The sequence below is a fragment of the Rhizobium sp. BG4 genome (genome assembly GCF_016864575.1).
In the GTDB taxonomy this organism is placed as follows: Bacteria; Pseudomonadota; Alphaproteobacteria; order Rhizobiales; family Rhizobiaceae; genus Rhizobium.
The window spans coordinates 2,400,344-2,457,087 of the sequence record NZ_CP044125.1; the positions used below are offsets into that span (position 1 = coordinate 2,400,344).

A 56,744-nucleotide genomic window follows, 5' to 3' on the forward strand; every position below is an offset into this window, starting at 1 on the left:
CCACGGCGGAAAGGATAAGCGGCCTGCCGTGCTTCAGCATGAGATTTCCAGCCTCGTGGCGAAGAGCTTCGACATGTTCGTGCCCGTCGGGTCATTGAAGAAGGCGTCGGTCAGCGATTGCTTGTTCTGCGAGATCACCTGATCCGGATCGGGGCGCAGGACATCATGCTTGCAGCCCTTGAAGCCATCGCCGACCAGGACGAGCTCCTTGTCGCTCGGAAAGTCGATGGACGTATAGAGCGTGGGGTCATAGACGCCGAAGGTCAGCCTGCTCTTCAGCGGCATCGGCTGCGACGGCTTGACCGCGAAGAACATCAGGAGCTGCCCTTCCTTGTAGTCGACATGGATGATGTCCGGCTTTTCTACTGTCACGTTCTTACCGTCGACCGTCAGGTTCATGTAGTAATCGTAGTCGGCAAGGGAATCGCGGACTGTCTTGCCGACTTCCGCGAGCTCGTTCGGCTCCAGCTTCAGATCGGTGTTCTTGTCGAAGTCCATGACGACGGAGGACGAGAAGACTTCGTCGAAGCGCCAGATGTTTCTGAGCTCCTGGATGTTGCCATCCGGGCCGGCCACCACTTCCAGCCGGGCCTCCACGAAAATATGCGGATGCGCCATGGCCGCGGCCGGTGCGAGTGCCAGCAGCCCGGCGATCAGGAACGTGGATTTCTTCATGCGTCGGCTTACCGCTCTGCCCAAATCGGTTGGTGTTTTCTTGCCTGACAATGGGACGGAATTGGGACCGGTCTCAAGGCGGCAAAGTGAATCAGGCCGGTTTCAGCTGTGCTTGCGGAACCAGCCGTGGAGATAGTCCACGAAGATGCGCACCTTGGCCGGCAGGTAGCGGCGGTGCGGATAAACCGCGTAGATTCCGCGATCCGTGGGGAGATAGTCGTTGAACAGGGTCACCAGACGCCCATCCTCGATCGGCTTGCGGGCGATGAAATCCGGGATCAGCGCAATGCCGAGACCCGAAAGTGCTGCACGCAATGTCGCATGCGGGCTGTTGACCTCCATCGGACCGGCAACGGCGACAGCAAAGGAGCTACTGTCAGGATTGTAGAAGCGGATGCTCGCCTGGGTGCGGGCATTGGTGTCGACGATGAACGGGACGTTCGAGAGGTCGGACGGATGCTCGATATTTGGATGGCGTTCCAGAAATTCCGGCGTGGCGCAGATGTGGACGCGGAAATCCGAGATCTTGCGGGCGATCATGCCGGAGTCTTCGAGCTTGGTGACGCGGATCGCGAGATCGAAGCCTTCCTCGATCAGGTCGACGAAACGGTCGTCGGCGGCGATCTCGAGCTGCAGGTCGGGGTTCTCCTTGGCGAAGTCGATCAGGCACTGGCCGACTTCGGCATCGACGAAGGTGCGCGGCACCGAAATCTTCAGCCGACCCTTGAGCTGCGCGTTATTCTCGCGCACCAGATCGGCGAGATTGTCGATCTCCTTCAGGATGTCGGAAGCGGTGCGATAATAGGTGTGCCCGGCCTCGGTCATCGAGAACTGGCGGGTAGTGCGATTGAGCAGCAGGGCGCCGAGTTCGTCTTCCAGCTCGCGCACATATTTGGAGAGCAACGCCTTCGAGCGGCCGGTCCTGCGCGCCGCGGCGGAAAAGCCTTCCGCTTCAACGACATCGATAAAGGCGCGTATGCGGGTAAGCGTATCCATGGCGACCCCCTGCTTCGTTGCGGAAGATTGAACAAATTGCGGCTCTTCGTTCAATTTATTTTTTAGGCCCGGGGTCAAAAAATTTCTTGATTATGACGCCGAATATTCTTATCTCGTCCTCAGCCCAAAGTCGCACGTGCCCATGGGTGTCCGCCGAACCCTCGAATTGGTGAGGAAATCGGTAAGGTACCTGGAATTAACCCCTCCAGTCGCTATTCCGGCCAACCGGAAAATGCGAGGACGCCTGAAGCAACGACGGTGCGGGCCTTTTTGTTCTCTCCCTGCTTTCCATCAGCGGGGTTACTGAAGAGGCACACCTTCATTGCCGGAAGTGCGGTAGGGAACACCCTCCAATCCATGGCAGACAAAGCCGAGTCCATGTCGCGTATGCGGCGTCGATTCAACATTCGCGCATCGAGCGCTTGCTATGGTTCCGGGGTCTCCACCGGCTGGTTCCAATGCGAGCAATCGTATGCCCTTTGTCCTCCGGTTTTTGCCGGAGCTCTGGAATTGAAAAGGGATTGATATGACCACTCAGCGCATCCGCGACTTTCTCGCAACCCGACGTCCCGACGGTCCCTGCCTCGTGGTTGACCTCGACGTCGTTCGTGACAATTTCTCCGCTTTCCGCCACGCCATGCCGGACAGCGCTATCTACTATGCAGTCAAGGCAAACCCGGCTCCGGAAGTTCTGAAGCTGCTTGCCGACATGGGTTCCAACTTCGATTGCGCGTCCGTCGCTGAAATCGAAATGGCGCTGAATGCTGGTGCGACCGCTGCCCGTATTTCCTACGGAAACACGATCAAGAAGGAACGCGACGTTGCCCGCGCGCATGCGCTCGGCGTCAGCCTCTTCGCGGTCGACAGCCATGAGGAAGTCGAGAAGATCTCGCGCGCCGCTCCCGGCGCCCGTGTGTTCTGCCGCGTTCTGACCGATGGCGAAGGCGCCGAATGGCCGCTGTCGCGCAAGTTTGGCTGCGTCCCGCAAATGGCCGTCGACGTTCTCGTCTACGCTCACCAGCTGGGTCTGGAGTCCTACGGCGTATCGTTCCACGTCGGTTCGCAGATGACCAAGGTCGATGCCTGGGATTCGGCTCTTGCCGATGCCAAGCGTGTCTTCGTTCAGCTGGCCAAGCAGGGCATCCACCTGCAGATGGTTAACATGGGCGGCGGCTTCCCGACCAAGTACCTGCGTGACGTTCCGTCGGCGGAAGCCTACGGCCGTGCGATCTACCAGAGCCTCCGTGACCACTTCGGCAACAACCTGCCGAAGACGATCATCGAGCCGGGCCGCGGCATGGTCGGCAATGCAGGCGTCATCAAGACGGAAGTCGTGCTGATCTCGAAGAAGTCGGACAACGATGCAGCCCGCTGGGTGTTCCTCGACATCGGCAAGTTCGGCGGTCTGGCCGAAACCATGGACGAAGCCATTCGCTACCCGATCCGCACCGAGCGCGATCAGGACGAGATGGAACCCTGCGTCATTGCCGGCCCGACCTGCGATTCTGCAGACGTGCTGTACGAAAAGAATCTCTATCCGCTGCCGCTCACTCTCTCGATCGGCGACGAGATCCTGATCGAAGGCACCGGCGCCTACACGACCACCTATTCGGCGGTCGCTTTCAACGGCTTTGAGCCGCTGAAGGCCTACATCATCTGATGGTGCCAGCCCCGTAGCCAGCCGGGGCGGCAAACTCACAATTCCTTTTCATCGCCGCTAACTACGGTATTGGGTACGGGAGGCCACGATGGCCGCTGTTCTTGATTCTGTCCGCGCATTCTTTGCGCCTTCCATTTTCACCATCGATGCCGAGAACCCTTCGGATGTCGTGGCACGCGAGAATCTTCTCGACCGCGCCATGGGCCCGAACCGCCGCAAGAAGTCGTCGGAAAAGATCCGCCGTGGCCGCGTTCCTGCCGAAGGTCTGGCACTCGTCGCCCGCGATGGCGACGCTCATCTGATCGGTACCGTACGTCTCTGGAACGTCGAGGCCGGCGTCAGCAGCGAGGGCACGCCGATCACGGCGCTGCTGCTCGGCCCGCTTGCCGTCGATTCCGCCTATGAAGGCAAGGGCATCGGTGGTGCGCTGATGCGTGCGGCGATTCTCGAAGCGAAGAACCGCGGTCACGGTGCGATCCTGCTGGTCGGCGATGCGGCTTACTACGAGCGTTTCGGCTTCTTTGCCGAGGGTGCTCGCCATCTCGTCATGCCCGGTCCGTTCGAACGCTCGCGCTTCCTGGCGCTGGAGCTGGTCGAGGGCTGGCTTGACGGCGCTGCCGGCATGATCGTGCCCACGGGCCGCATGCTGACGAGCGCGCCGGTCCGGAAGGCGGCCTGACCGGCAACAAGCCTCTCTCCCGAAAGGAGAGGGGCTTTTTTGTTTTCAGCCGGCGATCTTGCCGTTCTCGATCAGCCAGCCGGCGGAATCCTGCACCGCTTCCAGCGAGCTGTAGCGCGGCCGGAAATTCAGAAGATTGCGGGCCTTCTCCATCGAGCAGTTCGGGCTGCGGGCGATATGTTCCCATGTCGCCGCCGCGTCGACTGGCGGCTGCTCTTTCTTCCATTCGTCATAAGGCTTGAAGGCGAGCTTCGGTTCGTGGCCGAACCAGCGATACATCGCCTCGGCATAGCCGCGCAGTGTCAGCGCCTGTTCGGAGACGGCGTGGAAGCTTTCGCCGGTCGAGGCTCGCCAGTTGCCGATCGCCGCCATGAACAGGGCGGCGATATCATCCGCATGGACGTGGTGGACGGTTTCCAGGCCGAAATTCGGCAGCGTCAGCTGGTCGCCACGGGCGATAGTCTCGAAGGCCGAGAGATTGAAATGACCGGCCGGATTGAGCGGCGCCCAGCCGCGGCCGACGATATGGCCGGGATGAATGAGCGTCACCGGCAGGCCGCGGAGCCTGGCTTCCTGCAGGAAGTAATCCTCGATTGCCTTCTTCTGGATGCCGTAGTCGCCGAAGGGCGCCTTTGCAGCATCCTCGCGGGTCGGCACGGCTAGAGAATGTCCATGCGTCCAGATCGTGCCGGTATGCAGCAGATGACCGACATGGCCGTTCAGGGCTTCGCCGAGCTGGCGGGCGCTATCAAGCGTGAAGCAGATCTTGTCGATGACGATATCCGCCTTCAGGGCGCGGATCGCCCGGCCGAAACTGCCGTCGCGCTCGAGATCGGCGCGATCCATTTCCTTCCATTCGACGCTCTTCCAGGAGGCATGCGGCGTGTAGGGCTCCGACCGGCCGCGGCTGATCGCGATCACCTCATGCCCGGCCTCGAGCAGCCGCGGCACCAGATAGGTGCCGACGTGACCTGTTGCTCCGATAACGGCGACGCGTGCCATAGATATCTCCTCCATCCATTCGGCCGGGACTATGTCGCGCCATAGTGTCCTGCGGCAAGGGGCTTCATAGGTTTTCACGAGCGCGTGAGATGCCGAGCACGGCGGATGATTTGTCTCGTGGAGGGCGCTACCTTGCGGGCATGCAAAGATTTCTCGCCGCCCTCATCGTCGTCGTCACCATGCCTTTCTCCGCTTTTGCGGAAGGTCAGCGCCTGGGCGATCTGCTCGAAAGCCTGCGCACCCGTCAGGATCTGACACCGCTGAAATCAGTGGTTATCGCGCGTGATGGCCAGATCGTTGCCGAGCAGGGATATCGTGGTCATAAGACCTCCGAATCCGCCAATATCAAATCGGCCTCGAAGTCTATCATTTCGGCGATGGTCGGTATCGCCATCTCGAAGGGTTTGCTCGAAGGACCTGACCAGAAGATCGCATCGATCCTGCGGGCCGATCTGCCTGACAATCCCGATCCGCGGCTGAGCGAGATCACCATCGGCAATCTGCTCTCCATGCAGGCCGGGCTCGGGCGCATGTCGGGGCCGAACTACGGGCGCTGGGTATCGAGCCGCAACTGGGTGCGCTTCGCGCTCGCCCAGCCTTTCGATGACGAGCCGGGCGGGCAGATGCTCTATTCGACCGCCTCGACCCATCTGCTGTCGGCGATCCTGACCAAGGTCGGCGGCAAGTCGACGCTGGCGCTGGCGCGGGACTGGTTCGAGCCGGTGGACGGTTTCCGCATCGGTGCATGGGAGCGCGATCCGCAGGGCATCTATCTCGGCGGCAATCAGATGGCGATGAGCGCCCGGTCGCTGCTGGCCTTCGGCGAGCTCTATCGTAATGGCGGCAAGACGGCCGATGGCGTGCAGGTCGTGCCTGCCGACTGGATTACGCAGTCATGGCAGCAACGCACCAATTCCCGCTTCTCCGGCGATGGCTATGGCTACGGCTGGTTCGAGCGGCAGATCGGCGGCGAGACGGTGCATTTCGCCTGGGGCTATGGCGGGCAGATGCTCTACATCATCCCGTCACTGAACCTGACGGTCGCCATGACTTCGGCCGAGAGCGGCCCTTCGGCGCGCAACGGCTATCGCGATGCGCTGCATAATGTTCTGGGAGAAATCATCCAGGCGGCGCGGCTTTCGTAAAGCCGCGCCTGAAGGATCAGGTCGAGATATCGACCACGCCGCAATCGCCGGCTTCCGAGGCGAAGGCCAGCAGCTTGCCGTTCTTGCTCCAGCTCATGTCGGTGATGGCGCCCTTGCCGGGGCGGCGGATCAGCGCTTCCTTGCTGTCGGCAAGGCGCACGGCGAGGATCATGCCGTCGATGAAGCCGATTGCCAGGATATCCTCGGCCGGATGGAATTTCACCGAGGTCGCCATGATGTTGGCACGGGTGCCGAGCTCCAACGGCGACTTGCCCATCGGGCCATCCTTGCCCTGGAAGGGCCAGACGATGGCGGCGGGTGCGCCAGATGAGGCCAGCCATTTGCCCTTGGCGGACCAGGAGAGCGACTTCACCTTGGCCGGATAGCCGGTCATGCGCATGTGGCGCGCCTCGGAGCCCGGCTTGATATCGAGCTTCCAGCCATGCAGGGCGTTTTCCTGCATCGAGGTGACCAGGAAGTTGCCGTCGGGCGAGAAGGTGACGCCCGTGTGCGCGCCCTTCCATTCGAGATCGACCGGTTTGGCGCTCATTGTCACCCAATGCAGCGACACGCCATTATAGCGGGCAGCGGCGATGCGCAGGCCTTTCGGCGCGAAGGCGAGGCCCTCGACCGTGCGCTCTTCAGTGAATTCCTTGGTCTCGCCGTTCGACAGGCGCACGAAGGCGCTCTTGCCGTAGGAGTAGGCGATGGCGCCCTGCGGGCCGGCGGCAACCTGGGAAATCCACTTGCGCGGCGCGCTGGCGAGTTCGGTGACGCTGGCATCGGCATTGATGCGCAAGACCTTGCCGTCTTCGCCGCCTGAAATCAGGCTTTCGCTATAGGGATCGCGGATGCAGGTGAGCATGCCCTGATGGGCTTCGGTCACCTTCTCGCTGCCTTCCAGGCGATGGAAGGTGCCGTTGGCATTGGCGAAGAAGGGGGTGTCACCTAAAAATTCGACGGCCAGGATATGGCCGTCGAGATCAAGCGGAGCAACTGTTGGCATCAGGCCGCAGCCTCGCACGCCTTGAAGGAGGCTTCGAGCTTTTCGCGGTCGAGTTCGCGGCCGATGAAGACGAGACGGGTCTCATGCTTCTCGCCGTCCTTCCACGGACGCTGATGGTCGCCCTCGACGATCATGTGGACGCCCTGAACGACGTAACGCTCGGCATCGTCCTTGAAGGCGATGATGCCCTTGAGGCGCAGGATGTTCGGACCCTGCGTCTGGGTGATCTTCTGGATCCAGGGGAAGAAGCGTTCGGCGATCATCTCGCCGCCGCGCAGCGAAACGGACTGAACCGTCACGTCGTGGATCGGCGATACGGCGCCATGGTGATGGTGGTCGTGATCATGGTGGTGATGATCGTGGTCATGGTCATGACCATGCGCGTGATGATGGTGATCGTGATCGCAATCCGGGCCGCAGACGTGATCGTCATGGCCATGCTCGAGGAAGTGCGGATCGTTTTCCAGCGCACGCTCCAGATTGAAGGCGCCTTGGTCGAGAACGCGGGCCAGATCGACGCCAGAGCGGCTGGTCTTGTAGACGCGGGCCGACGGGTTGACGGCGTGGACGATGTCTTCGATCTGCGCCAGTTCTTCCGCGGTCACGAGGTCGGTCTTGTTGATGAGCACGACGTCGGCGAAAGCGATCTGGTCTTCGGCTTCGCGGCTGTCCTTCAGGCGAAGCGGCAGGTGCTTGGCATCGACGAGGGCGATGACGGCATCGAGCTCGGTCTTGGCGCGGACATCGTCGTCCATGAAGAAGGTCTGGGCAACCGGAACGGGATCGGCAAGGCCGGTGGTCTCGACGATGATGCCATCGAAACGGCCCGGGCGGCGCATCAGGCCCTCGACGACGCGGATCAGGTCACCGCGCACGGTGCAACAGACGCAGCCGTTGTTCATTTCGTAGATTTCTTCATCGGACTCGACGATCAGGTCGTTGTCGATGCCGATCTCGCCGAACTCGTTGACGATGACAGCGTATTTCTTGCCGTGGTTTTCCGAAAGAATGCGGTTCAGCAGCGTCGTCTTGCCGGCACCGAGATAGCCGGTGAGCACAGTGACGGGAATGGGCTTCTGCTGCGTGGAAATTGCGTCGGTCATGAGAACCTCGAAGAAATTGGTATACCGCCGGTGGGGGCTTTAAACGGTCGGTTTCATATAAGGAGTTGGGAGCGGCAGTTCAAAGGGTTTTATAATGTTATAAGATCACATTCTGCCGGTGCTGCGTCTCAACCTAGTTCGGATGCGTCGAAGGCATCGACATCCTGCAGCAGCTCGACCAGACCTTTGACGGCATGCGCAATCAGGGCTTCGCCTTTTTCCGCAGTCGCTGCCGCGGCATTGCCGGCGACGCCGGTTTTGTTGAGATCGGATATCTTCCAGCCGAAGGCATGCGGCCCATAGGCGCGCAGATGCTTGAAGCGCTTGGCAAATTCACTCTGGCGCGAGGGAAAGTCGGCGGCTTTCTGCATCTTCACCTTGGATGGATGCAGCGCCAGCATCACCGATGTCTCTATATCGCCGCCATGGATGTCGATCGCCTTCGCTTCAGGTGAAATGACGCCATCGGGGACGCCGAAGCGGGTCCAGCTGGTGGCGACCGCCAGCATGTTGAAGTGGACGCGCGCCTCGGTCGAGACGATCGCCGTCAGCGGCGAGTTGCCGCCATGGGCGTTGAGGAGCACCAGCTTGCGGATGCCAAGATCGTGCAGCATTCCGGCGATGCCAAGCCAGCGGTGGATGGCCTCGCCATAGGTGAGCGTCTTCGTTCCCTCGATATCCATATGCTCGACCGAATAGCCGATCGGCTCGGCCGGGAGGAATGTGACCGGCAGGGAAGGGGGGAGTGCTGCCTTGAGGCGCTCGACGATGCCCTCGGCGATCAGGGTGTCAGTATCGAAGGGCAGGTGGGGGCCATGCTGCTCATGTGCGCCAAGTGGTAAGATGGCGATCCAGCGGCTTCTTTCGTCAGGCGTCAGCGACGGATCGTTGTCCGCAAAGTTTAGTGAGGGGACTGTCATCCGGTTTCAATGCCCCTTGTTTATGACGTGAAGCTGCGCAATGTCATATTGCAGTAAATCAAAGGGATGGCGATGGGCAAGAAGAACAAGGACGGCAAGAAGAACAAGTCCAAGAAGAAGGACCAGACCGAATATACGGTCGCCGATCTCTCGCCCGCCCTGACGCAGGCGGCGCGCTCGATGCGCACCGTGCTGTCGCGCAATCTTCTCGAAAGCGGCCTCTATGCCGGACAGGACGGCGTGATCCTGTCGCTTTCCGAAAGCGACGGCATGACGGCGGGCGGCCTTGCCCAGCGGCTCGGCGTCAAGGCGCCGACGATGACCCGCACGATCGGCCGCATGGAGGCGCAGGGCTTCCTCGAGCGCAAGCCGGATGCCGAAGATGCGCGCCTCACCAAGGTCTATCTGACGGAGCTCGGCCGCGGCAGCGTGCAGGCGATCGAAATGGCCGGATCCTCCTGCGACAAGCTTGCGACCCTCGATTTCTCCGACAAGGAAATCCGCAATCTCGTTCGTCTGCTGAAAGCGATCGACAGCAATCTCCAGGCCGAGGTGCAGCATTTCGAAGAGCCGGACGAAAATTAAACCTGGCTGAAATTTAGGTTTGCCTCTCTGCGTTTAATCTTTTAATTAAACATTTTAAGGGGCGTCGTCATCCGGTCTCATATCGCGCTCCACCATCTTGCGCGTTGCCTGGGGAGGATGCGTGGCTCAAAAGATCAAGCTTTCGACGATTGCCGAAACACTCGGTATTTCAACGGCAACCGTCTCTCTTGCCCTACGCGACAGCCCGCTCGTGGCTGGCAGCACCCGCGACAAGATCAAGGAACAGGCCCGGGCGCTCGGCTATATCTATAACCGCCGCGCCGCCAGCCTGCGCACCTCGCGCTCCGGCATCATCGGCGTCGTGGTGCATGACATCATGAACCCGTTCTACGGGGAAATCCTGAAAGCGATCGAGAGCGAACTCGACCGCAGCCGCCACACCTTCATTCTGTCGAACCATTACGACTCCGTTGAGAAGCAGCGCACCTTCATCGAGACGCTGCTGCAGCTCGGCGGCGACGGCGTGATCATGTCGCCGGCAATCGGCACACCGCCCGAGGACCTGCAGCTGACCGAGGATAACGGCATGCCGGCGATCCTCGTTGCGCGTTCGATGGATGTCATGGACCTGCCGACCTATCGCGGCGATGACAGCTACGGCATCTCGCTTGCCACCAATCACCTGATCGGCCTTGGCCATCGCTCGATCGCGATGATCGGCGGCACCGACCAGACCTCGACCGGCCGCGACCGCTACCAGGGCTATGTCAACGCGCTGCGCAAGGCCGGCATCGAGGTCGATCCGAACCTGCGCATTCCTGGGCCGCGCTCGAAGCAGGGCGGCTTCGAAGCCGCCGTCCACTTCCTGTCTCTGCCGCAGAAACCGACGGCCGCCGTCTGCTGGAACGATCTCGTCGCGATCGGCCTGATGAACGGTATTTCCCGCGCCGGTCTGGTTCCCGGCCGCGACATATCGGTCACCGGCTATGACGACCTCGAGGAAGCATCGATCGCAACACCTGCACTGACCACCGTCTGGAACGGCCAGGCGGAAGTCGGCCGGCTTGCGGCGCGCGCGCTGCTCGATCGCCTTGCCGGCAGCCACGAGCCCGATGGTATTCACCTGATCAAGCCGGAGATGCGCATCCGTCAGTCGACGAGCCCCGTCAGCTCCCGCTCATAGCCCCCAGCCCACAGCCAAGAGGAAAAGCCATGTCCCGCATTGCCATTCTCGTTCCCGGGAAGATACACGATCGCGTTCCTGCCAGACTGCAGGAGCATTTCGAACTGGTACCGGCGGGGCGTGACGCAAATGGCAAGCTGGCAATCGATGCCGAAACGGCGAAGCGCATCCGTGGTGTCGCGGTTTCCGGGACGATCAATGCAGCCGATATCGACGGGCTTCCCGCTGTCGAGGTGATCTCGAGCTTCGGCGTCGGCTATGACGGCGTCGATGTGAAGCATGCGGCCTCGAAGAACGTCATCGTCACCAATACGCCCGATGTGCTGAACGACGAGGTCGCCGACACGGCGCTGGCGCTGCTTCTCAACACCGCCCGCGAATTCCCGCGCGCCGAAAACTGGCTGCGCGACGGCAACTGGAAGCCGGGCGTCAATTATCCGCTTTCGCGCTTTTCGCTTAAGGGACGGCATGTCGGCATGTTCGGTCTTGGCCGCATCGGTCAGGAAATCGCCGCGCGGCTGGAGCCTTTCAAGGTCAAGATCAGCTACCACACGCGCAGCCGCAACCCGGATGTCGCCTATGACTACTATCCGTCGCTGAAGGAGCTGGCCGCCGCCGTCGATACGCTGATCGCCATCGTTCCGAAGACGCCGCAGACCCACAAGGTCGTCGATGCCGATATCCTCTCGGCACTCGGATCCGGTGGTATCTTCATCAATGTCGGCCGCGGCTGGAGTGTCGACGAGGATGCGCTGATCGCAGCACTGAAGAACGGTGTCATCGGCGCCGCCGGTCTCGATGTCTTCTATGACGAGCCGAATGTGCCTGCCGGTCTGCTTGACCTGCCGAACGCCGTGCTGCTGCCGCATCTCGCATCCGGCTCGGTGCCGACGCGCAATGCCATGGCCGATCTGGTCGTGGACAATCTGATCAGCTGGTTCCAGCAGGGCAAGCCGCTGACGCCAGTGCCGGAAACGCCCGTCAAGGCTTAAGCGATGGCCCTAGCAGCGGCCTTCTTCGCCACATAATCGCGCACGGCGTCGCCGAAGGCAGCGAAGATCTGGTTCGAGGCCTTGTCGGTCTCGGCCCAATATTCCGGATGCCACTGGACGCCGACGGCGAAGGCCTTGGCGTCGATGACGGAAACGGCTTCGACCGTGCCGTCTTCGGCGAGCGCTTCGACCTGCAGACGCGGCGCGGTCTTGGCGATCGCCTGGCGGTGCAGCGAGTTCACCTGTATTTCGCCGGAGCCGATGATGCCGGCGATGCAGGAGCCTTCCTTGACGAAGACGCTCTGGCGGATGGCGTACATGCCGTCGCGGTCGACGCCTTCGGGTCTGCGGTGGTCCCAGATGCCCGGCTGTTCCTGGATCTCGCTGGCGAGCGAGCCGCCGAGCGCGACATTGAGCTCCTGGATGCCGCGGCAGATGGCGAGCAATGGGATGCCGCGGTCGATGGCGCGGCGGATCAGCGGCAGGCTGGTGGCATCACGCGCCGGATCGAAGGGGCCGTCGCTCTCCCGAGCCTCGACGCCGTAGAGCGAGGGGTGAACGTTGCTAGCCGAACCGGAGACGAGCACGCCATCGACGCGATCGAGGATAGCGTCGATGTCATAGCCCTTCTCGAAAGCCGGCACGATCAGCGACATGACTTCGGCGGCATTCAATGCTGCGCGGACATACTGGTGTTGGGCGGCGTGCCAGACGGCGCCATCGAGGGTGCGGATATCGGCGGGAACGGCAACGATCGGCTTGGTCATGGTCTATCCGGAAAATCTCTTGGTGATCGCTATTTGAGAGCCGAGAACGGCTGCAAAGTCAACTTCTCGGCGCAATGGCTGGCCAAATTGCGGCAATGGCCTCCGTCCCTCCCGTAAATCGGCTAAACTGCTGATTTTGATGGAAAGCCCGCCTGTGCCGCATTGCTGCCGTGATGCCAAAGTCTCATAGACTAACGCTTGAAACGCGAACGGCTGCATGCTTAGCTCGTCGCCATTGCGACGGGTAGGGAAGAGTTTAGCCGCGCATTGCCATCTATACGGGAGGTTTTTGATGGATCGTCGTTCATTTATCAAGAAGGCGGGTGCAACGGGGGCAGGCGCCGTCGCGGCTGGCGCATTGGCTGCACCTGCGATCGCGCAGGAAAATCCGAAGATCTCGTGGCGCATGACGTCGTCGTTCCCGAAGAGCCTCGACACGATCTATGGCGGCGCCGATGACGTCGCCAAGCATGTTGCCGCGGCGACCGACGGCAACTTCCAGATCCAGACTTTTGCCGCGGCCGAAATCGTGCCGGCTCTCGAAGCGGCCGATGCCGTTAGCTCCGGAACCGTCGAAGCGGCTCACACCTGCTCCTATTACTTCGTCGGCAAGGACCCGACCTACGCGATCGGCACCGCCATTCCGTTCGGTCTCAACGGCCGCCTGACCAATGCCTGGTTCTACGAAGGCAACGGCAATGCGCTGATGAACGAATTCTACGCGACGCAGGGCATCTACGCGATGCCGGCCGGTAACACCGGCGCGCAGATGGGCGGCTGGTTCCGCAAGGAGATCAACACGCTCGACGACCTCAAGGGCGTCAAGATGCGTATCGCCGGCATTGCCGGTCAGGTCATGTCGAAGGTCGGCGTCATCCCGCAGCAGATCGGTGGCGGCGACATCTATCCGGCGCTCGAAAAGGGCACGATCGATGCGGCCGAATTCGTCGGTCCCTATGACGACCTGAAGCTCGGCCTGCACAAGGTTGCGAAGTATTACTATTATCCGGGTTGGTGGGAAGGTGGCCCGACGGTCCACGCCTTCTTCAACCTCGAAAAGTGGAACAGCTTGCCGAAGCACTATCAGGCGGCCCTCACCGACGCCTGCGCTTACGCCAACACCAACATGATGGCGAAGTACGACATGAAGAACCCGGGCTCGCTGAAGCAGCTCGTCGCCGAAGGCGCGACGCTGCGTCCGTTCAGCCAGGAAATCATGGAGGCCTGCTTCCAGGCATCGATGGACCTTTACAAGGACATCTCCTCGAAGAACCCGTATTTCAAGAAGATCTACGAGGATCAGGCCGCCTTCAAGCGCGACGCCTATCTCTGGATGCAGCTGTCGGAATACACCTTCGATACGTTCATGATGATCCAGCAGCGCGCTGGGAAGCTCTGAGCTTAGAAAGCTACCCGCCAACAAAAAGCCCCGGAGAAATCCGGGGCTTTTTTGCTGCCTACTTGATGACCGGCGGCTGGCTGAGGTCGGGCTGCGCCGGCGCTGCCGGGGCGGGGGCTGCCGGCGGCTGGCCGGGCGTGCCGAGCGGCGGCAGGGTGAGGCCTGGGATCTGCGGCGATGCGCCGCCCGGAGCACCCATCGGCGGCAGACCGAGCTGGCCGCCGAAGCCGGGAACCTCGATCTTGATGGTGTTCGGATCGACCTGTGGACCCTTGTCCAGCCAGTAGGTGACGGACTGAGGCCAGAAGATGATGATCGCGACGAGGATCAGCTGCATGCCGACCCAAGGTATCGCGCCCATGTAAATGTCCTTCGTCTTCACGTCGCGGCTGGCGATCGAGCGCAGGTAGAAGAGCGCGAAACCGAAGGGCGGGTGCATGAAGCTCGTCTGCATGTTGACGCAGATCAGAACGCCGAACCAGATCAGGTCGATGCCGAGGCTGTGGGCGACGGGTGCCAGCATCGGGATGACGATGAAGGCGATCTCGAAGAAATCGAGGAAGAAGGCGAGGATGAAGATGAAGATGTTGACGAAGATCAGGAAGCCGACGGGACCGCCCGGGATGCCCGAGAGCATGTGCTCGATCCAGCGCGAGCCGTCCATGCCCTGGAAGACGAGGCTGAAGCAGGTCGAGCCGATCAGGATCATCACCACCATGGATGTAATGTGCATGGTCGAGGTCATCGCCTCGCGGATCAGCGGCCAGGTGAGGCGGCGGTGCAGGGCGGCAAGCGCGATGGCGCCGACGACGCCGAGTGCGCCGGCTTCGGTCGGGGTGGCGAGACCCATGAAGATGGTGCCGAGCACTAGGAAGATCAGCACGATCGAGGGGATCATACCCCAGAGGACTGTGGCGAGCAGCTTCCAGTCGAAATCGCCGCGCACTTCCTTCGGCAGCGGCGGCATCGACTTCGGATTGATGATCGACAGGATCAGGATATAGCCGACGAAGATCGCCACCTGCAGGATCGATGGACCGATGGCGCCGAGATACATGTCGCCGACGGAGCGGCCGAGCTGGTCGGCGAGAACGACGAGAACCAGCGACGGCGGGATGACCTGAGTGATCGTGCCGGAGGCGGCGATGACGCCGGTCGCAAGCCGCGGGCTGTAGCCGTAGCGCAGCATGATCGGCAGCGAGATGACGCCCATGGTGATGACCGAGGCAGCCACCGTTCCGGTGATGGCGCCGAGCACGGCGCCGACGAGGATAACGGCGTAGGCCAGGCCGCCGGGAATTGCGCCGAACAGCTTGCCGGTGCCCTCAAGCAGGTCTTCCGCCAATCCGCATCGCTCGAGCACGGCGCCCATCAGCGTAAAGAAGGGGATGGCGAGTAGCAGGTCGTTGGAGACGATGCCGAAGAAGCGCAGCGGCAGGGCCTGCAGGAACACTTCGCCAAAGTGGCCGGTCGCGATGCCGATCAGGCCGAAGAACAGTCCGACGGCTGCGAGCGAAAAGGCGACAGGGAAGCCATAGAGCATGAAGATGATCATGCCGACGAACATGGCGGGCGGAATAATACCGTAATCGAACACGTGCTTTCTCCCCCAGTCGTCTTATTGCAGCGGCTTTTCGTATTTCGTGTCGATCTGGATATCGCCGACGAGCGCCGCGATCCTCTTGATCAGCTCCGAAATGCCCTGAAGGGTGAGAAGCGCGAAACCGGCAAACAGCATGAACTTGACCGGCCAGCGGATCAGACCGCCAGCATTGGCCGAGACTTCGCCCTGCTGGAAGGAGTGCATGAAATAGGGCCAGCAGAGGATCGACAGGAAGATGCAGGCCGGGATCAGGAAGACGATCAGGCCGATTGCGTCGATCCAGAGCCGGGCGCGATCCGAGACCGATCCGTAGATCAGGTCGACGCGCACATGCTCGTTGTTGCGCAGCGTGTGAGCGGCGCCGAGCACGACGACATAGGCAAAGAGATACCACTGTATCTCGAGCCAGCCATTCGAGCTGTAATTGAAGGTATAGCGGACGATGGCATTGGCTGCGCTGATCAGGCAGCAGAAGAGCACCATGTAGTCTGCAATCTTACCGATAACTTGGCTGAATCGATCGATCAGCCGGCTGACACTCAGCAGAGCCGCCATTCCTCTCCCCATGTTTGCCTTTACGGCAAGTTCTCCTCGTTGAAATTTGTGTAAACGAAGGGTTTCTAAAATGAAAGATTAAATGGGCCGTCTAGGAGTTTAGTCGTAGGCCCGGCGCCCGGCGCCCGCATCCGGCCGTCCCGGCGGCGACAACCTATGAGCGGAATATCAGTCGAAAATAATACATCCCGCGGCTGCGTATAACGCGTCAATATTTTGGATTTCGTCTCAAAGTTTTAGAAAAACCGGCCAAATACATAGGGTTCATGCAATCAATTTTTAAAAGGTTCTGAGTATCTTGCCCGCGCACAGGGAAAATATGGATGAAGCCACATAACCCGAACAGGGTCCCTAAGGATGTGTATCTGTCATTCGTGAGTTCCCTCTTCGGGAACCGCATGACGCTCGTGGCCGGCGTTATCGTGCATGTCGTTGCCTTCGTTGCCGTCGCCGCCAAGGCGGATGCGCCGCTCTATTATCTCCTCGCTCTCGCCTTCCTGCTGACCTTCGTCGGCCGCATGCTGACCTTCCGCCAGTTCGACAAGGTGGAGAAGCAGTCGCTGACGCGCGCCGATATCGAGCGTTGGGAGACATTCTATGTGATCGGCGCAACCTCGACCGCGGCAATCCTCGGCATCGGCAGCGGTTATGCGATCTTCATTCTGCGCGATCCCTTCGCCGAGCTCGCCTGTATCGCGGTGACGATGGCATCAATGGTGTCGGTCGTCGGCCGCAATTACGGTTCGCAGCGGGCGATCGACCTGCAGACGCTTGCCTGCTGTCTGCCGATGATCGTCTGTAGCCTGATGGCGCTCGATTTCTATCGCGCCATTCTTTCGGCCTTCCTCATTCCCTTCGGCCTGACGACGCGGGCGATGGCCAATGGCGTTCGCGAATTCCTCTACGAGAATGTCATCGCCCACCGGCAGATTTCGCTGATCGCCGACCGTTTCGATACCGCGCTCAATAACATGCCGCATGGCCTCGTGATGGTGGACCCCGGCAACCGGATTCAGGTGATCAACCGCAAGGCCTGCGAGCTCCTGAAGATCGGCGACCCCGACAGGCTGAAGGATCGCGATCTCGGCGCGGTGCTGCGCTATGGTGCGCGCTACAGCTTCGTCGATGCCTCGCAGCCGGACCTGATCCTGCGCCAGCTGTCGCAGGTCGCCGAAGGCAGCATGTCGCGCGTGCTGATCCATCTGCCCGAGGACCTGTCGCTGGAGTTCTCCGCCAAGCGCCGTATCGATGGCGGGGCGGTGCTGATCTTCGAAGACGTCTCCAGCCGCGTGAAGGCCGAGCAGAAGATTCTCCATATGGTCCGCTTCGATGCGCTGAGCGGCCTGCCGAACCGTGAATATTTCGGCCAGCTCGTCCAAGACTATCTGAACCGTCATCCGCGCCGCAAAGGCCCGCTCGGCTTCATGGTCATCGACATCGACGAGTTCAAGCATGTCAACGACATGCGCGGTCATATCACCGGCGACAAGCTGCTCTGCGCCATTGCCGAACGGGTCAAGGAAAAGGCTGGAAGCGCGATCGTCGGGCGCCTGATGGGCGACCAGTTCGTGATCTTCTTCCCACATGCGAAGAACCGGGAAGCGCTGGAGGCGGAGATCCGCACCGTGCATGCCGACATCCAGGGCCATTACGAGGCCGATGAGGTGACGTTCCTGATCTCGCTCAGTGCCGGTTATGCCGTGCTCGAGGGCAATGCCTTCGCGATGGACGAGTGGAGTATCAAGGCGGACCTGGCGCTCTTCGAAAGCAAGTCGCGTGGACGCGGCGGCATTGCCGGTTTCGAGCGCGAAATGGATGGCCGCTATGTCGAGCAGCAGAAACTCAAGGCCGATCTTCGCGATGCCGTCGCCGCCGGTGCGCTGAACGCCGTCTACCAGCCGATGTATCGCGCCGATGGCTCGCGGATCGACTGTGCCGAGGCGTTGGCGCGCTGGGTGCACCCGGAGCGCGGCTCGATCCCGCCCGATGTCTTCATCCGGCTGGCCGAGGAGATGGGTATCATCTCCGACATCACCCGCTTCATCCTCGTGCAGGCCTGCAGCGACTGCATGACCTGGCCGGAGCATATTGCCGTTTCGGTCAACCTGTCGGCGCGCGACCTGCGCGACAACGATATCCTGTTGCTCGTCTCCGAGGCGCTCGCCAAGACCGGCCTGCCGGCCTCGCGCCTGCATCTTGAGATCACCGAGAGCTGCCTGATCGATGAGCCGGCCGCAGTGCGCACGATCCTTGCGGAACTGCGCTCGCGCGGCATCACCATTGCCATCGACGATTTCGGCACTGGCTTCTCCAGCCTCAGCTATCTCGACACGCTGCCGCTCGATATCGTCAAGATCGACCGTTCCTTCGTGCGCAACATCGCCCAGGATACGCGGCGGCTGAAGCTGCTGCGCGGCACGGTCAACCTTGCCCGCGAGCTTGGCCTGAAGATCGTCATCGAAGGCGTCGAGACGACGGATCAGCTGGCGATCATCAACAAGGAACGCAGCGCTGACCTCATCCAGGGCTATGTGTTCTCTCCGCCGGTACCCTCGCAGAACATCGGCATCCTCTCCGGAAATCTCCGCCCGGCATCGCGCCGCAAGGCCGGAGCCGCCTGAACCCCACCACCTGATCGGTATTTTTCTCGGCGCCTTTTCCGGGCGCCATTAACCTTATTGATTCAAATGTGATTAAGATTGTTTGCAATTATTGCGCGAGAAGAAACCGTATGCTTAATAGTCCGTTAACAAACGGTGGGCGTGATGGCGGACGGGTTTTCGACAGTCAGCGATTTCAGCATGAAGCTCATGGAGGTTCTCGATCACGTCGAATACCGGCGTATCGAGAGCACCGAGGACATGGAGGATGTCGAGCGTCTGCGCTTCCGCGCCTATAAGGCGCGCGAGGTTCTGCCTGTCGCCGCCAAGACCCTGATCGACGATGTCGACTTCGACAGCCAGGCCTATGTCTTCGGCCTCTACTACTATGAAGAGCTTGTCAGCACGATCCGCATCCACCATGTGACGCCCGATCATCGGGTCTCGCAGTCGGGCGGGATCTTTCCCGCCGAGATGGATGCCTTTCTCGATGCGGGGATGACGCTGATCGATCCGGCGCGGTTCGCCGCCGATCCGCAGGCGGCGGCCGAGCTTCCCTGGCTTCCCTATCTGACGCTGCGGCCGAACATCGTCGCGGCTGCGCATTTCCGGGCTGACCGGGTGCTGCAGCACGTCCGTCCGGCGCACGCGGCTTTCTACAAGCGCGTCTTCTATGCCGATACGGTCGTCGCCTCGCGCATGACCGAGATGTACGGCTTCGACCTGACGCTGATGGCGACCAATGTGCTGGAGGTCGGGCGCAAGCTGCTGACCCGCTATCCGTTCTTCATTTCAAGCGCCAGCGAGCAGCGGATGATGTATGGCAGGGCGCCGGGCAAGGGCGCTCCGGCGCTAACGATCGTGCCGACGGCGCGTTTCGTTCCGGATGGGCAATTGGGCACCGATCTGCCGCTCTAATTGCGTGTCGCAAGAAAGCCTTTGGCCGTACTGCATGCGGCATTCTCATGCATTGCGCTTTCTCAAAGCTTTGTGTAAGCCCTGAACAGGGATTGTTCCGCCGCAAGTGCTGCGGAATCATGGCATTCAGGCGGTCTGCCGCACTGTGCGGGCCGGGCATTTGAGGGAGACGAAATTCATGGCCGAACATCACACCGGACCCGCCGAAGTTGGCGCACCGATGGACTACAAGGAACATGAGTCCACTTACAACCTGTTCATCGCTGGCGCGAAATACGGCACGATGTTCCTCGTTGCCCTGCTGCTCGGCATGACGGCTGGTTTCTTCACCGGTGGCGGCCTGCTCGGCGGCATCCTGGTTTTCCTCATCATTCTCGTTGCCGGTATCGTCCTGCTGCGTTGATCGCGGCAGGGGGAGGGCATTCCCAGAACGTAAGCTGACGCTTGGGCCATAAGCGGGGAGACCCGCGGCGGTCTGGCTGACCCGGAGGAGGGGGCAGTTGGGCAATATCGTTTTCGTCGCAAAGGAAGCGGCGGACTTGGAAACGCGCGTATCCGCGTCTGCCGAGACCGTCAAGAAGATGAAGAACCTCGGTTTCGACGTCGTCGTCGAGGCTGGGGCCGGCGCGTTGTCCCGCATCCCTGACAGGGAGTTCGAAGCGGCGGGTGCGCGGATCGGAACGATTGCCGATGCGGCGACGGCCGATGTCGTGCTCAAGGTGCGGCGTCCGGCGGAAGCCGAGATTGCCGGCTACAAAAGCGGTGCCGTGGTCATCGCCATCATGGATCCCTACGGCAACGACGAAGCGATCGCCGGCATGGCGAAGGCCGGGCTCTCGACCTTCGCGATGGAACTGATGCCGCGCATCACCCGCGCCCAGTCGATGGACGTTCTCTCCTCACAGGCCAATCTTGCCGGTTACCAGGCGGTCATCGAGGCGGCTGCGGTCTATGACCGGGCCATGCCGATGATGATGACGGCGGCTGGCACGGTGCCTGCGGCCAAGGTCTTTGTCATGGGCGCCGGTGTCGCCGGTCTGCAGGCGATCGCCACCGCACGCCGTCTCGGGGCTGCGGTTTCTGCAACCGACGTTCGCCCGGCTGCCAAGGAACAGGTTGCGTCGCTTGGCGCCAAGTTCATCGCCGTCGAGGATGAAGAGTTCAAGGCAGCGGAAACGGGCGGCGGCTACGCCAAGGAAATGTCCAAGGAGTATCAGGCGAAGCAGGCGGCGCTGGTTGCCGAGCATATCGCCAAGCAGGACATCGTCATCACCACCGCTCTCATCCCTGGCCGTCCTGCACCGCGCCTCGTTTCGCGCGAGATGCTGACCTCGATGAAGCCGGGCGCCGTTGCCGTCGATCTCGCGGTCGAGCGCGGCGGCAACATCGAAGGTGTCGTGGCCGGTGAGGTCGCCGAGGTCGAGGGCGTCAAGGTCATCGGCTTTGCCAATATGGCCGGCCGCGTCGCGGCCAGCGCCTCGGCTCTCTATGCCAAGAACCTCGTCACTTTCCTGGAGACCATGGTCAACAAGGACACCAGGACTGTCGTCATCAACCTCGAAGACGAGCTGATCAAGGCGACGATGCTGACCTATGCAGGTGACGTCGTGCATCCGGCATTTGGTGGTGCGAAGAAGGGGGACAACTGATGGCTGGCGAACAAATGGACAAGGCGCTGCAGCAGCTGAACGACGCCGTAACGGCAGTCGCGACCGCCGCCGCCCATGCGCCTGAAGCGGCAAGCGCCGCAACGGGCGGAATGATCGATCCTTTCGTCTTCCAGCTGGCGATCTTCGTGCTGGCGATCTTCGTCGGCTATTACGTCGTCTGGTCGGTAACGCCGGCGCTGCATACGCCGCTGATGGCGGTTACCAATGCCATCTCCTCGGTCATCGTCGTCGGCGCGCTGCTTGCGGTCGGCATTTCGGCCAGCGGCCTTGCGACCGGCTTCGGCTTCGTGGCGCTGGTCCTCGTCTCGGTCAACATCTTCGGCGGCTTCCTCGTCACGCAGCGCATGCTGGCGATGTACCGCAAGAAGGACAAGTGAGGCCGGGCGCATGACCAATATCGCAGCTTTTCTCTATCTGGTCTCCGGCGTCCTCTTCATCCTGGCGCTTCGCGGCCTCTCGCATCCGGCCACCAGCCGCAAGGGCAATCTCTACGGCATGATCGGCATGGGGATCGCCATCCTCACGACGCTGGTGCTGGCAACGCCGTCCTTCATCGGCTTCGTACTGATCGTTCTTGGCCTCGCGATCGGCGGCGGCGCAGGCGCCTATATCGCCCGCGTCATCCCGATGACCTCGATGCCGCAGCTCGTCGCCGGCTTCCACTCGCTGGTCGGCCTTGCCGCGGTGCTTGTTGCGGCCTCGGCGCTCTATACGCCGCTCTCCTTCGGCATTGGCGATATCGGCTCGATCCATACGGAAGCCCGTGTCGAAATGGCGATCGGTGCGGCGATCGGCGCGCTGACCTTCACAGGCTCGATCATCGCGTTCCTGAAGCTCGACGGGCGCATGTCCGGCAAGCCGATCATGCTGCCCTTCCGGCACATCATCAATATCGCGCTGCTCGTGCTGATCGTCCTGTTCATCATCGGCCTGGCCGTGACGGAGAGCCACTTCGATTTCTGGGCGATCATCGTGCTGGCGCTGGCGCTCGGCGTTCTGCTGATCGTGCCGATCGGCGGCGCCGATATGCCCGTCGTCGTATCGATGCTGAATTCCTATTCCGGTTGGGCGGCAGCCGGTATCGGCTTCACGCTCGGCAATCTGGCGCTGATCATCACCGGCGCGCTGGTGGGCTCCTCGGGCGCGATTCTGTCCTACATCATGTGCAAGGGCATGAACCGCTCCTTCATCTCGGTCATTCTCGGCGGCTTCGGCGGCGAGGTGTCGGGTGGGGCTGCCGACAATTCCGACAAGACGGTCAAGCTCGGCTCGGCCGAGGACGCCGCCTATCTGATGGCCAATGCCTCCAAGGTGATCATCGTGCCGGGCTACGGCATGGCCGTCGCCCAGGCGCAGCATGCGCTTCGCGAACTCGCGGACAATCTCAAGAAGGCCGGCGTCGAGGTCAAATACGCGATCCATCCGGTCGCCGGCCGCATGCCGGGCCATATGAACGTGCTGCTCGCCGAAGCGAATGTTCCATATGACGAGGTCTTCGAGCTCGAGGACATCAATTCGGAATTCGCGCAGGCCGACGTTGCCTATGTCATCGGCGCCAATGACGTCACCAACCCGGCCGCCCGCGACGACAAGACCTCGCCGATCTACGGCATGCCAATCCTCGATGTCGACAAGGCGAAGACCTGCATCTTCGTCAAGCGCTCGCTCGGCTCGGGTTACGCCGGTATCGACAATACGCTGTTCTACAAGGACGGCACGATGATGCTGCTCGGCGATGCCAAGAAGGTCACGGAAGAGATCAACAAGTCGATCGGCCACTGACGCCGCCCGTATCAATAATGCCGAATACGAAAAGGCCCGCCGGAGAGCGGGCCTTTTCCATTGCCGCCGGACCCTCTCAGGTCGCGGCGGGCGCCAGCGTCATCTTCTCCACGCCAACCGCCAGATTGAGGCCTTCCTGGGCCTGGACGTTCAGCGGTTGCAGCATGAAGGATTGGTTGGTGCCACCGGCAATCACCTTGGCGCCTGCACCTGCACCGAGGCTAGCATCGGCGCCGACGCCGTAATATTCGCCGGCCAGCGCAAATTGCGGGAAGTCGGTGCCGGTCTTGGCGAGCACCTGCCAGATCATCACGCTCTTGCCGGTCTCGCCGATATCGATACCGAATTTCTCGATCTTGCCGGCATAGACGGCCTTGATGCCGCCGGAGGCCGGGGTGTAGGTGCAGATCAGGTTCTTCTCGGACTTGATGATGAGCCCCTGGCCGCCGTCCGATCCGCAGACCAGCCGGCCGAGAGTGACATAGTCCGCAGCTGCCGCCGGTGTGGCGCAGGCTGCAGCGGTCAGCGCGGCGGCTGCGATCATCGTGTGCTTGAACATGGTCCTTCTCCTTTGAATGACCTGTTCGAAACGGGCGATGCTTTTGATTGTTCCCTTTGCCGGCTAGTCGCGGGCAAGCGTGCTGCGCGGCGCGGTCAGCACCCAGAGAAGGCCTTCCGGCAGATAATCGACCTGCACCGTGCCGCGGAATGCGGCGGCGGCATGGGTCTTGATCACGGTCGTGCCGAAGCCCGAACGGTCGGGGCTCCTGACCTCCGGCCCCTGCGACTCGCGCCAGACGAAACGCAGCATCGGTTCGGTCTGGCCTTCTTCCTCGGCATCTTCCCAGGAGAGCGCCACCCGTCCCTCGGGAACGGAGAACGCGCCGTATTTCACCGAGTTGGTGGCAAGCTCATGCAGAGTCAGGCCGAGGTTCTGAACCGCTTCCGGCTTCAGCATGAAATCCTTGCCCGAAATCTCGATCTGATCGACAGCCTGCGGGAAGGCATCGAGATGGATGTCGATGACGCGGCGCAGTGAGGCTCCTGCCCATTGCTCGCTGGTCAGGAGCTCGATCGAGCGGATGAGGCCATCGAGGCGCTCGGCGACGGCCGCCTGGAAACCTTCGACGCTGTCTGCCTGCTTGGCGAGCTGGCGCATCATCGCCTGCGCCAGCGTCAGCAGGTTCTTGGTGCGGTGGACGAGCTCGTGCATGACGAAATGCAGCCGGTCTTCGGTCTGGCTGCGGTCGAAGGAGGCATTAGACAGCGCCACCGCCACCTGGTTCGCCTCAATGACGCTGGTGTCGATGGGGGCGACGATATGGCCTTCTCCCATGCGGTTTGCCATCTCGGCGATATCGCGGATCGTCGTGCGCACTTGGCGGGCGACGGCATAGGCGGCGAAAACCGCGACGGCGAGGAGCGCGATGCCGCCGATGATCAGGAAGCGCCAGGTCGTCAGGATCGAGGCCTGCGCCGTCGAGATCGGTCCCCAGATGACCGTCTTCCACGACCAGCCGGGGATCTGCGCGTAGCCGAGCAGTTGGTCCGGCAGGATTGCCGTGTCCTCGAAGACGCCGCGCGAGGCGATCAGCGACGGCAGGATACGGGAATCGAAGGCGGTGCCGGGCGCAATCGCAAACGGGCCGCTGGAAGCGACCACATGGCCCGACTGGTCGATGACAGCGGCGGACCAGCCGGGTGCGAGACCTTCCGGCTGCAGGATCTTGGCGAGGTCGCTGGCATTCTGGGTGATGATCAGCGCGGCCGTCTTGCCGATATCGACGGGCATCGTGACGTTATAGACCCACTCGTTGCTGACCGACCCCTTGAAGACGTTGGATGCCTCGATGCGGCCGCTGTCGAGGGCATATTTCAGCGCCGTCAGGTTGCTCATCTTGCCGAGCTGGGTGCCGAAATCGCGGCGGGTGTTCAGAAACTGCTGGCCTTCCTTGTCAGTGGCGATGACGAAGAGCGTATCGCCGCGCAAGGCCGTCTCGGTGCGGGCGTGGAAGGAGGCGTAGTCCTCGTGCTCGAGTTCCGGCGAGGTGGCGAGCAGGCGCAGGGTCGTCGCCATGTCCTGCAGCTGCCGGTCGACGGATCGGGAAAGGGCGAGCGCATCCTGCGCCGTCTCGCGGCGCAGCGTATCGCGCTGATTGTCTTCCAGCTGAAGCAGAAGAAGGGTCACGAAGGCGAAGATCGGAACGGCGATCGCAACCGCCATGGCAACCAGATAGGTACCGATCGAGGCCTTGGGAAACATGCGGGAACGCAGGCTCATTGGCAGGGTCTTCCCGGATACCGGGCGGCAAGGCACGCGAAATTCTTGCCAACAGTTACGAAAGCAGAAAACTGCATTGCCGCCATTGCCCTCAACGCGTCCTGATTCCCGATAGCCTGCTATCGATGCGCCGTCATGTTAGGGGGTGGGGGAAGGGGTTGCAACATACTAAATGCACGCAGGCGCTCTGTCGGATTCCGTACACAGGCTCAGCTGAACCGGGTAAGCCGGAAAGGCTCCAGCATGGCGTCGCTTTCTCCGGAAAGGATTTCCTTTGACGCGAGCAGACCGGCGATTGGCGCCAGCGTCACGCCGGAATGCATGACGGCGATGTAGAGGCCGTCAACGCCGCCATTGCCGATGATCGGGAAGCCATCCTTCGGTGTCGGCCGGTAGCCGACGGTGAAGAAGTCCATCGACAGCCTGTCGCTCTCGGCAAGGTTGGCCTTTACCTTGGCAAACAGCACTGCCGCTGTGACCCGATGATCTTCGCCGGGATCGCTGCCACCGAAATCGCTTCCGGCAATGATGCGGCCGTCTGCGGTCTGGCGCATGTGAAGTTCCATCGCAATCACCAGGCCGTTCAGGCGCTTTTCGAAAGGACGGGAATGGATGATCAGCCCGGCCGGTGCTTCGAGCGGCAGAGTGACGCCGGCAGAGGCGGCAATCGGAACCGATCCTGCGCCAGCCGCAAGCACCACATGGTCAGCCTCGAAAATCCCTTCGGAGGTGACGACGCCGGTAATCCGCTCACCACTGCGCAGCAATCCGCGCACCGCGGCAGTGACGAACTTGGCGCCGCGGGCTTCGGCATAGGCGAGCATCAACCGGGCGGCAGCCACCGGTTCGACGGCGCCTTCTTCGGCTGCATCGAGGGCAAAATCGGGGATTTGTGTCAGGAAGGGTTCGCGGGCGGCGATATCGGTCTTGCCGATGCGGCGGATGTCATAGCCCCAGCTCGCATGCTCTCTCTGGTAGGCGAGCAATTCAGCTTCCGGCAGATCCCAGCAGATGCCGCCGCACCAGGAAAGCGGCAGGCCGGGCAGTTGCGCGGCCAGACGTTTCCACTCGGCCATCGAGCGGCGGCGGAAGCGGAAATAGAATTCGGGATTGCCCCAGCTGGCATTGATCCAGGCAAAGGAATTGGGTGTCGCAACGCCGCCGGTATCTTCGGCGATCACAGTGACATCGGCGCCATCGCGGGTCAGGTGCCAGGCGATGGAGGCGCCGATGATACCGGCACCGGCGACGATCACACGTTGTTTCGCCGCCATGGTGCCGTCTCCGATGCTTCAGGATCAGCCGTTGCTGGGTGCGCCGAGTCGAGCCATGCCGTCGCGGGCCGGCTGGTACTTCGGGTCGAGGCCGACAGCGTGGCGATAGGAGCGCATCGCCTTGTCCTTGTCGCCGCGGCGCTCGTAGACCAGCGCCTGGTTGGCCCAGGACTCGGCGACATTGCCGTTGAGCTCGATCGCGTGGTTGAAATCGGCGAAGGCGTTGTCGTCGTCGTTCAGCGCGATATAGGAAATGCCGCGGCCGTTATAGGGCTCGGGCGAATTCGGAGAGAGCGAGATCGCCTTCGAGAAGTCGTCGATCGCCTTGTCCTGCTGATTGCGCTTCTGGAAGATTAGGCCGCGATTGTGATAGGCGCGTCCGTCGGTCGTTCCGAGCTGGATCGCCTTGGAGAAGTCGTTGAAGGCTGCGTCGTCCTGACCAGCCTGACGGTAAACGTTACCGCGGCCGATATAAGCGACGTCGTAGTTCGGGTTGATCTGCAGGGCAGCGTTATAGTCGCCGATCGCCTGCTGCTGCTGACCCATATTGCGGTAGACCAGCGCGCGGTTGGCATAGGCCTGGTAGAAGCGTGGGTTGATCTGCAGCGCGGTGTTGAAGTCGTTCAGCGCAGCCTTGAACTGGCCGGCGCGGCCATAGGCGGAGCCACGAACGTTGTAGCCTTCGGGATCGCGCGGATTGGCGTTGATCACCGAGGTCAGCGAGGCGATGTTCCCTTCCGAGCCCTGGGCCTTGTCGATGCGGATCACGGCATCGGAGGTGTTGTCGGTCTGGCAACCTGCGAGACCGGCCGCGGCAAGAACCGCGAGCATCGGCAGCAGCCGCGCCTTGGGCGCGCGCAAGGACCGGGACGAAGAGAACAAGAAATCAGCCATTCGTGCGCTTTCCCCATGCGTCATATCCGCGGCAGCCGGATATGCGATCTTTCAGCGGCAAAAATTAAAAAGGCGGCGGCGACACCAATCGCCCCCGCCAACATGCATCTGAAAACGTCGAAATAACGACGGCAACGCCTTAGCGTGCAACCAGACCTTCGCGCTGTGCCCGCTTGCGAGCCAGCTTGCGAACGCGGCGAACGGCTTCAGCCTTTTCGCGAGCGCGCTTCTGCGACGGCTTCTCGTAATAGTCGCGCATCTTCATTTCGCGGAAAATACCTTCGCGCTGCATCTTCTTCTTGAGAGCGCGGAGAGCCTGGTCAACATTGTTATCGCGGACGAGTACCTGCACGAGAATCACGTTCCTTTGGTTTTGGTTGCGCCATGAGGCGACACGGCGCCAGAGGCAAAAACATAACGTTCGCGCGGCGAGAGCCTTGCGATTGGTGATGCGGGATAGCAGATCGGATTGGTGAAGTCCAGCCGGGATAGCGGCTTTCACGGAAAAAATGGGGATTGGCGCCGACGTTGCAAGACCGAGACCCATCCATACGGGCGAATGGTCTTTCCCCGGAAAGAATCGTAGATTTGCGGCTCAAGCTCAAGGGCGCTGCATGTTCATGACGCGTACGCAGCAAATCGGCGTGTTCATCGGTCTGTTGATCGTTGCGGCGCTGACCGCCGTTCGGGCGAGCGATCCGCCGCTGCTGCAGCAGGCGCGGGATGTCACTTTCGACGAGTATCAGCGGATTGCGCCGCGGCCCTTCGAGCCGGTGCCGGTTCATGTCATCGATATCGACGAGGCATCGCTGAAGGAATTCGGCCAGTGGCCCTGGCCGCGCGACCGGCTGGCGCTACTTGTCCAGCGGCTCTCGGACCTGGGTGCGGCGGCGATCGCCTTCGACATGCTGTTTGCCGAGCCGGACCGGCTGTCGCCGCGCTCGCTGGCCGCGGGGATCGAGGGGATCGCGCCTGACGTCATCGCCAGGCTCCCCGATAACGATCAGATCTTTGCCGATGCGATTGCCGGCAAGCCCGTGGTGCTGGGCTTTGGTCTTTCCAACGAGGGCGATTACCGGCCACCGGTCAAGGCGGGCTTTGCCTTCACGGGCGAGGATCCGGCCTCGGCCCTGCCGCATCTCTCCGCCGCGACGCCATTGCGGCCGGGTTTGGCTGAGAATGCCGCGGGGATCGGGCATATCAGCCTCAATCCCGGCAATCCCTCGCCCGTGGTACGCGCGGTTCCGCTCTTCGTCAGCGACGGCAATCAGTTCTATCCCAATCTTGCGATGGAGGCGCTGCGCGTCGCGCAGGGGGCGTCGACCTATGTGCTTGCCGGCGCGCCTGGAATTGCGGGTGTCATGACCTCGGCCAAGATCGGCGATTTCGTTGTCCCCGTCACCTCTGCCGGTGAGCTCTGGCTTTATGTGACGCCCGATCGGGCCGAGCGCTATATCTCCGCCCGGCTGATCCTCGGAGCGGCCGATCCGCCGCCTGCAGTCGCCGAGGCGATCAATGGCAGCATCATCTTCATCGGTACTTCGGCCGCGGGACTTCAGGATATCCGCACCACGGCGCTCGGCGAAAACGTGCCGGGTGTGTCGCTGCATGCGCAGACGGCCGAGCAGATCCTGTCCGGTCACTTCCTGTCACGGCCGGATTGGGCCGATGGGCTGGAGATCCTGTCGATCGCTGTGCTCGGCACGCTGCTGGTCTTCGTCACCACCTTCGTCAGCCCGGCCGTCGCGCTCGTCTGCGGTCTGGCGATCACGGCGCTGGCGCTTGCGGCCTCGTGGTTCTGCTTCTCGGCGCTCGGCCTGCTCTTCGATCCGCTGGCGCCGATCGTCGGCGGCTCGATCACCCATTTCGCCGCGACCTCCTTCCGCATCCTGGTCATCGATCGCGAGCGGCGCGAGGTGCGGCGTGCCTTCGGTCATTACCTCTCGCCGTCGCTACTCTACCGGATCGAGCATAACCGCGATGCGCTGCGGCTCGGCGGCGATGATCGTGAGCTCACCGTGATGTTCGTCGACGTCCGGCATTTCACGGCGATCAGCGAGCGGCTGGCGCCGACCGCCGTCGTCGGCTTCCTCAACACGCTGCTCGATGCATTGAGCCGCCATGTGATCGAGAATGAAGGCACGCTCGACAAGTTCATCGGCGACTCGATCATGGCGTTCTGGAATGCGCCGGTTGATGTCGCCGATCATGAGGCCAAGGCGGTGCGCGCGGCGCTGGCGATGCGCGAGACGCTGGAGCGGCTGAACGCGACGGATGCCTTCGGTTTCGGCACCGACAATCCGGTCGGGATCGGCATCGGCATCCACACCGGCATTGCCTGCGTCGGCAATATGGGGGCGGAAACGCGCTTCAATTACTCTGCCGTTGGGGATGCCGTGAATGTCGCGGCACGCATCGAATCCTCCTGCAAGGAGGTCGGCTTCGATATTCTGATCTCCGAGGAGACCGCGCGGCGCCAGCCGGAGATCGCCCTGCTCGAAGCCGGGGCCGTGGGGCTGAAGGGCAAGAGTACGCGTACCGAGCTCTTCGCCGTCGTCGGCGATGCCGAACTTGCCGCCTCGGCGGAATTTGAGGAATTGCGCAGCTTGCACAGTGAATTGCTGGCGGCACTGCGTATCCGCTCGTCGAAGCTCCGGCGGCTTGCAAGCGCGGTGCGTCTGCGGGCCAAGATCGTCTCGCCGCAATTGCCGGATTTCTATCGCAAGCTGGCGCGGCGCACCGATCACTTCCGCCACGCGGATACGGAGGCGGATGAGCAGCCTCGGGCGGCGACCTAGCGGTTGTTGCTCCAGCCGCGGCCCTTGCCGCCCCAGCCGCCGCGATCCCTGTCATTGCCCCGGTCGCCGTCGCGATCGCCTCTTCCGTGGTCATCGTCGCCGCGGTCGTGATTGCCGTGGTGATCGCGGTCGGGCCTATCCGGTCTGTCGGGTCTGTCCGGCCGGTCAGGCTTGTGCGGCTTGTCGGGCTTATGAGGCTTGTGCGGCTTATCCGGCTTGTGCGGTTTCGGTGGCTTTTCCGGGGGCGGAGGTGGTGGTGGCGCGACGCGGGGCGCCGGGGCGACCGGATCGCGCTGGTCGCGGAGGGCCGCGGTCATGCCGCAGCTCGTTCCCATCATTCCGGAAAGACGCTGGTTGCCGGAGAGAAAGGGCAGGGCGCGTGCTGTGCCCAGGGTGTCGAGCACGTTGCGGTCGACAGGCCTTACATCCGTCATTGCACCATTGCGCTTGGCGACCACGCAGTCGCAGCGCTGTGTCAGCTGGCGGCAGCCGCCGGGACCGCAGAATTGCGCGGCGCCATTCAGCAGCACCACCGCCGTCGTGCCGTCGGGGCCGACATAGAAGTCGAAGGCGGTACCGCGCACGCCGATCGTGCCTGCCGGTGTCAAGATCTGGTAGGCCGACGATTTCGAGCTGCCGCTGATCCAGCGGAAGGTGCCTTGGCGGCCTTGATGCTGAGGCGTTTCACGGAATCGGAATCGTCGAAGACGTAGCGATCGATGACCACCGACGAACCCCAGCCGACGGCAAGCTTGGTGCCGTCGCGGAAAACGAACTGGCCGAGGCCGGATTGCGAGGTGCGGATGCGCTCGTCGCGATAGACGGAGGAGCTGACGATGAGGGGGCCCTGCTCGCCGGTGACTTCCGTCTTGATCTGCACAGCTTCGCCGACAGGCTCCGCAGCGGCGGCCGTCCAGGCATTGAGCAACAACAGACCGAGCGCCACGACGATGGCGCAACGCAAACGCAACATGAAATACCCCTCACACATATGGATATTAGCATGTGCGGCATTGACGGGTCTGCCTGCCCTCTTGGGCTAACCCTGTCTGGAAAGGCAGTAGACCGAGGCGGGCGGCAGGTTCAGCTGGACGCGGCCGAGCCTGCGCGCCTGCAGCCCGAGCGAGCGCAGAACGGGGGCCGGGACCGAGCATCGCTGGCCGTAGGTGAACTGATAGAAGCGGCCGCCTCGCGGCATCAGCGAGAAGGCGCCGGAGACGATTGCATGGATCGTCTCTTCGCTCATGTTGCGCAGCGGCAGGCCGCTGACGACGGCTGCGAAATCCTCGCGGTCCAGCTGATGCAGCCGCCGGGCGTCGTGCTGCAGGACGGTTGCCTGCGGAAAGCGGCGGCGCAGCAAATTGACGAAGCTGGTCTCGACCTCGACCAGCGTGAGATTTCTTGGCGACATGCCGCGGGCGATCAGGGCCCCGGTGAAGATGCCTGTTCCCGGCCCGAGCTCGAGGACGGGACCTGCCGCGGGATTGATCTCCGAGGTCATCAGACGCGCGAGGCCGGAGCCCGATGGCGCGATCGCTCCGACGGTTTTCGGCGCCGCGAACAGCGTCTTCAGAAAGGTTGCAAGGAAGGTTTTGGTCATCGTGAGCTCTCCGGGGCTTTTGCTGACGCTCGTCTTGGAGAGCTCACGTGATGTGGACATTGCGTGCGGCCTCAGACCACCGGAAAACTCATGGTGAAACGCGCGCCGCCGCCGGGCGCGTCCCCGGCGCGCACTTCGCCACCGTGAAATTCGACGATCTCGCGGACAAGATGCAGGCCGAGACCGATGCCGGCGCGATCGGCGGACAGCCGCTGGAAGGGCTCGAAGATCCGCTCGCGATCGGCAGGCGCGATGCCCGGGCCATCGTCCGCTACCGAGATTTCCGCCGGAGCCGAGACGCGGATGCTGATGGCGCCGCGCCGCCCGCCATGGCGGATGGCATTCTGCACAAGGTTGGCGATGGCGCGCTCGATAGAGGACGGATCGGCCATGATCGTCTGCGGCTGCGACCGGATGTCGAAGTCCGCTTCGTATCCGGCTGCGACGATCAGCGGCGCGAGGTCTGCGACCTGGCGTCTGGCGAGCGCGGCAAGATCGACCGGTTTCAGCTGTGCCGGTTCGCTGTTCAACCTTTGCAGGTCGAGCAGCTGCTCGGTGAGGGTCGCGAGCCGGGCGAGGTCTTCGAGAAGCTTTTCGGTGGCGGCGCTCCGCTCCATCGTTTCGATCCGCGTCTGCAGGATGGCGATCGGCGTGCGCAGCTCATGGGCGGCCGAGAGCATGAAGCGCTTCTGCCGAGTGTAAGCCTGTTCCAGACGCGTCAGGGTCTCGTTCATGGCGGTGACCAGCGGCGCGATCTCCGCTGGAACTGCGTCGAGCGGCAGGCGGTAATCGCGCTGCTCCGCGGTAATCCGCCCGGCAGCGGCTGCCAGGGTTTCCAGGTCGCGCGGTATGCTGCGCATCACAAGCAGCGTCACGGCCATGGTGATCAATCCGGTCAGCAGGATCGCAGGAAAGACCGCGCTTGAGGCCAGGGCAGTCAGTGTCAGCAGCAGCCGACCGGGCGGCAGGATCCCCTGGCGTCCCAGGATCACCGTCAGCGGACCGTGAGGGGTGTCGAGGACCTGCATTCTGGCAGCAATGGAATCGGCTTTCCGTTCGTCGCCATTGAAACGCGCTTCCGCGATGTCGGCGCCCACGGCGGCGATCGTCCTGAACTCGTCAGGAACTGCGCCTTCGGACACGGTACTTCCCGTGGCGTTGCGGGCGATGAACCAGAAGCCGGGCGCCGTCCGCTCCTTCTCCAGCTCCGCCGTGCTCCGGATCGTGAGCTCGCCCTTCTCGGACCATCCGATCGACGAAGCGACATTGGCAATGGCGTCTTCATCCGGCGCAATGATGCCGATGAAGCCCATGCTCCAGAGGCCGAGAACAAAGGCCGTTCCCAGCGACAGGATGGTCAGGGCCTGTAGTGCGACGAGGCGCCGGATCAGCCGCCATTTCAGCGATGGGAAACGGCGGTTCATGGATGCGTCTGCCTGAGAAGGTGGCCGACGCCGCGGATCGTGTGGATATCGACACCGGCTTCGGCGGCTTCCAGCCGGCGGCGCAGGCGGGAGACATGCGTATCGAGCGCGTTCGACTGGATCTCGTCGTCGATGCCGTAGACGGCATTTTCGAGCACCGAGCGCTCGACGGTCCGACCGGCACGGCGCATCAGCGCTTCCAGCACTAGGAGCTCCCGGCGCGGCAGAACGAGCGGAATGCCGCGGACACTGGCCTCGCGGTTAAGGATATCGAATGTCAGCGCGCCGAGCTTCAGCGGTGCGGTTTCCAGCGTACCCGGCCGGCGAAGGACGGCGCGCAGCCGCGCCATCAGTTCGGCGGTCGCAAAGGGTTTGGCGAGATAGTCGTCGGCGCCCTTGTCCAGCCCCTCGATCCGGTCGGCCAGATCGCCGCGGGCCGTTAGCATGATTGCCGGCGTGCTGGCGTTGAGGGTGGCGCTGCGGCCCTGGCCGAGCAGTGACAGGCCGTCTCCATCCGGCAGGCTGCGATCGAGCAGCAAGGCATCGTAGCGGTTGGATTTCAGTGCTTCGGCAGCGTCGGCCAGTGTCGCGACATGATCGACGACGAGGTCGTGGCTCTGCAGCGCCGCCGACAAAACGGCGGCAAGCTCGGCTTCGTCTTCGGCTAGCAGCAACCGCATGGTAATCTCCCTGCAGCGGCTTGCCTGCCCAACATTGCGTGAACATGACGCGCGGCCCGCGATTTCGCGCATGTCAAACAAAAGCCCGTCCACGTCGCAAAAGAAACGTTGTGCCGCATTTGGATTTGCGATTTGTATTGCCACGAAGAAGAATGCCTGTCCCTGAAGGAGATGATGGCGGATGCGGAAATACTCGGTCTTTGCCGTTGCGAGAGAAGCCCTCCGAGCCCACAAGGGCTGGGAGAAGCAGTGGACCTCTCCGGAACCGCGCGCGGAATACGACGTCATCATCATCGGCGGCGGCGGCCATGGTCTCGGTGCTGCCTATTACCTTGCCAAGGAGCACGGCATCACCAATGTCGCGGTGCTCGAGAAGGGCTGGCTCGGCGGCGGCAATACCGGCCGCAACACGACCATCATCCGCTCGAACTATCTCTATGAAGAGAGCATGCACATCTATGAGCATTCGATGAAGCTCTGGGAGAACCTCTCCCAGGACCTCAACTACAATGTGATGTACTCGCCGCGCGGCGTGATGATGCTCTCGCATAATGTGCACGACCAGCAGTCCTTCAAGCGCCACATCCACGCGAACCGCCTCTACGGCATCGACAATGAATGGCTGACGCCGGAGCAGGCCAAGGCCTATTGCCCGCCGCTCGATATCTCGGCGACGGCGCGTTATCCGATCAATGGCGCCGCTCTGCAGCGCCGTGGCGGCACGGCTCGTCACGATGCGGTTGCCTGGGGCTATGCCCGCGCTGCCTCCGATCGCGGCGTCCACATCATCCAGAATTGCGAAGTCACCGGCATCCGCCGCGGACCGGATGGGCGCGTCACCGGTGTCGAGACCAATCGCGGCTATATCGGCGCGAAGAAGATCGGCGTTTCCGCTGCCGGTCACTCGACCGTCGTCATGAACATGGCCGATGTCCGCGTGCCGCTGCAGTCGAGCCCGCTTCAGGCGCTGGTTTCCGAGCCGCTGAAGCCGATCTTCCCCTGCGTCGTGATGTCGAACACGGTGCACGCCTATATTTCGCAGTCGGACAAGGGCGAGCTCGTCATCGGCGCCGGTACGGACCAGTATAATTCCTACTCGCAGACCGGCGGCCTGCAGATCATCACGCATACGCTTGATGCGATCTGTGAACTCTTCCCGATGTTCCGCCGCGTCAAGATGATGCGCCAGTGGGGCGGTATCGTCGACAACACGCCGGATCGTTCGGCGATCCAGTCGAAGACGCCGGTTCCGGGTCTTTATGTCAACTGCGGCTGGGGTACCGGCGGCTTCAAGGCGACGCCGGGTTCGGCGAACCTGTTTGCGCATCTCATCGCCCGCGACGAGCCGCACAAGTTCAATGCTGGGCTGACGCTGGATCGCTTCCGCACCGGCCGCCTGATCGACGAGGCAGCGGCTGCCGCCGTTGCGCACTGATGATTGCGGAGGTCCTCCTTTCGGCAGGACTTGTCATGGGGGCGATGCCCGCAAGCAATGTCGTGCCGGAAGCCCAGGATTTCCGGCTTCAGAAGATCGAAAGGGCAGGGGGCGAGAAGGACTGGCCCTTTGTTGCTGATAGCGGAATGCTCGCCTGCGCCTTCGTTTTCCACCAGCCGGCGATCTATTTCCTGCCGTCGGAGGGTGGTTCCAAAGACCGGGCCTACGTGATCGACACGGACTTATACGGAATGGCTTTCGCAAATATCGGAATAACGGATGTGCTGAAGCCCTATGACAATTTCGAGCAGCTGCTCAAACGGATCGGCCCCTATGTCGCGCTTGGCAGGCGGCTTTGCAATCAACCTCCCGGAACCATCGTGTCCGGATCGGAACTCTAAGACGGGTATCAAATGCTACTGATCTACTGCCCATATTGTCAGGAAGAGCGCTCCGAGCTCGAATTCCGCGGTGCCGGCGATGCACATATCGCCCGCCCCACCGATATCGCCTCGATCTCCGACGAGGCTTTCGAGGAATATTTCTTCCTGCGCGACAACCCGAAGGGCCTGATCTTCGAGCGCTGGCGCCACATGCATGGCTGCGGCCGCTTCTTCAATGCGGCGCGCGACACGATCAGCGACAAATTCATCAAGACGTACAAGGCAGGCGAGCCGAAGCCGGATATCGGCGCGGCCACCATCCCGCACGCCCCCGTCGAAACCCAAGCGACCGAGGGAGACGCGAAATGAGCGGCGCAAACCGTATTGCCGGCAAGGGCCGCCTGACGCCTGCCAAGACCGCCCGTTTCACCTTCGACGGCAAGAGCTATACCGCGCTTGAAGGCGATACCGTCGCCTCGGCGCTGATTGCCAACGGCATTCACCTCGTCGGCCGCTCGTTCAAGTATCACCGTCCGCGCGGCATCCTGTCGGCCGGTGCGGAAGAGCCGAATGCGCTGATCGACGTGGCCCGCGACAGCGCCCGCAAACAGCCGAACGTGCGCGCCACGGTTCAGGAAGTCTTCGACGGCATGATCGTCAAGTCGCAGAACCGCTTCCCGTCGCTCGCCTTCGACATCGGCGGCATCAACAATCTGATGTCGCCCTTCTTTGCGGCCGGCTTCTACTACAAGACCTTCATGTGGCCGAAGGCCGCGTGGAAGCACATCTACGAGCCGATGATCCGCCGTGCGGCTGGTCTCGGCGTTGCGCCAACCGAAGCCGATCCCGATCACTATGCCAGCCGCTATGCGCATTGCGACGTGCTGGTTGCCGGTGCCGGCGTTGCCGGTCTTTCGGCGGCTCTTGCAGCTGCGGAAGCCGGTGCCAGCGTCATCATCTGCGACGAGCAGCCCGATGTCGGTGGCGCGCTGCGCTACGACAGCGGCGTGAAGATCGACGGCGTCGACGGTTACACCTGGGCGCAGCAGACGGCCGCCAAGTTGCGCGCGATGGACAATGTCCAGGTGCTGACGCGCACGACTGCCTTCGGCTACTACAACCACAATTTCATCGCGCTTGCCGAGCGCGTGACCGACCATATGGCGAAGCCAGGCCGGGACCTGCCGCGCGAGCGTCTGTGGCAGGTGCGTGCCAAGCGCGTCATCCTCGCCAACGGCTCGATCGAGCGCCACATGGTGTTCGCCAACAACGACCGTCCGGGCATCATGCTGGCCTCCGCCGCCCGCATGTATCTCAACCAGTACGGCGTCGCCGTCGGCGCCAAGGTTGGCGTCTATACGGCGCATGACTCGGCATATGAAGCGGCCTTCGATCTGAAGCGCGCCGGTGTGGCGATTGCCGCGATCGTCGATTGCCGTCCGCAGCCGGGTGCCGCTGTTCTCGCCGAGGCACGTTCGCTCGGCATCGAAGTGCTGACCGGCCATGCCGTCATCGACACGGCAGGCAAGCTGCGCGTCTCCTCGATGAGTGTCGTGCGCAATGGCGGCGGTTCGCCGCACAAGATCGCCATCGATGCGCTGCTGGTTTCGGCCGGCTGGACGCCTTCGGTGCACCTGTTCTCGCAGTCGCGCGGCAAGGTGAAGTTCGAGGTGGAAACCGAACGTTTCCTGCCGGGCACCTATGCCCAGGAATGCCTCTCTGTCGGCGCCTGCAACGGTACCGACGACCTGCAGCAGACGATCGAGGAATCGCTCGCCGCTGGCGAGCTCATGGCTCAGGCATCGGGCAAGCAGGCGAGTGGCAAGATCAGCATCTCGGCCGAGCAGGCCTTCCAGTGGACGGGCGGGATGATCGGCGCTGCCGAAGGTGCCGGCCCCGATACGAGCGCCAAGGCTTTCATCGACTTCCAGCACGACGTCTGCGCCAAGGATATCCGCCTCGCGGTTCGCGAAGGCATGCATTCGATCGAGCACATCAAGCGCTTCACGACGAACGGCATGGCTTCTGACCAGGGCAAGCTTTCCAACATGCACGGCCTGGCGATCGCCGCCGAAATGCTCGGCAAGGACATCCCGCAGGTGGGTCTCACGACCTTCCGCGCACCGTACACGCCTGTTACCTACGGAACGCTGATTGCGCATTCGCGCGGCGAGCTGTTCGATCCGACGCGCAAGACGCCGCTCCACCAGTGGGAAGAGGCCCATGGCGCCGTGTTCGAGGACGTCGGCAACTGGAAGCGTGCCTGGTTCTACCCGCGTGCGGGCGAGACCATGCATCAGGCCGTTGCGCGTGAATGCAAGACGGCGCGTGACGTGGCTGGTGTCTTCGACGCCTCCACCCTCGGCAAGATCGAGGTGGTCGGTCCCGATGCGGCCCAGTTCATGAACCTGATGTACACCAACGCCTGGGACACGCTAAAGCCCGGCAAGTGCCGCTACGGCATCATGACGCGCGAAGACGGCTTCGTTTACGACGACGGCGTCGTCGGCCGCCTCAGCGAGGATCGCTTCCATGTGACGACGACAACAGGCGGTGCGCCGCGCGTTCTCAACCACATGGAAGATTACCTGCAGACCGAGTTCCCGCATCTGAACGTTTGGCTGACCTCGGTCACCGAACAATGGGCGGTTATCGCCGTGCAGGGTCCGAAAGCGCGCGAGATCATTGCTCCGCTCGTCGAAGGCGTCGATATTTCCAACGAAGCCTTCCCGCACATGAGCGTTGCCGAATGCAAGGTCATGGGTGTTCCGGCCCGTCTGTTCCGCGTCTCGTTCACCGGTGAAGCCGGTTTCGAAATCAACGTTCCTGCCGATTATGGCCAGGCCGTTCTCGAAGCCGTCTGGGCCAATGCCGAGCCGCTCGGTGCCTGCGCCTACGGCACCGAGACGATGCACGTGCTGCGCGCTGAGAAGGGCTACATCATCGTCGGTCAGGATACCGACGGTACGGTTACGCCTGACGATGCCGGCCTCTCCTGGGCTGTGTCCAAGAAGAAGACCGATTTCGTCGGTATCCGCGGCCTGAAGCGTATCGACCTGACGAAGGAAGGCCGCAAGCAGCTGGTCGGTCTCGTCACCAAGGACCCGAAGGTCGTTCTGGAAGAAGGCGCGCAAGTCGTCGCCAATCCGAACGAGCCGAAGCCGATGACCATGCTCGGCCACGTGACCTCGTCCTACTGGTCGGAAAATTGCGGCCGGTCGATCGCCTTCGCGCTTGTTGCCGGTGGCCGTGCGCGGATGGGCGAGACGCTCTATATCCCGATGCCCGACAAGACGATCGCGGTCGAGGTGACTGACATGGTGTTCTTTGACAAGGAAGGAGGCCGGATCAATGGCTGAGACCGCAACCCGTAGATCCGTTCTCGCCGGCCGTCAGGGCGGCTCCTGGGCCGTGCGCCTGACACCCGCGGCAAACGCCACCCGCGTTGCGCTGCGCGCGCCGCAGGCTTCGCTTTCGGCCCTGTCGTCGGCGCTCGGCGTCACCATCCCGAACGCGCCGAAGACCTCCGGCCGCGTCAATGGCCGCTCGGTTCTCTGGATCGGGCCGGATGAATGGCTGGTCATCGACGAGAATGGCGGCGACCTGATGGGCGCGCTTGCCGGTGCCGGCGTGCTGCATTCGGCAACCGACGTCTCGCACCGCAATGTCGGCATCATCGTTTCCGGCCCGGGCGCCGAACTGGCGCTTGCTTCCGGCTGCCCGCAGGACCTGTCGCTTGCGGCTTTCCCTGTCGGCGCCTGCTCGCGCACCATCTTCGGCAAGGCCGAGATCGTCATCTTCCGTACCGAGGACGATACGTTCCGCGTCGAGTGCTGGCGCTCCTTCGCCGACTTCGTCTTCGGCCTGCTCGCCGACGGCGCGGAAGACGCGGCGCATTAAGGCCCAGCTAGCACAAGATCATATCCAGATAGCCGGTTTCGGCTATCTGGCCGATTGCTGCGTCTCGCGTCACGAGTGGAATCCTTCTGGTCCGGGCGGTTGCCAGCAAGTAGCAATCGCCGGGATCGCGGTGTCCGGTCACAACGACCACATTTGCAGCTTCGATGGCGATGCGCTGGCCGATCGGAATGATCCTGGCGCCCGTCTCCCGGACGGCTGCGCGAAACCATTTCGTGACGGTGATATCGCCGATATGGGGAGCGTTCTTCTGCTTTCGGACGGCGAGCGATAGTTCCCAAGCAGTGATTGGGGAAACATAAAGTAGATTGGCTTGCTGGCTCTCGCCGATGGCGAGCAAGGCTTCGGGCGCGAGATCAACGGCTCCGCTCACGAGCCAATAGAGTGTGTGAGTGTCGAGCAGCACTCCCCGCAAGCGAAGTCCCTATTTTTGTTTTTTGTCGAGCGTTTGCGAGGCGATGGGTTTGGTGAGATCGACACCCTTGCGAAGATCGAGCGCCTGACCTTTGAGCGCGCCGACACCGCGGACAGTTACAAACTGTCCGGTTTTGCTGTCACGTACGGTGACGGTGGACTGCTTCAACACCTTGGTCATGAGCTCAACATAGTATGTTTCAAGCCCGAATGCGAGAGGGTGGCTTTCCGGAATTGTAACTCTAGATTGCCGGCCGATCCTTCGGATCAAACTGCGCGATGGTAATCCACGTCGCGGTCAGTGCCGGCTTCTTCTCGTTTTCGATTTCCACCGTCACTTCATAGGTCGTCATCATCATTGCTGCGCCGCGCAGGCGGGCGTCGGCGAGGGTGAAGCGGGCGCGGATGCGGGCGCCGCACTTGACCGGCGACATGAAGCGGATCTTGTCGAAGCCGTAGTTGATGCCCATCGTCTGTTCGCGGATCTTCGGCAGGGCGTCGAAATTCATGGCCGAGAGCAGCGAGAGCGTCAGAAAGCCGTGGGCGATTGTTCCGCCATAGGGGCTCTCGGCGGCGGCGCGTTCCGGATCGGTATGGATGAACTGGTGATCGTTGGTGGCGCCGGCGAAGGCGTCGATCATCGTCTGGTCGACCGTGATCCAGTCGGACACGCCGGTCTCGGTGCCGACGAGACCCATCACGTCGGCGAGTGCAATTTCCTTACCCATTCAGTCCTCGTCAAAACGGCCGCAGGCGTGAAGCCTTATCGCGCCTTTATGACGTTTGCGACAAGGATTCGCCGGGGATGGCCGGGAAGCCTAATTTTCCAGATAGAACATAGCGCTGCGGGCGGGAAGGGTTACCGCCGGGGCGACTTTTTTACCGCCCGAGCGGCTGAGCTCGCGCCATCCGGATCCGGCCGGCAGCGTGAAGGGAAGCGGATCGTTCGACCGGTTGAAGACGATGGCGAGCCGGACGATTTTGCGCGCGGTTCCGTCCCGGGTCGCGAGCATCATGCCGAAGGAGGCAAGGTTCGGTGTTTCCCATTCGCCCGTCGTCATCGGTTGTCCGGACGGAGAGAGCCAGGCGACATCGCCGTTGCCGGTGAAGAAGTTGCTTTCGGAGAAGACGGAGAAGCGCTTCCTGAGGCCGGAGACGAAGGCCGTGTGGGCGATCAGCTCGTCGTCCAGCGCCTTCCAGTCGACCCAGGTGATCTCGTTATCCTGACAATAGGCGTTGTTGTTGCCGCGCTGGGTGCGGCCGCCTTCGTCGCCTGCCGTCAGCATGATGCTGCCGCGGCTGGCGAAGAGCGTGGCAATCAGCGCCATCAGGTCGGCGCGGCGCCTGGCGTTGATATCGGGATATTTGGTCTCGCCTTCGACGCCGTTGTTCCACGAGTGGTTCTCGTTGTGGCCGTCGCGGTTGGCTTCGCCATTCGCCTCGTTGTGCTTGCCGTTATAGGAGACGAGGTCTTTCAGCGTGAAGCCGTCATGGGCGGCGAGGAAGTTGACGCTGCGGGTGGCCTGGCGGCCATCACGGCCGAAAATGTCGGAGGAGCCGGCGAGTGCCGTTGCGAGCGGCCCGGTCTTCCAGTCGTCGCCGCGCCAGTAGCAGCGGATGTCGTCGCGGACGCGATCGTTCCATTCCAGGAAGGGGGCGGGGAAATTGCCGAGCTGGTAGCCGCCGGGGCCGATATCCCAGGGCTCGGCGATCATGACCCGGTCGGCAAGGACCTCGTCGGCGAGGAGCGCGGTCAGCGTCTGGCCGCGGCCCTCGAAGCCGCTGGCGGTCCGGCCGAGGACCGGCGCCAGATCGAAGCGGAAGCCATCGATGCCGGCGCCGAGGACGAAATGCCTGAGGCTGTCGACGATCAGCTGGCGGACATAGGGATGGTCGCAGGCAACGGTGTTGCCGGTTCCGGTGTCGTTGACGAGTTCGCCGTTGCGGCCGGGCAGGTGGTGGTAGAAGGAGAGATTGTCCAGACCGCGCAGCGACAGCGTCGTGCCATAGCGGTCGCTCTCGCCGGTATGGTTGAAGACGAGGTCGAGGATGACGGCGATGCCTTCGGCATGCAGCTTGGCGACCGTATCCCTGAGTTCGGCCATGCCGCCAGGGCAGAGGCGCGGATCGAGCGCCATGAAGGCGACAGGGTTATAGCCCCAGCCATTGGTGAGATTGAGCGGCGGCAGATGGCGCTCGTCGATCCAGGCGGTGATCGGCATCAGCTCGATCGCATCGACGCCGATCCGCTTCAGGTGGGTGATGATCGAGGGATGGGCCAGCGCCGCCACCGTGCCGCGCTGCTTTTCGGGCACATCAGGATGCAGGATCGTGAAGGGTTTGACGGCCACTTCGTAGATGAAGCCGCCGGGGTGGAAGAGCGGCTTGCCGGGTTTGGCCTTCTGGTCGCGGGTGACGATCGCTTTCGGCATCAGATCCTGGGTGTCTTCGCCCAAGATGCCCAGGCGCGGATCGTGCTTGAAAGGCCTGTCGATCTCTTTGGCATAGGGGTCGACGAGGAGTTTCGAGGGGTCGAACCAGAGGCCGTTGTCAGGCGAATAGATGCCATCGGCTCGTAGGCCGTAGCGGGCGCCTTCCTTCAGATTGTCGACGAAGAGGCGATGGAAGTGGCCGTCCTCGCGCGCCATAGGCAGGCGCGCGACTTCCTTGTTGCCGCTCTTGTCGAAAAGGCAGAGCTGGATCTCTGCGGCGTGGTGCGACCAGACTGTGAACTCGACGCCGGTTTCGAAAAGAACGGCGCCGCCTTGTGCCCTGTTGTCTGCCCGCATGTGCCCCCGGTCAGGTGATGACGGAAGGTGCGTCCCGGCCCGTGCGCTTGCGGATGTCGGCGATGGCCTCCGCGGCGGCGATCAGGTCGGCCAGCGCCTCCTGCGTTTCGATATTGTGCCGGCTCGAATCCGGCTCGTAACGCTCGATATAGACGCGCAGGGTTGCGCCAGACGTGCCAGTGCCGGAGAGACGGAAGACGACGCGGGAGCCGCCCTTGAAGAGGATGCGGATGCCCTGATGCTCGCTGACCGACTTGTCGACCGGATCGTGATAGGCAAAATCGTCTGCCTTCTCGACTGTCAGGCTGCCGAAGCTCTTGCCCGGCAGGGTCGGAAGCTGGGTGCGCAGATTGTCGATCAGGCCGTTTGCGGCATCGGTATCCACGCCTTCGTAGTCGTGGCGCGAATAGTAGTTGCGGCCGTAGGTCTGCCAATGCTGGGTGACGACGTCCTGGACGCTTTCGCCACGGACGGCGAGGATGTTCAGCCACAGCAGCACGGCCCAGAGGCCGTCCTTCTCGCGGACGTGGTTCGAACCGGTGCCCGCACTTTCCTCACCGCAGATCGTCGCCATGCCGGCGTCGAGCAGGTTGCCGAAGAACTTCCAGCCGGTCGGGGTCTCGTAGATGCCGATGCCGCGCTTTTCGGCGACGCGGTCGGCGGCGCCCGAGGTCGGCATGGAGCGGGCGATACCGGCGAGGCCGCCGGAATAGCCGGGCGCCAGGTTGGCGTTGGCGGCAAGGATCGCGAGGCTGTCGGACGGGGTGACGAAGATGCCGCGGCCGACGATCAGGTTGCGGTCGCCGTCGCCGTCGGAGGCTGCGCCGAAATCAGGGGCGTCGTCGCCCATCATCTCGTCGTAGAGTTCCTTGCAGTGAACCGGGTTCGGGTCCGGATGGTGGCCGCCGAAATCGGGCAGCGGCATGAAATTGCGCACGGAACCGAGCGGCGCGCCGAGGCGGTTTTCGAAGATTTCCTTGGCATAGGGGCCGGTGACGGCGCTCATCGCATCGAAGGCGATGCGGAAGCCGAGGCTGATCAGGTTGCGGATGGCGCCGAAATCGAACAGCTCTTCCATCATCGCGGCGTAGTCTTCGACCGAGTCGATGACCGAGAGGATCATGCCGCCCGGAAGCTCTTCCTTGCCGATGCGGTCGATATTGACGTCGGAGAAGTCGGCGATCTTGTAGCTGTCGATTACCTTGGTGCGCGCATAGATCGCGTCGGTGATCTTTTCAGGGGCCGGGCCGCCATTGCTGACATTGTACTTGATGCCGAAATCTTCGGTCGGGCCGCCGGGATTGTGGCTGGCAGACAGGATGATGCCGCCGAAGGCCTTGTACTTGCGGATGATATGCGATGCGGCAGGCGTCGAGAGAATGCCGCCCTTGCCGACGATGACCTTGCCGAAGCCGTTTGCGGCGGCGAGCTTGATCGCCTTCTGGATGACTTCGCGGTTGTAGTAGCGTCCGTCACCACCGATGACGAGGCTCTTGCCCTGGTAGCCTTCCAGCGAATCAAAGATCGACTGGATGAAGTTCTCAGCATAGTTCGGCTGCTGGAAGACCGGGACCTTCTTGCGGAGACCCGAGGTGCCGGGTTTCTGATCCTGGTAGGGCGTGGTGGATACGGACTTGTTCATTTTCTGTCACTTGCCTTTCGGGGCGAGGCTTGAATACAGGGCAGCGTAGCGTTCGGCGCTCTTCTCCCACGAGACATCCGATTTCATGCCCTGCTTTTGCAGTTGGGTCCAGACTTTTTGATCCGCATAGAGTGTCATCGCGCGGCGGATGGCCTGTAGCATACCCTCAGCCGTGACGGGAGAAAACTGTATTCCTGTCGCAACTTTAGCCGCAAGCGCGGCATGGTTAGCATCGATTACCGTGTCGTTGAGGCCACCGGTGCGGGCGACGATCGGCACGCAGCCGTAGCGCAGGCCATAGAGCTGCGTCAGGCCGCAAGGCTCGAATCGCGAGGGGATGATGATCGCGTCGCAGCCGGCCTGCATCAGGTGGGACATCGGCTCGTTATAGCCGATCGAGATGCCGATGCGGCCGGGGTGACGCGCGGCAGCGGCGAGCAGCGAGCCTTCGAGCGCCGGATCGCCGGAGCCGAGAATGGCGAGCTTGCCGCCGAGCGCGACGATCTGGTCGGCCGTCGCGGCGATCAGGTCCATACCCTTCTGCCAGGTCAGGCGGCTGATGATGCAGAAGATCGGTGCGTCGTCGTCGTGCAGGCGGAAGAATTCGGAGATCGACTTGCGATTCTCGGCGCGGTTCTTCAGCGTCGCCGGGCCGTAATGGGTGTGGACGACTGGGTCGGTCGCCGGGTTCCAGATATCGGCGTCGATACCGTTGACGATGCCGTGCAGCGCGTCGCGGCGGCTGGCAATGACGCCCTCGAGACCCATGCCGAATTCCGGCGTCAGGATTTCGTCCGCATAGGACGGACTGACCGTGGTGATCGCCCAGGAAGTCTGCAGGCCGCCCTTGAGATAGCCGATATGGCCGTAATATTCGATGCTCTCGGTGGAGAAGGCATGCGGCGGCAGGCGAAGACCGGGGAAGATCTCGGCGCCGAACTGGCCCTGGAAGGCGATGTTGTGGACGGTGAGAACGCTCGGCAGTTCCGGCGTCGGGTAGTAGCGCATGTAGACGGGCGTGAGTGCTGCCTGCCAGTCATGGGCATGGACGAGATCCGGGCGCCAGTCGGGCATCAGGCCGGCAGCGATCTCGGCGCCTGCCAGAGACAGGGCGGCAAAGCGCCGCCAGTTGTCGGGATAGTCCTTGCCGGTCTGGTCCAGATAGGGACCGCCCGGGCGATCGTAATAGGCGGGGGCATCGAGCACGAGGATATCGAGACCCTCGTGCTGCACTTCCAGAACCGTCGCAGGCTCTCCCAGGAGATCATCGAACTGAAGGCGGACGACCGGATTGCGAATGGCCCGCATGACGGCCGGATAGCCGGGCATGAGGGTCTTCGTCTCGATACCGAACCGCTTGAGAGCGATGGGCAGGGCGCCCGCCACATCGGCGAGCCCCCCTGTTTTGATCAAAGGGAAGACTTCGGACGAAACCGAAAGAACTTTCATATGTTAAAGATCCAGCTTATCGATCATGGGCTGCGTGATCAGGCAAATGCCGCTCTCCGTGCGCCGGAAGCGCTTGGCATCCAATATGGGATCCTCACCGACGATGAGGCCTTCCGGAATGACGACACCATGATCGATCACGACGTTCTTCAGCTGGGCGCGGCGGCCGATCTTGACACTCGGCAGAACGACCGCGCCTTCGAGTTTCGAATATGAATTAGCGCGAACGCCGGTGAAGAGAAGGCTCTTGTTGAGGCTGGCGCCGGAAATGATGCAATCGCCGGCGACGACCGAGGACGTTGCCGAGCCGCGGCGGTTCTCGTCGTCGTGGACGAATTTCGCCGGAGGGGTGATCTCGGCATAGGTCCAGATCGGCCAGGACTTGTCGTAGATATCGAGATCGGGAACGATAGCCGTCAGGTCGATATTGGCCTGCCAGTAGGCTTCGATCGTGCCGACGTCACGCCAGTAGGGCTCGTTCTCGAAATCGGAACGGACGCAGGACTGGGCGAAGCGGTGGGCGACGGCCTTACCGTTCTTGACGATATAGGGGATGATGTCCTTGCCGAAGTCCTTGCTGGAATTCGGATCGGCGGCATCACGCCGCAAGGCATCGATCAGGAACTTCGTGTGGAAGACATAGATGCCCATCGAAGCGAAGGAGCTTTCCGGCTTGCCGGGGATCGATGGCGGATCGGCGGGCTTCTCGACGAAGTCGATGATCCGGTCGGTCTCGTCGACATGGACGACGCCGAAGCCGGTTGCTTCCATGCGCGGCACTTCCAGGCAGCCGATAGTGACGTCGGCGCCGGAATCGACATGCTGCTGCAGCATGTATTCGTAGTCCATCTTGTAGACGTGGTCGCCGGCCAGGATGACCATGTATTCGACGCCATAGTCCTGGATGATGTCGATGTTCTGATAGACCGCGTCGGCGGTGCCTTCATACCACTGCGTTTCGGAAACGCGCTGGGAGGCCGGCAGGATGTCGAAGCTTTCGTTACGTTCCGGGCGGAAGAAGTTCCAGCCGCGCTGCATGTGGCGGATCAGCGAGTGTGCCTTGTACTGGGTGGCAACGCCGATGCGGCGGATACCGGAATTCAGCGCATTGGACAGCGCGAAGTCGATGATGCGCGCCTTGCCGCCGAAATAGACCGCGGGCTTGGCTCGACGGTCGGTGAGTTCTTTCAGGCGGCTTCCTCTACCGCCGGCCAGAACGTAAGCCATTGCATCGCGGGCAAGTGGCTGAATGCGCTTCTCTACCATAGTCTACTCCTCCCACCAGTCTTCAAGTCTCAGGTTCAAGCATGATCGTCGCCAGCGGCGGCAAGGTGATCGTGGCGGCGATGGTCCCACCGGCATTGACGGCTTGCACGCGCCCGCCATTGCCCTTGCCGCTGCCGCCATAGATATCGGCATCGGTATTGAGGATTTCGCGCCAGCGCCCCTCGAAAGGCAGGCGGATTGAGTAGTTCTCGCGGTAAACAGGGGTGAAATTGGTGATGACGGCTACCGGCTTCTGATCCGGCGCCTTGCGCAGCCAAGCGAAGACCGAGTTCTCGTGATCGTCGGCGATCAGCCATTCGAAGCCTTCGCCCTCGCAGTCGCGGGCGTGCAGTGCAGGCTTGGAGCGGTAGGTGAGGTTGAGATCGCGCACCAAGCGGCGCATGCCTTCATGCATGCGGTATTGCAGCAGGTTCCAGTCGAGTGAGGTGGCCTCGCTCCATTCGCTCCACTGGGCGAATTCCTGGCCCATGAACAGCAGCTTCTTGCCGGGATAGCCCCACATGTATGCGTAGTAGGCGCGCAGGTTTGCGAATTTCTGCCAGTCGTCGCCCGGCATCTTGGCGATCAGCGAGCCCTTGCCGTGGACAACTTCGTCATGCGACAGCGGCAGGACGAAGTTTTCCGAATAGGCATAGAGCAGGCCGAAGGTGAGCTCGTTGTGATGGTGGCGGCGATGAATGGGATCGCGCTTCATGTAGCTCAGCGTGTCGTGCATGAAGCCCATGTTCCACTTGAAGCCGAAGCCGAGGCCGCCTTCATGCACGGGTTGCGAGACCTTCGGCCATGACGTCGATTCCTCGGCAATGGTCATGACGCCGGGGTGTTCCCCGTAGATGCGCATGTTCATGTCCTGCAGGAAGCGCACGGCCTCAAGGTTTTCGTTGCCGCCGTATTCGTTCGGGATCCATTCGCCGTGTTTGCGCGAATAGTCGAGATAGAGCATCGAGGCGACGGCATCGACGCGCAGGCCGTCGAGATGGAATTTCTCGGCCCAGTAGAGCGCGTTGTTGACGAGATAGGAGAGGACTTCGGTGCGGCCGAAATTGTAGATCGCCGTGTTCCAGTCCGGATGGAAGCCCTTGCGGGGATCCTCATGCTCGTAGAGCGCCGTGCCGTCGAACCAGCCGAGGCCGTGCTCGTCGGTCGGGAAATGCGCCGGCACCCAGTCGAGGATGACGCCGATGCCGACCTTGTGGCAGCCATTGACGAAGCGCGCAAACCCCTCCGGCTCGCCGAAGCGGGCGCTCGGCGAATAGAGGCCGGTCGTCTGGTAGCCCCAGGAGGGATCGTAGGGATGCTCGGTGATCGGCAGGAATTCGATATGGGTGAAACCCATGTCCGTCACATAGGGGATCAGCGTATTGGCAAGCTCGTCCCAGGACAGGAACGTTCCGTCCTGGCGGCGCTGCCATGAACCGGCATGAACCTCGTAGATCGAGATCGGCTGGCGGCGCTGGTCGGCCTCGCGCCAATGCTTGAGATGGGCGGCATCCTCCCATTCCTGCAGAAGTTCCGGCGCGGTGACCGAGGCGGTCTTCGGGCGCAGCTCGCTGCGGCGGGCGAAGGGGTCGGCCTTCAGCGGCAAGAGCACGCCGTCGTTGCCGCGGATCTCGAACTTGTAGGGCACGCCGGTCGGCACATCAGGGGCGAAGATCTCCCAGATGCCGGCGCCGGAGCGGAAGCGCATGACGTGGCGGCGGCCATCCCAATTGTTGAAATCGCCGACGACGGAGACGCGCTGGGCATTCGGCGCCCAGACGGCGAAGTGGATACCCTGCGCGCCTTCATGCTTGATCCAGTGGGCGCCCATCTTGTCGAAAAGGCGCAGATGCGAGCCTTCACGAACGTAATAGTCGTCCATCGGGCCGAGAACCGGGCCGAAGCTGTAAGGGTCGGTGACGGCCCATTCCGCATCGCCTTTGCGGGCGCGATAGCGCACCGGCTGCTGCTTGGTGAGTTTCACCGGTCCGGCAAAGAAGCCATCCGGGTGAAGCTGTGTCAGTTCGCCGATGACAGTGCCATCGAGCGACATGGCGGTGACTTCTTCCGCACCCGGAATGAAGCAGCGGGCGGCATAGCTGTCACCCGCCTGATGCACGCCGAGCGCGGCAAAAGGATTTGCATGCGAGCCAGCGAGAATCGCCGCGATTTCGTCTGCCGAAATTTCCCAGGGACGCTTTACCTCAGGGGTGGCTTTCGGCGTTTTCATCCGGCTCTCCAGATCTCGTCGGCATATTGCCGGATCGTGCGGTCGGAGGAGAACCAGCCCATCCGTGCCGTGTTGTTGATCGTCTTGGTGTACCAGGACGACTGGTTGTTCCAGATCTGGTCGACCTCGCGCTGGGCCGCGGCGTAGGCGTCGAAATCGGCGGCGACCATGAACCAGTCGTGCGAATAGATGCCGTCGATCAGCTGGGTGTAGCGGTTGCGATCATCCGGCGAGAAGACGCCGCCGGCGATCGAGGCGAGCGCCTGAGACAGCTCGCGCGATCTCTCGATGATTTCGCGCGGATTGTGACCGTCGCTGCGCACCTTCGCCACTTCATCGGCCTGCAGGCCGAAGATGACGATGTTGTCGTCGCCGACATTGTCGCGCATTTCGACATTGGCGCCATCGAGCGTTCCGATCGTCAGCGCGCCGTTCAGCGCGAACTTCATGTTGCCGGTGCCGGAGGCTTCCATGCCGGCCGTCGAGATCTGCTCGGAAAGGTCGGCGGCGGGAACCATGACTTCGGCCAGCGAGACGTTGTAGTTCGGCACGAAGACGACCTTCAGGAGGCCACGGACGGCCGGGTCGTTGTTGACCGTGCGGGCCACATCGTTGATCAGTTTGATGATCAGCTTGGCATTGTGATAGCTCGGCGCCGCCTTGCCGGCGAAGAGTTTTACGCGCGGCGTCCAGTCCATTTCCGGATGCGAGCGGATCTGGTCGTAGAGCGCCACGGCTTCGATGACGTTGAGCAGCTGGCGCTTGTATTCGTGGATGCGCTTGATCTGGATGTCGAACATCGCCGACGGATCGAGCTTCACGCCCATACGGCTGGCAACGAGATTGGAGAGCGCCACCTTGTTGGCGCGCTTCACGGCGGCGAACTTCTGCTGGAAAGCCGGATCACTCGCGAATCTCTCGAGCGGCTTCAGCTTCTCGGCATCGTCCATGAACTCGTCGCCGATCGCTTCGCGGATCAGACCTGTCAGCCCCGGATTGCACTGCTGCAGCCAGCGGCGCGGCGTGATGCCGTTGGTCTTGTTGTTGATGCGGTCAGGATAGAGCTTGTGCAGGTCGGCAAAGACCGTGACCTTCATCAGGTCGGTATGCAGCGCCGAGACGCCGTTGATCGAATGCGAGCCGACGAAGGCGAGGTTGCCCATGCGCACGCGGCGATCGCCGCTTTCGTCGATCAGCGAGATCGAGCGGATTTCGGTGTCGGAGAAGTTTTTCTCGCGGCGCGCCTCGACCAGAACCTTGGCATTGATCGCATAGATCAGCTGCATGTGGCGCGGCAGCAGGCGCTCGAACAGCGGGATCGGCCAGGTTTCCAGCGCTTCCGGCAGCAGCGTGTGGTTGGTGTAGGAGATCGTGCGGCGGACGATATCGAAGGCGGTTTCGAAATCGAGGCCGTGCACGTCGCAGAGCAGGCGAGTGAGCTCGGCGACCGAGACCGCCGGGTGCGTGTCGTTCAGCTGGATCGCCACCTTGTCGGGCAGCGAGGTGAAATCCTCATATTGCTGCAGGTGGCGGCGCAGGATGTCCTGCAGCGAAGCCGATGAGAAGAAGAACTCCTGGCGCAGGCGCAGTTCCTGGCCGGCGGGCGTTGCGTCTGCCGGGTAGAGAACGCGGGTCAGGCTTTCTGCCTTGTTGCTCTCACGCAGCGCGCCGATGTGGTCGCCGGCATTGAAGGCGTCGAGCAGGATCGGGTCGATCGGCTGGGCCGACCAGAGACGGAGCGTATTGACGCGCTTGCCGCGCCAGCCGACCACCGGCGTGTCGAAGGCGGCGGCGATGACGCGCTCGGCGGGCTTCCAGACATAACGCGGTTCGCCATCGTGATCGCCGACCACTTCGACGGCGCCACCGAAGCCGATTTCATAGGCGCTTTCACGGCGCTCGAATTCCCAGGGATTGCCGTGGGCGAGCCAGCTTTCCGGCAGCTCGACCTGCCAGCCGTCGGCCAGCTGCTGGCGGAACAGGCCGTGGACATAGCGGATGCCGTAGCCATAAGCGGGGACATCGACGGTCGCCATCGATTCCATGAAACAGGCGGCGAGACGGCCGAGGCCGCCGTTGCCGAGCGCGGCATCCGGCTCAAGGCCGGCAATGACGTTGATATCGACGCCGAGAGAGGTCAGCGCATCGCGCACCTCTTCCATCAGGCCGAGATTGGAGACGGCATCGCGCATCAGGCGGCCGATGAGGAACTCGAGGGATAGATAGTAAACGCGCTTGTCGCCCGTGGCGTAAACCTTGCGCGTGGAGTCCATCCATTTGTCGATGATGCGGTCGCGGACCACGAGGATCGTGGCGGTCAGCCAGTCATGCGGCTTGGCGACTTTGGCATCCTTGCCGATGCGGTATGTGAGGCGCTCAATGATTTCTTCTGCAAGAATTTCAGGCCGGGAGCTGCGAGGAGCGGGGGAGGGGATGGTCGGCTTGGAAGCTGTGTTCATCGTCAGGTCTCGCCAATTTTGATTGGATTTCAGTATGTTATGCCTGAGGTAATCGCTTTGTCACACACACGAATACTGTCAGTTTATGCACCGTTACCAAGCACTTGCAACAGCCGATTTAACCAAAGCAAAAATTTGCGAAACCTTCACATTCCCCTCTGCCCCGGGACTTGATTTCAATCGATTTTCCCGATTTGATACAGAGGATTAGCAGACAACGAAAAGCCGCCCCGGTTTGTTCCGGAGCGGCTTTTGTTTTGGGAGGATTTGGGCGGGTTAGTTGGTGAGAAGAGTTTTGTCTTTGCCAGTGTCTTCGCCGATTTTCTGGAAGGCATCGAGAAGATCCTTCATGCTCTCCGCCTTGAAGTAAAACCCTGTTCCGCTTGAGCATGCTTCCAAGAGTTTTTGACCTGCGTCAGGCGCCATGAATGCGATCGAGTAAATCTTGATGCCGTCGGTCTTTGCACTGGTGCATGTCTTCAAGGTCGAGGTATCCGATGAGGAGGCGTTGTTCTCGCCGTCTGTCATGAAAACGATGTACTTCGTCAGGCTGGTATTTCCTGCAGCCTTCTGAATTTCGGTTTCCGACTGCGAATTCGTGGTTATCAGATCCTCATAGGCCTTTTTCATTGGCGCGGCGGACTCTGTGTTGCCACCTGCCGACATCGTGTTGATCACCTGTGTTCGGGTTTTGGCCGTCCCCCAAGAAAAGGCGTTGGAGTCCTGGATAGTGCCGCTCCAGGCTATCGCATTTGTTCTAACAAACTTGGCCTTGGGATCTGCTTCGTCCAGTTCGTCAAGCAGCAAGTTGGACGCGCTCTTCAAGGCGTCAATTTTCTTCACATAGCAAGGGCTGATATTACCGATCGACCTGCCGCTGGTGTTGTACTGTTGGCAAGATGTGGTCGGGACGATTTTTGTTCCGGTATTCGCGAGCATCGAGCCCGATTCATCCAGTACCAGCGTCATGGAGACTGCGCTGCGAAATTGATTGACACCGCTCGTCGTCGTGCTTCCTGCCGCAACGTTGAAAGTACTGTAGCCGAAGACCTTCGACAGCGGCGTCGTCGTCAGCGCGTAGTTGCTGGTGACATTGATTTTGTAACTCGTGCCATTTGATGTCACCGTTGTCTGAACATCCACAACGAGTGATTGTTTGATCGCTGCGACGGTTGCCTGATCGACAAAGTTAGACATTTGTCCGGCGACAAAATCCTTCGCCAGGGCCTTCGCCTCGTCGGCATTGGCCACTTTGCCATTTTTGAGTGCTGTCGCTGCCGCGAGCGCCGCAGAATCGGAGGCTTCTTGCAGTTGCCTTTGCGAAACGACGATATTCGAGACATCGATGGCGAGACTAGCGGCTCCAACGAGAACCGGAACGAGGATCGCGGTCACCATGCCAAAATTACCGGAGCGATCGCGAAGCAGGGCGGATGCCTCGGAGAGCAAAGTCGAAATGGGAGACATCATGTCACCTGCAATGGGGTTGGGTTAACATGACGGTTTACAGCCCGATTGTTACCGTACTCCTTAAGGTAAAACCTAAAATTGAATGCAACTCACGATTTCGGCACAGAATTTATGCGTATCAATGCATCGTTGATATTGAAGCCGGAATATTTGTGACATCGGCCCATTAATATCTATGGCACAGGCCTGTGCGCTTCACTGCTTCAGCGGCACCACATCCACGGCCTGCACCGCCCGCTGGCCGCCGTAGCTCTTGAGTACGCCGATCACCGGCGCCACATCGCTGTAGTCGCGGCCGTAGGCGACGACGATATGGTCGGTGCTGGCGGGGATGTTGTTGGTCGGGTCGAGTTCTACCCAGCCCAGCGTCTTGCCGCACCAGACGCGGACCCAGGCATGCATGGCATCGGCGCCTTCGAGGCGTTCCTTGCCGGGTGGCGGGATGGTGCGCAGGAAGCCCGAGACATAACCGGCGGGGATGCCGAGGCTGCGCAGCGCCAGGATCATCACGTGAGAAAAATCCTGGCAGACGCCACGTTTGAGCTCAAAGGCGTCGAGCGGCGTCGAGTCCACCGAGGTCGCCTCGGTGTCATAGGTGAAATCCTTGTTGATACGGGCGCAGACGGCCGTGGCGATCTGCAGCACGGTGCGTGAGGCATCGGCGCTTTCGCGGGCGTAATCCGAAATCGCCTTGGTCTCGCTGAGGCGCGGGCTGTCGCCCAGAAAATGGTGCGGCGATTCCGGGTCGAGCGACCAGATGGCTGCGACTTCTCCGGGTAAGCCCGCCAGCATCGGCGAGAAGTCGGCGGCGATCGAATGGCTCTCCACCTGGACGCGCGCCTGCATGCGGATATCCAGCGTTTCGTGTGGCGAGCGCAGCAGGAAGGATGTGGAGGGATGGCGGAAGAAATCGGTGAAATGCGACTGCTCGTCGGGTGACGGCGAGATGGTGATCGAGCCGGCGATCAGCCGCTGGCGGTCGGGCAGCGACAGCGGCATCAGCCGCATGATATGGCGGGCGCCGGAGGCCGGGCTGTCGTAGATGTAACCCATATGGAGCGAGAGGTCGTAGAGCACGGCGTCACCCCAGATAGGTCTGTGCGAGCAGATCGGAGAGCGCTTCGAGTTCGCGCTCCAGCTTCTTGTAGACCTCGACGCTCATCGTCTCCGGCGTCATCACGGCGAGGCCGGAATGAAGGCGCATCGCCTCGCGGTAGAAGGGCGACATCTGGCCGTTGATGAAGGCGTTCGGCAGCTGCTCCACCTCGCGATGGATCTCGTTCATCTGGAACAGGATCGAGCGCGGGTTGAGCGGATCGAGCGCCAGCAGGTCGGTCACCGTCAGCCGGGCGGTGTTGACGTTGTAGCGGCGACGATGGGTCATGACGCTGTCGCCGATCTCGAGCAGCATGTCGAGCGCGCCATCGGGTGCATCGGGGCCGGACATGTGGCTGAGCAGCCGGGTCAGGTGCAGGCCGCGCTCGATATAGCGGCCGAGCGACAGGAAGCGCCAGCCGGTGAAGCGGTACATGTTTTCGTGGACGAGACCGGCAAAGCCCGCGAGCTTGCGGAGCAGGATGGTCATCGCATGGCTGGCGTCGTCGCCGGCGGCCACTGTCATGCGGAAGCGGCGGGCGGTCTTGGCGAGATCGTTCAGCGCCAGCCAGCCATCGGGCGAGAAGCGGTCGCGGATATTGCTGGCGGAATAGACGGCGCTGTCGATATTGCGCAGCAGCGTTTCCGGCACCGGTTCCTCGGTGTCGATATCAAGCGCTGCCAGATATTCCGAGACGTCGGCAAGCAGCGGCTGGTTCGGGTCGGCGGCCTCGGCATAGCGGGCGTGCCAGGCGCGCAGGATGCGCAGCGCGCCTTCAGCCCGCTCGATGTAACGGCCGAGCCAGAAGAGATTGTCGGCGGCGCGGCTCGGCAGGCTGCCCGGCATGTTGCGGGTGAAGCTGCCTTCGGCCGGTAGAAGCGTATGGCGTTCGACTGGCTTGTCGCTGACGATCCAGACGTCGGCGGCGGCACCGCCGGATTGCATGGCGATCGCCTCGACATCGTCGCTGGCGCCGATACGGGCGAAACCACCGGGCATGATCTGCCAGCCGTTCGCGGTACGGGCTGCGAAGACGCGCAGCGACATCGGCCGCGGCGTGAGCTTGCCGTCGACCCAGGCGGGCGTGGTCGAGAGCGTCACGACTTCCTGGCCGACGAGCTTCGGGCCATCGCTGCCCAACCAGTCGGAAATCGAATCCTTCGCGGTCGCGCGCAGCGAGGAGCCGAGCACGGATTCGCCATTGTCGTCGAAGAACGGGGCGCGGGAGAAGGCGGGGCCGATCACCATCTTCTCGATATTGCCGGCGACATGTTCCTGTTCGCCCTTCTGGCCGCACCACCAGGTGGCGATCGAGGGCAGGCGCAGGTCTTCACCGAGCAGGCGGCGACAGATGGTCGGCATGAAGGCGAGCAGGGCGCGGGTTTCGAGAATGCCGGTGCCGAGGCCGTTGACGATGGTCACCGTTTCGGCTCGGAGCGCGTCAAGCAGGCCGGGCGTGCCGATATGCGAATTCTGGTTCAGCTCCAGCGGGTCGGCATAGGCGGAATCGAGGCGGCGCCAGAGCACGCCGATCGGCTTCAGGCCGGCAACGGTGCGCACCATGATGCGGCCGTTGACGACGGTCAGGTCCTCGCCCTCTAGCAGCATGAAGCCGAGATATCGGGCGATATAGGCGTGCTCGTAATAGGTCTCGTTGGCTGGGCCCGGGGTCAGAACCGCGATGCGGTCGTCGCCCGAATGCTTCATCGTCTGCAGCGTATCGCGGAAGGCGCCGAAGAAGGAGGCGAGGCGGTGCACCGGCGTTTCGGCATAGACATCCGAGAAGGCGCGGGTGGTGGCGACGCGGTTTTCCAGTGCGAAGCCGGCGCCTGAAGGAGCCTGCGTCCTGTCGGCGAGCACCCACCAGTTTCCGTCGGGGCCGCGGCCGATTTCGAAGGCGCAGAAATGCAGGTAGTGGCCGTTCGCCGGTTTGACGCCGACGAGCGGGCGCTGGAATTCCGGGTTGGAAGCGATCAGGCCGGGCGGCACGAAGCCTTCCTGGACGAGGGAATTGTTGCCGTAGATATCGGCGACGATCGCT

Annotated in this window: 49 protein-coding genes and 1 pseudogene (2 of these 50 running past the window's edge); 19 read left to right on the forward strand and 31 right to left on the reverse strand. The window is 62.2% G+C overall.

Going from position 1 to position 56,744, the window contains the following annotated elements:
• From F2982_RS12255 to F2982_RS12265, 3 genes are all read right to left on the reverse strand, one after another.
• Positions 1-40 carry the 5' end (the start) of a nickel/cobalt transporter gene (locus F2982_RS12255; RefSeq protein ID WP_203427986.1) on the reverse strand. The gene continues 1,040 nt to the left of window position 1, outside the view, so the window shows 40 of its 1,080 coding nt (coding positions 1-40); its start codon is at positions 38-40; its stop codon lies off the left edge, out of view.
• Positions 34-675, reverse strand: coding sequence for a DUF1007 family protein (locus F2982_RS12260; RefSeq protein ID WP_112719747.1), 642 nt, complete (start codon positions 673-675; stop codon positions 34-36). The genes F2982_RS12255 and F2982_RS12260 overlap by 7 nt, the downstream gene beginning before the upstream one ends.
• Positions 676-777: 102 nt before the next feature.
• Entirely contained in the window at positions 778-1,671 is an 894-nt protein-coding gene (locus tag F2982_RS12265) for a LysR family transcriptional regulator (RefSeq protein WP_112719746.1), read from the reverse strand.
• Positions 1,672-2,197: 526 nt separating this feature from the next.
• Here F2982_RS12265 and odc2 point away from each other — a divergent pair.
• On the forward strand, positions 2,198-3,331 hold the full coding sequence (odc2, locus tag F2982_RS12270; protein ID WP_112719745.1) for an ornithine/lysine decarboxylase: 1,134 nt from the start codon (positions 2,198-2,200) through the stop codon (positions 3,329-3,331).
• 88 nt (positions 3,332-3,419) lie between these two features.
• Positions 3,420-4,010: an N-acetyltransferase gene (locus F2982_RS12275; protein ID WP_203427987.1), complete on the forward strand. Its 591-nt coding sequence runs from the start codon at positions 3,420-3,422 to the stop codon at positions 4,008-4,010.
• Between the two features lie 45 nt (positions 4,011-4,055).
• Here F2982_RS12275 and F2982_RS12280 read toward each other — a convergent pair whose 3' ends face one another.
• Positions 4,056-5,012 carry an NAD(P)-dependent oxidoreductase gene (locus tag F2982_RS12280; RefSeq protein WP_203427988.1) on the reverse strand — a complete coding sequence of 319 codons (957 nt, stop codon included), beginning with the start codon at positions 5,010-5,012 and terminating at the stop codon, positions 4,056-4,058.
• 140 nt (positions 5,013-5,152) lie between these two features.
• On the opposite strand from F2982_RS12280, the gene F2982_RS12285 reads away from it, so the two are divergent.
• Positions 5,153-6,157, forward strand: coding sequence for a serine hydrolase (locus F2982_RS12285; RefSeq protein WP_203427989.1), 1,005 nt, complete (start codon positions 5,153-5,155; stop codon positions 6,155-6,157).
• A gap of 16 nt (positions 6,158-6,173) precedes the next feature.
• Here the strand turns inward: F2982_RS12285 and F2982_RS12290 are convergent, their stop codons facing one another.
• The 3 genes from F2982_RS12290 to F2982_RS12300 form a co-directional block, all read right to left on the reverse strand.
• Positions 6,174-7,163 (reverse strand): WD40 repeat domain-containing protein, encoded by a 990-nt coding sequence (locus F2982_RS12290; protein ID WP_203427990.1) that lies wholly within the window; start codon positions 7,161-7,163, stop codon positions 6,174-6,176.
• Positions 7,163-8,266, reverse strand: coding sequence for a GTP-binding protein (locus F2982_RS12295; RefSeq protein WP_203427991.1), 1,104 nt, complete (start codon positions 8,264-8,266; stop codon positions 7,163-7,165). The genes F2982_RS12290 and F2982_RS12295 overlap by 1 nt, the downstream gene beginning before the upstream one ends.
• Positions 8,267-8,394: 128 nt before the next feature.
• Complete coding sequence (locus tag F2982_RS12300) at positions 8,395-9,186, reverse strand: creatininase family protein (RefSeq protein WP_203427992.1); 792 nt, start codon at positions 9,184-9,186, stop codon at positions 8,395-8,397.
• A 72-nt stretch (positions 9,187-9,258) separates the two neighbouring features.
• Between F2982_RS12300 and F2982_RS12305 the strand changes: the two genes are divergently transcribed.
• From F2982_RS12305 to F2982_RS12315, 3 genes are all read left to right on the forward strand, one after another.
• Entirely contained in the window at positions 9,259-9,771 is a 513-nt protein-coding gene (locus F2982_RS12305) for a MarR family transcriptional regulator (protein ID WP_112719845.1), read from the forward strand.
• Positions 9,772-9,892: 121 nt separating this feature from the next.
• Complete coding sequence (locus F2982_RS12310) at positions 9,893-10,915, forward strand: LacI family DNA-binding transcriptional regulator (RefSeq protein ID WP_203427993.1); 1,023 nt, start codon at positions 9,893-9,895, stop codon at positions 10,913-10,915.
• Between the two features lie 29 nt (positions 10,916-10,944).
• The gene (locus F2982_RS12315; protein ID WP_203427994.1) at positions 10,945-11,907 is read left to right on the forward strand and encodes a 2-hydroxyacid dehydrogenase; all 963 of its coding nucleotides are present in this window, start codon (positions 10,945-10,947) and stop codon (positions 11,905-11,907) included.
• On the opposite strand, the gene F2982_RS12320 is transcribed toward F2982_RS12315, so the two are convergent.
• A complete protein-coding gene (locus F2982_RS12320; protein WP_203427995.1) occupies positions 11,904-12,674 on the reverse strand; it encodes a gamma-glutamyl-gamma-aminobutyrate hydrolase family protein in 771 nt (256 codons plus the stop codon). The genes F2982_RS12315 and F2982_RS12320 overlap by 4 nt on opposite strands.
• Before the next feature lie 292 nt (positions 12,675-12,966).
• Here F2982_RS12320 and F2982_RS12325 point away from each other — a divergent pair, with 292 nt between their 5' ends.
• Positions 12,967-14,073 (forward strand): TRAP transporter substrate-binding protein, encoded by a 1,107-nt coding sequence (locus tag F2982_RS12325; RefSeq protein ID WP_130282204.1) that lies wholly within the window; start codon positions 12,967-12,969, stop codon positions 14,071-14,073.
• A 58-nt stretch (positions 14,074-14,131) separates the two neighbouring features.
• Here the strand turns inward: F2982_RS12325 and F2982_RS12330 are convergent, their stop codons facing one another.
• The gene (locus F2982_RS12330; RefSeq protein ID WP_112719735.1) at positions 14,132-15,670 is read right to left on the reverse strand and encodes a TRAP transporter large permease subunit; all 1,539 of its coding nucleotides are present in this window, start codon (positions 15,668-15,670) and stop codon (positions 14,132-14,134) included.
• 21 nt (positions 15,671-15,691) lie between these two features.
• Positions 15,692-16,231: a TRAP transporter small permease subunit gene (locus F2982_RS12335; RefSeq protein WP_112719734.1), complete on the reverse strand. Its 540-nt coding sequence runs from the start codon at positions 16,229-16,231 to the stop codon at positions 15,692-15,694.
• A 323-nt stretch (positions 16,232-16,554) separates the two neighbouring features.
• Between F2982_RS12335 and F2982_RS12340 the strand changes: the two genes are divergently transcribed.
• The 6 genes from F2982_RS12340 (at position 16,555) to F2982_RS12365 (ending at position 23,201) form a co-directional block, all read left to right on the forward strand.
• Positions 16,555-18,852 carry an EAL domain-containing protein gene (locus F2982_RS12340; RefSeq protein WP_203427996.1) on the forward strand — a complete coding sequence of 766 codons (2,298 nt, stop codon included), beginning with the start codon at positions 16,555-16,557 and terminating at the stop codon, positions 18,850-18,852.
• Between the two features lie 144 nt (positions 18,853-18,996).
• Positions 18,997-19,749 (forward strand): hypothetical protein, encoded by a 753-nt coding sequence (locus F2982_RS12345; protein ID WP_112719844.1) that lies wholly within the window; start codon positions 18,997-18,999, stop codon positions 19,747-19,749.
• 178 nt (positions 19,750-19,927) lie between these two features.
• Positions 19,928-20,152 carry an aa3-type cytochrome c oxidase subunit IV gene (locus tag F2982_RS12350; RefSeq protein ID WP_112719732.1) on the forward strand — a complete coding sequence of 75 codons (225 nt, stop codon included), beginning with the start codon at positions 19,928-19,930 and terminating at the stop codon, positions 20,150-20,152.
• 97 nt (positions 20,153-20,249) lie between these two features.
• Entirely contained in the window at positions 20,250-21,398 is a 1,149-nt protein-coding gene (locus F2982_RS12355) for a Re/Si-specific NAD(P)(+) transhydrogenase subunit alpha (protein WP_203427997.1), read from the forward strand.
• Positions 21,398-21,796, forward strand: coding sequence for a proton-translocating transhydrogenase family protein (locus tag F2982_RS12360; protein WP_112719730.1), 399 nt, complete (start codon positions 21,398-21,400; stop codon positions 21,794-21,796). The genes F2982_RS12355 and F2982_RS12360 overlap by 1 nt, the downstream gene beginning before the upstream one ends.
• Positions 21,797-21,806: 10 nt before the next feature.
• Positions 21,807-23,201 (forward strand): NAD(P)(+) transhydrogenase (Re/Si-specific) subunit beta, encoded by a 1,395-nt coding sequence (locus F2982_RS12365; RefSeq protein WP_203427998.1) that lies wholly within the window; start codon positions 21,807-21,809, stop codon positions 23,199-23,201.
• Positions 23,202-23,277: 76 nt separating this feature from the next.
• Here F2982_RS12365 and F2982_RS12370 read toward each other — a convergent pair whose 3' ends face one another.
• The 5 genes from F2982_RS12370 to rpsU all read right to left on the reverse strand — a co-directional run bounded on the left by F2982_RS12370 (position 23,278) and on the right by rpsU (position 28,002).
• Positions 23,278-23,760 (reverse strand): DUF992 domain-containing protein, encoded by a 483-nt coding sequence (locus F2982_RS12370; RefSeq protein ID WP_203427999.1) that lies wholly within the window; start codon positions 23,758-23,760, stop codon positions 23,278-23,280.
• Positions 23,761-23,823: 63 nt separating this feature from the next.
• Positions 23,824-25,482 carry a sensor histidine kinase gene (locus tag F2982_RS12375; RefSeq protein WP_203428000.1) on the reverse strand — a complete coding sequence of 553 codons (1,659 nt, stop codon included), beginning with the start codon at positions 25,480-25,482 and terminating at the stop codon, positions 23,824-23,826.
• 209 nt (positions 25,483-25,691) lie between these two features.
• Positions 25,692-26,756 (reverse strand): FAD-dependent oxidoreductase, encoded by a 1,065-nt coding sequence (locus F2982_RS12380; RefSeq protein WP_203428001.1) that lies wholly within the window; start codon positions 26,754-26,756, stop codon positions 25,692-25,694.
• A 24-nt stretch (positions 26,757-26,780) separates the two neighbouring features.
• Complete coding sequence (locus F2982_RS12385) at positions 26,781-27,650, reverse strand: tetratricopeptide repeat protein (protein ID WP_112719725.1); 870 nt, start codon at positions 27,648-27,650, stop codon at positions 26,781-26,783.
• A gap of 139 nt (positions 27,651-27,789) precedes the next feature.
• Entirely contained in the window at positions 27,790-28,002 is a 213-nt protein-coding gene (gene rpsU / locus F2982_RS12390; RefSeq protein ID WP_003585885.1) for a 30S ribosomal protein S21, read from the reverse strand.
• A 268-nt stretch (positions 28,003-28,270) separates the two neighbouring features.
• On the opposite strand from rpsU, the gene F2982_RS12395 reads away from it, so the two are divergent.
• On the forward strand, positions 28,271-30,448 hold the full coding sequence (locus F2982_RS12395; protein WP_203430059.1) for an adenylate/guanylate cyclase domain-containing protein: 2,178 nt from the start codon (positions 28,271-28,273) through the stop codon (positions 30,446-30,448).
• Here the strand turns inward: F2982_RS12395 and F2982_RS12400 are convergent.
• The 4 genes and pseudogenes from F2982_RS12400 to F2982_RS12415 form a co-directional block, all read right to left on the reverse strand.
• A pseudogene (locus F2982_RS12400) lies at positions 30,445-31,421 on the reverse strand (FecR domain-containing protein). The gene F2982_RS12395 and the pseudogene F2982_RS12400 sit on opposite strands and share 4 nt — an antisense overlap.
• Before the next feature lie 66 nt (positions 31,422-31,487).
• Complete coding sequence (locus F2982_RS12405; RefSeq protein ID WP_203428002.1) at positions 31,488-32,048, reverse strand: methyltransferase domain-containing protein; 561 nt, start codon at positions 32,046-32,048, stop codon at positions 31,488-31,490.
• A 71-nt stretch (positions 32,049-32,119) separates the two neighbouring features.
• A complete protein-coding gene (locus F2982_RS12410; RefSeq protein ID WP_203428003.1) occupies positions 32,120-33,472 on the reverse strand; it encodes a HAMP domain-containing sensor histidine kinase in 1,353 nt (450 codons plus the stop codon).
• Positions 33,469-34,152 carry a response regulator transcription factor gene (locus F2982_RS12415; protein ID WP_112719721.1) on the reverse strand — a complete coding sequence of 228 codons (684 nt, stop codon included), beginning with the start codon at positions 34,150-34,152 and terminating at the stop codon, positions 33,469-33,471. The genes F2982_RS12410 and F2982_RS12415 overlap by 4 nt, the downstream gene beginning before the upstream one ends.
• Before the next feature lie 181 nt (positions 34,153-34,333).
• Between F2982_RS12415 and F2982_RS12420 the strand changes: the two genes are divergently transcribed.
• The 5 genes from F2982_RS12420 to F2982_RS12440 are packed head-to-tail and all read left to right on the forward strand — an operon-like array spanning position 34,334 to position 39,870.
• Entirely contained in the window at positions 34,334-35,587 is a 1,254-nt protein-coding gene (locus F2982_RS12420; RefSeq protein WP_112719720.1) for a sarcosine oxidase subunit beta family protein, read from the forward strand.
• Complete coding sequence (locus F2982_RS12425) at positions 35,587-35,988, forward strand: hypothetical protein (protein ID WP_203428004.1); 402 nt, start codon at positions 35,587-35,589, stop codon at positions 35,986-35,988. The genes F2982_RS12420 and F2982_RS12425 overlap by 1 nt, the downstream gene beginning before the upstream one ends.
• Positions 35,989-36,000: 12 nt before the next feature.
• Positions 36,001-36,339 (forward strand): sarcosine oxidase subunit delta, encoded by a 339-nt coding sequence (locus F2982_RS12430; RefSeq protein ID WP_130282178.1) that lies wholly within the window; start codon positions 36,001-36,003, stop codon positions 36,337-36,339.
• Entirely contained in the window at positions 36,336-39,329 is a 2,994-nt protein-coding gene (locus F2982_RS12435; protein WP_203428005.1) for a sarcosine oxidase subunit alpha, read from the forward strand. The genes F2982_RS12430 and F2982_RS12435 overlap by 4 nt, the downstream gene beginning before the upstream one ends.
• The gene (locus F2982_RS12440; RefSeq protein ID WP_203428006.1) at positions 39,322-39,870 is read left to right on the forward strand and encodes a sarcosine oxidase subunit gamma; all 549 of its coding nucleotides are present in this window, start codon (positions 39,322-39,324) and stop codon (positions 39,868-39,870) included. The genes F2982_RS12435 and F2982_RS12440 overlap by 8 nt, the downstream gene beginning before the upstream one ends.
• A 7-nt stretch (positions 39,871-39,877) precedes the next feature.
• On the opposite strand, the gene F2982_RS12445 is transcribed toward F2982_RS12440, so the two are convergent.
• The 12 genes from F2982_RS12445 to F2982_RS12500 all read right to left on the reverse strand — a co-directional run.
• On the reverse strand, positions 39,878-40,294 hold the full coding sequence (locus F2982_RS12445; RefSeq protein WP_203428007.1) for a type II toxin-antitoxin system VapC family toxin: 417 nt from the start codon (positions 40,292-40,294) through the stop codon (positions 39,878-39,880).
• A gap of 18 nt (positions 40,295-40,312) precedes the next feature.
• Positions 40,313-40,483, reverse strand: coding sequence for a hypothetical protein (locus F2982_RS12450; RefSeq protein ID WP_203428008.1), 171 nt, complete (start codon positions 40,481-40,483; stop codon positions 40,313-40,315).
• A gap of 61 nt (positions 40,484-40,544) precedes the next feature.
• Positions 40,545-41,030 carry a MaoC family dehydratase gene (locus tag F2982_RS12455; protein ID WP_203428009.1) on the reverse strand — a complete coding sequence of 162 codons (486 nt, stop codon included), beginning with the start codon at positions 41,028-41,030 and terminating at the stop codon, positions 40,545-40,547.
• A gap of 90 nt (positions 41,031-41,120) precedes the next feature.
• Positions 41,121-43,091, reverse strand: a complete 1,971-nt coding sequence (gene glgX / locus F2982_RS12460; RefSeq protein ID WP_203428010.1) for a glycogen debranching protein GlgX — start codon at positions 43,089-43,091, stop codon at positions 41,121-41,123.
• Between the two features lie 10 nt (positions 43,092-43,101).
• Positions 43,102-44,733 carry an alpha-D-glucose phosphate-specific phosphoglucomutase gene (locus F2982_RS12465; protein WP_203428011.1) on the reverse strand — a complete coding sequence of 544 codons (1,632 nt, stop codon included), beginning with the start codon at positions 44,731-44,733 and terminating at the stop codon, positions 43,102-43,104.
• 6 nt (positions 44,734-44,739) lie between these two features.
• Positions 44,740-46,182 (reverse strand): glycogen synthase GlgA, encoded by a 1,443-nt coding sequence (gene glgA / locus F2982_RS12470; RefSeq protein ID WP_112719712.1) that lies wholly within the window; start codon positions 46,180-46,182, stop codon positions 44,740-44,742.
• Positions 46,183-46,185: 3 nt separating this feature from the next.
• The gene (gene glgC / locus F2982_RS12475; protein WP_130282166.1) at positions 46,186-47,448 is read right to left on the reverse strand and encodes a glucose-1-phosphate adenylyltransferase; all 1,263 of its coding nucleotides are present in this window, start codon (positions 47,446-47,448) and stop codon (positions 46,186-46,188) included.
• A gap of 22 nt (positions 47,449-47,470) precedes the next feature.
• On the reverse strand, positions 47,471-49,678 hold the full coding sequence (glgB, locus tag F2982_RS12480) for a 1,4-alpha-glucan branching protein GlgB (RefSeq protein ID WP_203428012.1): 2,208 nt from the start codon (positions 49,676-49,678) through the stop codon (positions 47,471-47,473).
• Positions 49,675-52,137 (reverse strand): glycogen/starch/alpha-glucan phosphorylase, encoded by a 2,463-nt coding sequence (locus F2982_RS12485; RefSeq protein WP_203428013.1) that lies wholly within the window; start codon positions 52,135-52,137, stop codon positions 49,675-49,677. The genes glgB and F2982_RS12485 overlap by 4 nt, the downstream gene beginning before the upstream one ends.
• A 276-nt stretch (positions 52,138-52,413) precedes the next feature.
• Positions 52,414-53,607: a VWA domain-containing protein gene (locus F2982_RS12490; protein ID WP_246777435.1), complete on the reverse strand. Its 1,194-nt coding sequence runs from the start codon at positions 53,605-53,607 to the stop codon at positions 52,414-52,416.
• A gap of 195 nt (positions 53,608-53,802) precedes the next feature.
• A complete protein-coding gene (locus tag F2982_RS12495; RefSeq protein ID WP_246777436.1) occupies positions 53,803-54,684 on the reverse strand; it encodes a transglutaminase family protein in 882 nt (293 codons plus the stop codon).
• A 4-nt stretch (positions 54,685-54,688) separates the two neighbouring features.
• On the reverse strand, positions 54,689-56,744 hold the 3' portion of the coding sequence (locus F2982_RS12500; protein ID WP_203428014.1) for a circularly permuted type 2 ATP-grasp protein. 359 nt of this gene lie beyond the right edge of the window; 2,056 of the gene's 2,415 nt are visible here — the last part of the coding sequence; its start codon lies beyond the right edge, outside the window; the stop codon is at positions 54,689-54,691.

What these genes read in the sequence shown, in the direction of transcription:
- F2982_RS12260 (WP_112719747.1), bottom strand. Translation starts at nt 675, where the DNA reads ATGAAGAAATCCACGTTCCTGATCGCCGGGCTGCTGGCACTCGCACCG.
- F2982_RS12265 (WP_112719746.1), bottom strand. Translation starts at nt 1,671, where the DNA reads ATGGATACGCTTACCCGCATACGCGCCTTTATCGATGTCGTTGAAGCG.
- odc2 (WP_112719745.1), top strand. Translation starts at nt 2,198, where the DNA reads ATGACCACTCAGCGCATCCGCGACTTTCTCGCAACCCGACGTCCCGAC.
- F2982_RS12275 (WP_203427987.1), top strand. Translation starts at nt 3,420, where the DNA reads ATGGCCGCTGTTCTTGATTCTGTCCGCGCATTCTTTGCGCCTTCCATT.
- F2982_RS12280 (WP_203427988.1), bottom strand. Translation starts at nt 5,012, where the DNA reads ATGGCACGCGTCGCCGTTATCGGAGCAACAGGTCACGTCGGCACCTAT.
- F2982_RS12285 (WP_203427989.1), top strand. Translation starts at nt 5,153, where the DNA reads ATGCAAAGATTTCTCGCCGCCCTCATCGTCGTCGTCACCATGCCTTTC.
- F2982_RS12290 (WP_203427990.1), bottom strand. Translation starts at nt 7,163, where the DNA reads ATGCCAACAGTTGCTCCGCTTGATCTCGACGGCCATATCCTGGCCGTC.
- F2982_RS12295 (WP_203427991.1), bottom strand. Translation starts at nt 8,266, where the DNA reads ATGACCGACGCAATTTCCACGCAGCAGAAGCCCATTCCCGTCACTGTG.
- F2982_RS12300 (WP_203427992.1), bottom strand. Translation starts at nt 9,186, where the DNA reads ATGACAGTCCCCTCACTAAACTTTGCGGACAACGATCCGTCGCTGACG.
- F2982_RS12305 (WP_112719845.1), top strand. Translation starts at nt 9,259, where the DNA reads ATGGGCAAGAAGAACAAGGACGGCAAGAAGAACAAGTCCAAGAAGAAG.
- F2982_RS12315 (WP_203427994.1), top strand. Translation starts at nt 10,945, where the DNA reads ATGTCCCGCATTGCCATTCTCGTTCCCGGGAAGATACACGATCGCGTT.
- F2982_RS12320 (WP_203427995.1), bottom strand. Translation starts at nt 12,674, where the DNA reads ATGACCAAGCCGATCGTTGCCGTTCCCGCCGATATCCGCACCCTCGAT.
- F2982_RS12325 (WP_130282204.1), top strand. Translation starts at nt 12,967, where the DNA reads ATGGATCGTCGTTCATTTATCAAGAAGGCGGGTGCAACGGGGGCAGGC.
- F2982_RS12335 (WP_112719734.1), bottom strand. Translation starts at nt 16,231, where the DNA reads ATGGCGGCTCTGCTGAGTGTCAGCCGGCTGATCGATCGATTCAGCCAA.
- F2982_RS12340 (WP_203427996.1), top strand. Translation starts at nt 16,555, where the DNA reads ATGAAGCCACATAACCCGAACAGGGTCCCTAAGGATGTGTATCTGTCA.
- F2982_RS12345 (WP_112719844.1), top strand. Translation starts at nt 18,997, where the DNA reads ATGGCGGACGGGTTTTCGACAGTCAGCGATTTCAGCATGAAGCTCATG.
- F2982_RS12350 (WP_112719732.1), top strand. Translation starts at nt 19,928, where the DNA reads ATGGCCGAACATCACACCGGACCCGCCGAAGTTGGCGCACCGATGGAC.
- F2982_RS12360 (WP_112719730.1), top strand. Translation starts at nt 21,398, where the DNA reads ATGGCTGGCGAACAAATGGACAAGGCGCTGCAGCAGCTGAACGACGCC.
- F2982_RS12365 (WP_203427998.1), top strand. Translation starts at nt 21,807, where the DNA reads ATGACCAATATCGCAGCTTTTCTCTATCTGGTCTCCGGCGTCCTCTTC.
- F2982_RS12370 (WP_203427999.1), bottom strand. Translation starts at nt 23,760, where the DNA reads ATGTTCAAGCACACGATGATCGCAGCCGCCGCGCTGACCGCTGCAGCC.
- F2982_RS12375 (WP_203428000.1), bottom strand. Translation starts at nt 25,482, where the DNA reads ATGAGCCTGCGTTCCCGCATGTTTCCCAAGGCCTCGATCGGTACCTAT.
- F2982_RS12380 (WP_203428001.1), bottom strand. Translation starts at nt 26,756, where the DNA reads ATGGCGGCGAAACAACGTGTGATCGTCGCCGGTGCCGGTATCATCGGC.
- F2982_RS12385 (WP_112719725.1), bottom strand. Translation starts at nt 27,650, where the DNA reads ATGGCTGATTTCTTGTTCTCTTCGTCCCGGTCCTTGCGCGCGCCCAAG.
- F2982_RS12395 (WP_203430059.1), top strand. Translation starts at nt 28,271, where the DNA reads ATGACGCGTACGCAGCAAATCGGCGTGTTCATCGGTCTGTTGATCGTT.
- F2982_RS12405 (WP_203428002.1), bottom strand. Translation starts at nt 32,048, where the DNA reads ATGACCAAAACCTTCCTTGCAACCTTTCTGAAGACGCTGTTCGCGGCG.
- F2982_RS12410 (WP_203428003.1), bottom strand. Translation starts at nt 33,472, where the DNA reads ATGAACCGCCGTTTCCCATCGCTGAAATGGCGGCTGATCCGGCGCCTC.
- F2982_RS12415 (WP_112719721.1), bottom strand. Translation starts at nt 34,152, where the DNA reads ATGCGGTTGCTGCTAGCCGAAGACGAAGCCGAGCTTGCCGCCGTTTTG.
- F2982_RS12420 (WP_112719720.1), top strand. Translation starts at nt 34,334, where the DNA reads ATGCGGAAATACTCGGTCTTTGCCGTTGCGAGAGAAGCCCTCCGAGCC.
- F2982_RS12425 (WP_203428004.1), top strand. Translation starts at nt 35,587, where the DNA reads ATGATTGCGGAGGTCCTCCTTTCGGCAGGACTTGTCATGGGGGCGATG.
- F2982_RS12430 (WP_130282178.1), top strand. Translation starts at nt 36,001, where the DNA reads ATGCTACTGATCTACTGCCCATATTGTCAGGAAGAGCGCTCCGAGCTC.
- F2982_RS12435 (WP_203428005.1), top strand. Translation starts at nt 36,336, where the DNA reads ATGAGCGGCGCAAACCGTATTGCCGGCAAGGGCCGCCTGACGCCTGCC.
- F2982_RS12440 (WP_203428006.1), top strand. Translation starts at nt 39,322, where the DNA reads ATGGCTGAGACCGCAACCCGTAGATCCGTTCTCGCCGGCCGTCAGGGC.
- F2982_RS12450 (WP_203428008.1), bottom strand. Translation starts at nt 40,483, where the DNA reads ATGACCAAGGTGTTGAAGCAGTCCACCGTCACCGTACGTGACAGCAAA.
- F2982_RS12455 (WP_203428009.1), bottom strand. Translation starts at nt 41,030, where the DNA reads ATGGGTAAGGAAATTGCACTCGCCGACGTGATGGGTCTCGTCGGCACC.
- glgX (WP_203428010.1), bottom strand. Translation starts at nt 43,091, where the DNA reads ATGCGGGCAGACAACAGGGCACAAGGCGGCGCCGTTCTTTTCGAAACC.
- F2982_RS12465 (WP_203428011.1), bottom strand. Translation starts at nt 44,733, where the DNA reads ATGAACAAGTCCGTATCCACCACGCCCTACCAGGATCAGAAACCCGGC.
- glgA (WP_112719712.1), bottom strand. Translation starts at nt 46,182, where the DNA reads ATGAAAGTTCTTTCGGTTTCGTCCGAAGTCTTCCCTTTGATCAAAACA.
- glgC (WP_130282166.1), bottom strand. Translation starts at nt 47,448, where the DNA reads ATGGTAGAGAAGCGCATTCAGCCACTTGCCCGCGATGCAATGGCTTAC.
- glgB (WP_203428012.1), bottom strand. Translation starts at nt 49,678, where the DNA reads ATGAAAACGCCGAAAGCCACCCCTGAGGTAAAGCGTCCCTGGGAAATT.
- F2982_RS12485 (WP_203428013.1), bottom strand. Translation starts at nt 52,137, where the DNA reads ATGAACACAGCTTCCAAGCCGACCATCCCCTCCCCCGCTCCTCGCAGC.
- F2982_RS12490 (WP_246777435.1), bottom strand. Translation starts at nt 53,607, where the DNA reads ATGATGTCTCCCATTTCGACTTTGCTCTCCGAGGCATCCGCCCTGCTT.